This is a genomic window from Paenibacillus sp. YPG26, assembly GCF_023704175.1.
GTDB lineage: Bacteria > Bacillota > Bacilli > Paenibacillales > Paenibacillaceae > Fontibacillus.
Window position 1 is genome coordinate 82,501 of the sequence record NZ_CP084530.1, and the last position, 57,671, is coordinate 140,171.

The 57,671-nt window shown below is 46.1% G+C and carries 57 protein-coding genes, 1 tRNA gene, 2 rRNA genes and 2 riboswitches (1 of these 62 running past the window's edge); of the genes, 44 read left to right on the forward strand and 16 right to left on the reverse strand.

Annotation, left to right across the window (positions count from 1 at the left end; genetic code table 11):
• From LDO05_RS00390 to LDO05_RS00440, 11 genes are all read left to right on the forward strand, one after another.
• Positions 1–825: ribosomal RNA gene (locus LDO05_RS00390) — 23S ribosomal RNA — on the forward strand; it begins 2,228 nt to the left of the window's first position.
• Between the two features lie 166 nt (positions 826–991).
• Positions 992–1,108, forward strand: a 5S ribosomal RNA gene (gene rrf / locus LDO05_RS00395).
• A gap of 285 nt (positions 1,109–1,393) precedes the next feature.
• Positions 1,394–2,851 (forward strand): IMP dehydrogenase, encoded by a 1,458-nt coding sequence (gene guaB, locus LDO05_RS00400; RefSeq protein ID WP_251376930.1) that lies wholly within the window; start codon positions 1,394–1,396, stop codon positions 2,849–2,851.
• A 141-nt stretch (positions 2,852–2,992) separates the two neighbouring features.
• Positions 2,993–4,369 carry a D-alanyl-D-alanine carboxypeptidase family protein gene (locus tag LDO05_RS00405; RefSeq protein ID WP_481857036.1) on the forward strand — a complete coding sequence of 459 codons (1,377 nt, stop codon included), beginning with the start codon at positions 2,993–2,995 and terminating at the stop codon, positions 4,367–4,369.
• Between the two features lie 180 nt (positions 4,370–4,549).
• A complete protein-coding gene (gene pdxS, locus LDO05_RS00410) occupies positions 4,550–5,431 on the forward strand; it encodes a pyridoxal 5'-phosphate synthase lyase subunit PdxS (RefSeq protein ID WP_127200813.1) in 882 nt (293 codons plus the stop codon).
• 57 nt (positions 5,432–5,488) lie between these two features.
• The gene (gene pdxT / locus LDO05_RS00415) at positions 5,489–6,061 is read left to right on the forward strand and encodes a pyridoxal 5'-phosphate synthase glutaminase subunit PdxT (protein ID WP_251376932.1); all 573 of its coding nucleotides are present in this window, start codon (positions 5,489–5,491) and stop codon (positions 6,059–6,061) included.
• Between the two features lie 205 nt (positions 6,062–6,266).
• Positions 6,267–7,550 (forward strand): serine--tRNA ligase, encoded by a 1,284-nt coding sequence (gene serS, locus LDO05_RS00420; protein ID WP_251376933.1) that lies wholly within the window; start codon positions 6,267–6,269, stop codon positions 7,548–7,550.
• A 70-nt stretch (positions 7,551–7,620) separates the two neighbouring features.
• Positions 7,621–7,709 (forward strand) — tRNA-Ser (locus LDO05_RS00425).
• Positions 7,710–7,876: 167 nt separating this feature from the next.
• Positions 7,877–8,032 carry a small acid-soluble spore protein P gene (locus tag LDO05_RS00430; RefSeq protein WP_251376934.1) on the forward strand — a complete coding sequence of 52 codons (156 nt, stop codon included), beginning with the start codon at positions 7,877–7,879 and terminating at the stop codon, positions 8,030–8,032.
• Positions 8,033–8,258: 226 nt separating this feature from the next.
• Positions 8,259–9,134, forward strand: a complete 876-nt coding sequence (locus LDO05_RS00435; RefSeq protein WP_481857037.1) for a YitT family protein — start codon at positions 8,259–8,261, stop codon at positions 9,132–9,134.
• A 92-nt stretch (positions 9,135–9,226) separates the two neighbouring features.
• Positions 9,227–10,297 carry a DUF6612 family protein gene (locus LDO05_RS00440; protein ID WP_251376939.1) on the forward strand — a complete coding sequence of 357 codons (1,071 nt, stop codon included), beginning with the start codon at positions 9,227–9,229 and terminating at the stop codon, positions 10,295–10,297.
• A 49-nt stretch (positions 10,298–10,346) separates the two neighbouring features.
• Here the strand turns inward: LDO05_RS00440 and tadA are convergent, their stop codons facing one another.
• Positions 10,347–10,820, reverse strand: coding sequence for a tRNA adenosine(34) deaminase TadA (gene tadA / locus LDO05_RS00445; protein ID WP_251376940.1), 474 nt, complete (start codon positions 10,818–10,820; stop codon positions 10,347–10,349).
• A 293-nt stretch (positions 10,821–11,113) separates the two neighbouring features.
• Here tadA and LDO05_RS00450 point away from each other — a divergent pair, with 293 nt between their 5' ends.
• Complete coding sequence (locus LDO05_RS00450) at positions 11,114–13,429, forward strand: ATP-binding protein (protein WP_251376942.1); 2,316 nt, start codon at positions 11,114–11,116, stop codon at positions 13,427–13,429.
• Between the two features lie 18 nt (positions 13,430–13,447).
• Complete coding sequence (locus LDO05_RS00455) at positions 13,448–14,149, forward strand: pseudouridine synthase (RefSeq protein ID WP_251376943.1); 702 nt, start codon at positions 13,448–13,450, stop codon at positions 14,147–14,149.
• Positions 14,150–14,249: 100 nt separating this feature from the next.
• Here the strand turns inward: LDO05_RS00455 and motB are convergent, their stop codons facing one another.
• Positions 14,250–15,056, reverse strand: coding sequence for a flagellar motor protein MotB (motB, locus tag LDO05_RS00460; protein WP_251376944.1), 807 nt, complete (start codon positions 15,054–15,056; stop codon positions 14,250–14,252).
• The gene (gene motA, locus LDO05_RS00465) at positions 15,040–15,843 is read right to left on the reverse strand and encodes a flagellar motor stator protein MotA (RefSeq protein WP_251376945.1); all 804 of its coding nucleotides are present in this window, start codon (positions 15,841–15,843) and stop codon (positions 15,040–15,042) included. Before motA ends, motB begins: the two co-directional genes overlap by 17 nt.
• 226 nt (positions 15,844–16,069) lie before the next feature.
• Between motA and LDO05_RS00470 the strand changes: the two genes are divergently transcribed.
• Both LDO05_RS00470 and LDO05_RS00475 read left to right on the forward strand, forming a co-directional pair.
• Positions 16,070–16,363 carry a hypothetical protein gene (locus LDO05_RS00470; RefSeq protein WP_251376946.1) on the forward strand — a complete coding sequence of 98 codons (294 nt, stop codon included), beginning with the start codon at positions 16,070–16,072 and terminating at the stop codon, positions 16,361–16,363.
• Positions 16,364–16,585: 222 nt separating this feature from the next.
• The gene (locus tag LDO05_RS00475) at positions 16,586–16,885 is read left to right on the forward strand and encodes a 4a-hydroxytetrahydrobiopterin dehydratase (RefSeq protein ID WP_251376947.1); all 300 of its coding nucleotides are present in this window, start codon (positions 16,586–16,588) and stop codon (positions 16,883–16,885) included.
• 278 nt (positions 16,886–17,163) lie between these two features.
• On the opposite strand, the gene LDO05_RS00480 is transcribed toward LDO05_RS00475, so the two are convergent.
• The 6 genes from LDO05_RS00480 to LDO05_RS00505 all read right to left on the reverse strand — a co-directional run bounded on the left by LDO05_RS00480 (position 17,164) and on the right by LDO05_RS00505 (position 23,014).
• Positions 17,164–17,520 (reverse strand): c-type cytochrome, encoded by a 357-nt coding sequence (locus tag LDO05_RS00480; protein ID WP_251376948.1) that lies wholly within the window; start codon positions 17,518–17,520, stop codon positions 17,164–17,166.
• A 103-nt stretch (positions 17,521–17,623) separates the two neighbouring features.
• Positions 17,624–18,133: a GNAT family N-acetyltransferase gene (locus LDO05_RS00485; RefSeq protein ID WP_251376949.1), complete on the reverse strand. Its 510-nt coding sequence runs from the start codon at positions 18,131–18,133 to the stop codon at positions 17,624–17,626.
• 271 nt (positions 18,134–18,404) lie between these two features.
• On the reverse strand, positions 18,405–18,878 hold the full coding sequence (locus tag LDO05_RS00490; RefSeq protein ID WP_251376950.1) for a C40 family peptidase: 474 nt from the start codon (positions 18,876–18,878) through the stop codon (positions 18,405–18,407).
• 4 nt (positions 18,879–18,882) lie between these two features.
• Positions 18,883–19,021, reverse strand: a riboswitch (cyclic di-AMP (ydaO/yuaA leader).
• A gap of 342 nt (positions 19,022–19,363) precedes the next feature.
• A complete protein-coding gene (locus LDO05_RS00495; RefSeq protein ID WP_251376951.1) occupies positions 19,364–19,846 on the reverse strand; it encodes a C40 family peptidase in 483 nt (160 codons plus the stop codon).
• Positions 19,847–19,852: 6 nt separating this feature from the next.
• A riboswitch (cyclic di-AMP (ydaO/yuaA leader) is annotated at positions 19,853–19,988 on the reverse strand.
• A gap of 221 nt (positions 19,989–20,209) precedes the next feature.
• Positions 20,210–21,025, reverse strand: a complete 816-nt coding sequence (locus LDO05_RS00500) for a hypothetical protein (protein ID WP_251376952.1) — start codon at positions 21,023–21,025, stop codon at positions 20,210–20,212.
• Between the two features lie 12 nt (positions 21,026–21,037).
• Positions 21,038–23,014 carry a M1 family metallopeptidase gene (locus LDO05_RS00505; protein WP_251376953.1) on the reverse strand — a complete coding sequence of 659 codons (1,977 nt, stop codon included), beginning with the start codon at positions 23,012–23,014 and terminating at the stop codon, positions 21,038–21,040.
• A gap of 153 nt (positions 23,015–23,167) precedes the next feature.
• Between LDO05_RS00505 and LDO05_RS00510 the strand changes: the two genes are divergently transcribed.
• Entirely contained in the window at positions 23,168–23,683 is a 516-nt protein-coding gene (locus LDO05_RS00510) for a YwhD family protein (RefSeq protein ID WP_251376955.1), read from the forward strand.
• 130 nt (positions 23,684–23,813) lie between these two features.
• On the opposite strand, the gene LDO05_RS00515 is transcribed toward LDO05_RS00510, so the two are convergent.
• From LDO05_RS00515 to LDO05_RS00535, 5 genes are all read right to left on the reverse strand, one after another.
• A complete protein-coding gene (locus tag LDO05_RS00515) occupies positions 23,814–24,191 on the reverse strand; it encodes an MmcQ/YjbR family DNA-binding protein (protein ID WP_251376957.1) in 378 nt (125 codons plus the stop codon).
• A 359-nt stretch (positions 24,192–24,550) separates the two neighbouring features.
• Entirely contained in the window at positions 24,551–27,046 is a 2,496-nt protein-coding gene (locus LDO05_RS00520; RefSeq protein WP_251376959.1) for a heavy metal translocating P-type ATPase, read from the reverse strand.
• A complete protein-coding gene (locus LDO05_RS00525; protein ID WP_251376961.1) occupies positions 27,039–27,422 on the reverse strand; it encodes an ArsR/SmtB family transcription factor in 384 nt (127 codons plus the stop codon). Before LDO05_RS00525 ends, LDO05_RS00520 begins: the two co-directional genes overlap by 8 nt.
• A gap of 372 nt (positions 27,423–27,794) precedes the next feature.
• On the reverse strand, positions 27,795–28,556 hold the full coding sequence (locus LDO05_RS00530) for a DNA-3-methyladenine glycosylase (protein ID WP_251376963.1): 762 nt from the start codon (positions 28,554–28,556) through the stop codon (positions 27,795–27,797).
• 94 nt (positions 28,557–28,650) lie between these two features.
• Complete coding sequence (locus tag LDO05_RS00535; RefSeq protein WP_251376965.1) at positions 28,651–30,714, reverse strand: transglycosylase domain-containing protein; 2,064 nt, start codon at positions 30,712–30,714, stop codon at positions 28,651–28,653.
• 584 nt (positions 30,715–31,298) lie between these two features.
• Here LDO05_RS00535 and LDO05_RS00540 point away from each other — a divergent pair.
• The 28 genes from LDO05_RS00540 to LDO05_RS00670 all read left to right on the forward strand — a co-directional run bounded on the left by LDO05_RS00540 (position 31,299) and on the right by LDO05_RS00670 (position 51,595).
• Complete coding sequence (locus LDO05_RS00540) at positions 31,299–31,646, forward strand: hypothetical protein (protein WP_251376967.1); 348 nt, start codon at positions 31,299–31,301, stop codon at positions 31,644–31,646.
• Positions 31,647–31,688: 42 nt separating this feature from the next.
• Positions 31,689–31,892: a hypothetical protein gene (locus LDO05_RS00545; RefSeq protein WP_251376968.1), complete on the forward strand. Its 204-nt coding sequence runs from the start codon at positions 31,689–31,691 to the stop codon at positions 31,890–31,892.
• A gap of 400 nt (positions 31,893–32,292) precedes the next feature.
• Complete coding sequence (locus LDO05_RS00550; RefSeq protein ID WP_276575529.1) at positions 32,293–33,426, forward strand: tyrosine-type recombinase/integrase; 1,134 nt, start codon at positions 32,293–32,295, stop codon at positions 33,424–33,426.
• Between the two features lie 651 nt (positions 33,427–34,077).
• Positions 34,078–34,440 carry a histidine kinase gene (locus LDO05_RS00555; protein WP_251376969.1) on the forward strand — a complete coding sequence of 121 codons (363 nt, stop codon included), beginning with the start codon at positions 34,078–34,080 and terminating at the stop codon, positions 34,438–34,440.
• A 277-nt stretch (positions 34,441–34,717) separates the two neighbouring features.
• Positions 34,718–35,194 (forward strand): NUDIX domain-containing protein, encoded by a 477-nt coding sequence (locus LDO05_RS00560; protein ID WP_251376971.1) that lies wholly within the window; start codon positions 34,718–34,720, stop codon positions 35,192–35,194.
• 241 nt (positions 35,195–35,435) lie between these two features.
• Entirely contained in the window at positions 35,436–36,620 is a 1,185-nt protein-coding gene (locus LDO05_RS00565) for a hypothetical protein (RefSeq protein WP_251376972.1), read from the forward strand.
• A gap of 98 nt (positions 36,621–36,718) precedes the next feature.
• Positions 36,719–37,189, forward strand: a complete 471-nt coding sequence (locus LDO05_RS00570) for a hypothetical protein (RefSeq protein WP_251376973.1) — start codon at positions 36,719–36,721, stop codon at positions 37,187–37,189.
• Between the two features lie 199 nt (positions 37,190–37,388).
• Positions 37,389–37,781 (forward strand): Imm41 family immunity protein, encoded by a 393-nt coding sequence (locus tag LDO05_RS00575; RefSeq protein WP_251376974.1) that lies wholly within the window; start codon positions 37,389–37,391, stop codon positions 37,779–37,781.
• A 178-nt stretch (positions 37,782–37,959) separates the two neighbouring features.
• Positions 37,960–38,514 carry a GNAT family N-acetyltransferase gene (locus LDO05_RS00580; RefSeq protein WP_251376975.1) on the forward strand — a complete coding sequence of 185 codons (555 nt, stop codon included), beginning with the start codon at positions 37,960–37,962 and terminating at the stop codon, positions 38,512–38,514.
• A gap of 302 nt (positions 38,515–38,816) precedes the next feature.
• The gene (locus LDO05_RS00585; RefSeq protein ID WP_251376976.1) at positions 38,817–39,257 is read left to right on the forward strand and encodes a hypothetical protein; all 441 of its coding nucleotides are present in this window, start codon (positions 38,817–38,819) and stop codon (positions 39,255–39,257) included.
• Between the two features lie 354 nt (positions 39,258–39,611).
• Positions 39,612–40,181, forward strand: a complete 570-nt coding sequence (locus tag LDO05_RS00590) for a DUF4269 domain-containing protein (RefSeq protein ID WP_251376977.1) — start codon at positions 39,612–39,614, stop codon at positions 40,179–40,181.
• A 159-nt stretch (positions 40,182–40,340) separates the two neighbouring features.
• Positions 40,341–40,727, forward strand: a complete 387-nt coding sequence (locus LDO05_RS00595) for a helix-turn-helix domain-containing protein (protein ID WP_251376978.1) — start codon at positions 40,341–40,343, stop codon at positions 40,725–40,727.
• A gap of 284 nt (positions 40,728–41,011) precedes the next feature.
• Entirely contained in the window at positions 41,012–41,362 is a 351-nt protein-coding gene (locus LDO05_RS00600) for a VOC family protein (RefSeq protein ID WP_251376979.1), read from the forward strand.
• Between the two features lie 276 nt (positions 41,363–41,638).
• A complete protein-coding gene (locus LDO05_RS00605) occupies positions 41,639–42,628 on the forward strand; it encodes a serine hydrolase domain-containing protein (RefSeq protein WP_251376980.1) in 990 nt (329 codons plus the stop codon).
• 200 nt (positions 42,629–42,828) lie between these two features.
• Positions 42,829–43,479: an HAD family hydrolase gene (locus tag LDO05_RS00610; protein WP_251376981.1), complete on the forward strand. Its 651-nt coding sequence runs from the start codon at positions 42,829–42,831 to the stop codon at positions 43,477–43,479.
• 245 nt (positions 43,480–43,724) lie between these two features.
• Positions 43,725–44,015 carry a nucleotidyltransferase family protein gene (locus LDO05_RS00615; protein ID WP_251376982.1) on the forward strand — a complete coding sequence of 97 codons (291 nt, stop codon included), beginning with the start codon at positions 43,725–43,727 and terminating at the stop codon, positions 44,013–44,015.
• Positions 44,012–44,341 (forward strand): HepT-like ribonuclease domain-containing protein, encoded by a 330-nt coding sequence (locus LDO05_RS00620; protein WP_251376983.1) that lies wholly within the window; start codon positions 44,012–44,014, stop codon positions 44,339–44,341. Before LDO05_RS00615 ends, LDO05_RS00620 begins: the two co-directional genes overlap by 4 nt.
• 301 nt (positions 44,342–44,642) lie before the next feature.
• Entirely contained in the window at positions 44,643–45,068 is a 426-nt protein-coding gene (locus LDO05_RS00625) for a GNAT family N-acetyltransferase (RefSeq protein WP_251376984.1), read from the forward strand.
• A gap of 95 nt (positions 45,069–45,163) precedes the next feature.
• Positions 45,164–45,631, forward strand: coding sequence for an NUDIX domain-containing protein (locus LDO05_RS00630; RefSeq protein ID WP_481857038.1), 468 nt, complete (start codon positions 45,164–45,166; stop codon positions 45,629–45,631).
• A 234-nt stretch (positions 45,632–45,865) separates the two neighbouring features.
• Positions 45,866–46,753, forward strand: a complete 888-nt coding sequence (locus tag LDO05_RS00635; protein ID WP_251376986.1) for a GNAT family N-acetyltransferase — start codon at positions 45,866–45,868, stop codon at positions 46,751–46,753.
• 142 nt (positions 46,754–46,895) lie between these two features.
• Positions 46,896–47,489: a transglutaminase-like domain-containing protein gene (locus LDO05_RS00640; RefSeq protein ID WP_251376987.1), complete on the forward strand. Its 594-nt coding sequence runs from the start codon at positions 46,896–46,898 to the stop codon at positions 47,487–47,489.
• Between the two features lie 194 nt (positions 47,490–47,683).
• The gene (locus LDO05_RS00645; protein WP_251376988.1) at positions 47,684–48,301 is read left to right on the forward strand and encodes a nucleotidyltransferase domain-containing protein; all 618 of its coding nucleotides are present in this window, start codon (positions 47,684–47,686) and stop codon (positions 48,299–48,301) included.
• A complete protein-coding gene (locus LDO05_RS18935) occupies positions 48,302–48,418 on the forward strand; it encodes a GNAT family N-acetyltransferase (protein ID WP_481857006.1) in 117 nt (38 codons plus the stop codon). It abuts the gene before it with no gap.
• 87 nt (positions 48,419–48,505) lie between these two features.
• On the forward strand, positions 48,506–49,159 hold the full coding sequence (locus LDO05_RS00650) for an HAD hydrolase-like protein (protein ID WP_251376989.1): 654 nt from the start codon (positions 48,506–48,508) through the stop codon (positions 49,157–49,159).
• A 16-nt stretch (positions 49,160–49,175) separates the two neighbouring features.
• On the forward strand, positions 49,176–49,664 hold the full coding sequence (locus LDO05_RS00655) for a GNAT family N-acetyltransferase (protein ID WP_251376990.1): 489 nt from the start codon (positions 49,176–49,178) through the stop codon (positions 49,662–49,664).
• A 303-nt stretch (positions 49,665–49,967) separates the two neighbouring features.
• A complete protein-coding gene (locus LDO05_RS00660) occupies positions 49,968–50,474 on the forward strand; it encodes a histidine phosphatase family protein (RefSeq protein ID WP_346657639.1) in 507 nt (168 codons plus the stop codon).
• A gap of 72 nt (positions 50,475–50,546) precedes the next feature.
• A complete protein-coding gene (locus tag LDO05_RS00665; protein WP_251376992.1) occupies positions 50,547–51,071 on the forward strand; it encodes an SMI1/KNR4 family protein in 525 nt (174 codons plus the stop codon).
• A 122-nt stretch (positions 51,072–51,193) separates the two neighbouring features.
• Entirely contained in the window at positions 51,194–51,595 is a 402-nt protein-coding gene (locus LDO05_RS00670; protein ID WP_251376993.1) for a GNAT family N-acetyltransferase, read from the forward strand.
• Positions 51,596–51,762: 167 nt separating this feature from the next.
• Here the strand turns inward: LDO05_RS00670 and LDO05_RS00675 are convergent, their stop codons facing one another.
• Both LDO05_RS00675 and LDO05_RS00680 read right to left on the reverse strand, forming a co-directional pair.
• On the reverse strand, positions 51,763–52,887 hold the full coding sequence (locus LDO05_RS00675; RefSeq protein ID WP_251376994.1) for a BTAD domain-containing putative transcriptional regulator: 1,125 nt from the start codon (positions 52,885–52,887) through the stop codon (positions 51,763–51,765).
• Between the two features lie 308 nt (positions 52,888–53,195).
• The gene (locus LDO05_RS00680) at positions 53,196–57,179 is read right to left on the reverse strand and encodes an S-layer homology domain-containing protein (RefSeq protein ID WP_251376995.1); all 3,984 of its coding nucleotides are present in this window, start codon (positions 57,177–57,179) and stop codon (positions 53,196–53,198) included.
• Positions 57,180–57,671 lie beyond the last annotated feature (492 nt).

Consider the following 57,671-nt stretch of genomic DNA (forward strand, 5'->3'; position numbering starts at 1 on the left):
ATGGAGCTTTACTGCAGCTTGATATTGGACTTGGGTACGATTTGTACAGGATAGGTGGGAGCCTAAGAAGCCGGAGCGCCAGCTTCGGTGGAGGCAACGTTGGGATACCACCCTGATCGTATCGGAGTTCTAACCTGGTACCGTGAACCGGTATGGGGACAGTGTCAGGTGGGCAGTTTGACTGGGGCGGTCGCCTCCTAAAGAGTAACGGAGGCGCCCCAAGGTTCCCTCAGAATGGTTGGAAATCATTCGAAGAGTGCAAAGGCATAAGGGAGCTTGACTGCGAGACTGACAAGTCGAGCAGGGACGAAAGTCGGGCTTAGTGATCCGGTGGTACCGCATGGAAGGGCCATCGCTCAACGGATAAAAGCTACCCTGGGGATAACAGGCTTATCTCCCCCAAGAGTCCACATCGACGGGGAGGTTTGGCACCTCGATGTCGGCTCATCGCATCCTGGGGCTGAAGTAGGTCCCAAGGGTTGGGCTGTTCGCCCATTAAAGCGGTACGCGAGCTGGGTTCAGAACGTCGTGAGACAGTTCGGTCCCTATCTGTCGTGGGCGTAGGAAATTTGAGAGGAGCTGTCCTTAGTACGAGAGGACCGGGATGGACGCACCGCTGGTGCACCAGTTGTTCCGCCAGGAGCACAGCTGGGTAGCTACGTGCGGAAGGGATAAGCGCTGAAAGCATCTAAGCGTGAAGCCCCCCTCAAGATGAGATTTCCCAATTCGTAAGACCCCTTGAAGACGACGAGGTAGATAGGCTGGGGGTGGAAGTGCAGTAATGCATGGAGCTGACCAGTACTAATCGGTCGAGGGCTTATCCAACACAGCTTCACGAAGTGTAACTTCGGAAGAGACACAATCTAACACGCACAATTCGTTTCGTATCTAGTTTTCAGGTGATCAAGCCTGAGGAGAAGATGTGGGTTTTTATTAAGGCCAGATATTTTCTCGCAGCGATTTCGAGAAGCGAAAGCTTCGAAAAATCATGTTTGGTGGCGATGGCGGAGGGGTTCCACGCGTACCCATCCCGAACACGACCGTTAAGCCCTCCAGCGCCAATGGTACTTGGACCGCAGGGTCCTGGGAGAGTAGGACGCCGCCAAGCAAAGAGTAAGAGCATTACCATTATGGTAATGCTCTTTTTGTTTATATTCTGCTCGTAATGCAGATATTAGCTATGTTGAGAATCGGGCATTTGTTGATTTAAGGTGGATATGGCAGCGGATGGAAAGCCGGGGTAGCAGCTATACTCGGAGGATTGCCTTTACGTGTTGACAGCCTATATCCCCTTTGCTAAGATGGTACAAATATATTCCCGTAAGATGAGATCTACGGCCGCAAGGGTAGGGATAGGGCCGATGGGACAATAGAGCTGAGGAGGAATACCCTGGTGTGGGAAAGTAAATTTACCAAAGAAGGTCTTACTTTTGATGATGTGCTCCTGATTCCTAGAAAATCTAATGTGTTGCCAAAAGAAGTGGATGTCTCCACAAGATTGAGCGATACGGTCAAGCTTAACATTCCATTGATTAGTGCAGGCATGGATACAGTTACTGAAGCGGCTCTTGCTATCGCAATTGCACGTGAAGGTGGGATCGGGATTATCCATAAGAATATGCCGATTGAGCAGCAAGCGGAAGAGGTAGACCGGGTTAAACGTTCGGAGAGCGGGGTAATTACAAATCCTTTCTCGCTCACTCCAACTCATCTGGTGACGGACGCTGAGCGGGTTATGGGCAAATTCCGTATTTCGGGTGTGCCTATTGTTAATGAGGAACAGAAGCTGGTAGGTATTCTGACTAACCGTGACCTCCGCTTCATTCACGACTATAACATCGAGATTAAGCAGGTCATGACTCATGAGAACCTTGTTACGGCACCTGTAGGAACTACTCTTCAACAGGCAGAGGTAATTCTACAGCAGCATAAGATTGAGAAGCTTCCTTTAGTAGATGAGAACAATGTACTCAAGGGTCTGATTACCATCAAGGACATTGAGAAGGCCATTCAGTTCCCGAATGCGGCGAAGGATGCACAGGGACGCCTGTTGGTAGGAGCGGCTGTGGGTATTTCCAAGGATACTTTTGATCGGACGGATGCCTTGGTGAAGGCCGGTGTGGACGTGATCACGGTTGACTCAGCACATGGTCACCATATCAACATTGTTGATGCAGTGCGCGAGCTGCGTACACGTTACCCTGAACTGACTATTATTGCAGGGAATGTGGCAACTGGACATGCCACCCGTGATCTGATTGAAGCCGGGGCGAGTGTGGTGAAGGTAGGAATTGGACCGGGATCCATTTGTACAACACGTGTTGTATCCGGTATCGGCGTACCGCAAATCACGGCTATTTATGACTGCGCCACTGTAGCTCGCGAATACGGTATTCCAATTATTGCAGACGGAGGTATCAAGTACTCTGGTGAGATCCCTAAGGCTATAGCTGCGGGTGCTCATGCGGTAATGCTTGGAAGCTTGTTCGCAGGAACCGAGGAGAGCCCAGGTGAGTCTGAGATTTATCAAGGTCGCCGCTTCAAAGTATACCGCGGAATGGGGTCGTTAGCTGCTATGAAGCAAGGCAGCAAAGACCGTTACTTCCAGGATGATGACAAGAAGCTTGTACCTGAAGGTATTGAAGGAAGAGTAGCTTATAAAGGGCCGCTATCCGACACGATTCATCAGCTTATCGGAGGCCTGCGTTCAGGCATGGGATACTGTGGTACGGCTAACCTGAACGAGCTTCGCGATGAGACAGAGTTCGTCCGCATTACAGGTGCAGGTCTGCGTGAGAGCCATCCTCATGATGTGCAAATCACGAAAGAAGCACCGAACTATTCGCTGTAATTTTCGGAAATGGGTAGTAAATCCAGGGACAGGCGGGACGATTTTCGTTCTGCCTGTCTTTTTTTGCTGCATACCCTGTGTTAGAATAGAACAAGTAATTGATTGAGATCATGAGGGGAGCTTAAAGGTAATTTGAAACCGATAGAAATGAACACAACGAAACCTAAACGGCGTATCCTTCGCAAAAGTGTAACGTCGCTTTTGATGATTAATATGTTGTGCTTGTCCGTTATTCCTGCTATAACTCTAGCCGAAGGACAAGCCATCGCTGCGCCAAGCACTAAATCTACTACAGAAGCAAAGGCAGCTGCAGATAAATTAGGACTAAATGTAAAATCAGCCATTCTAATTGAAGCAACTACCGGACAGGTCTTGTACTCTGTAAATGGGGACGAAGCTATGCCACCGGCAAGCATGACCAAGATGATGACGGAATATATTGTTGCCGAGCAGGTGAAACAGGGCAAGCTTAAATGGACCGACGTTGTTACTGTTAAAGACAACGCAGCAAAGCAGATCGGTTCACGTGTCTTCCTTGCAGAAGGAGACCAGCACACCGTGGAAGAGCTCTATATCGCCATGGCTATCGCTTCCGCCAATGACGCCACTGTTGCACTTGCAGAGCGTGTAGGGGGCACAGAGCAAGAGTTCGTTAAGATGATGAATGCAGAAGCGAAGCGTATGGGCATGAAGACAGCCTATTTTGCCAATTCCACAGGTCTTAATGTAGGGGATATGCCGGAGGGCTACCGCCCGGAGAATCCGGAGGAGACGGTTATGTCTGCTCAGGACGCGGCAACGCTGGCTAAATATATCGTAACGGATCACCCGGATTTCACTCGATTTACTACGCTGCAATCATATAAATTCCGCGAACGCGATAAGACTCCATTGGTGAATCTGGATTGGATGCTGGAAGCAAATAAGTCGAATATTAACTTCAAGCAGTATGCCTACCCCGGGTTGGATGGGCTGAAGACAGGGCATACCGAGAGTGCAGGGAACTGCTTCACAGGTACTGCGGTACGAAATGGTGTCCGTCTTATTAGTGTAGTTATGGGGACGGATGCGAAATCGCAGAAATCCCGTTTTGTAGAGACCAAGAAGCTGCTGGATTATGGCTTTGATAACTTTGAGGTCAAACAAGTCATTGCTCCAAAAACCACAGTTAAAGGTGCCGAGCAAGTTAGTGTGAAGAAGGCAACCAATTCTGATGTTCCTGTAGTTACAGACCAGGCTGTAAGCTTTGTCGTACAGAAGGGTGCTGACCTTAAAGGAATTAAATCTACCGTAAAATGGCTCGATAAGGACAAGCTGACGGCTCCACTGCCAAAAGGCACTAAAGTTGGGACCGTAACCTATACCTACAAAGCCGACGACGCCTCGGCTCCGGCAGAGAAGACCGTTAATCTGATCACTGCTGAGGAAGCAGAGAAGGCAGGCTGGTTCAAGCTGCTGCTTCGGGCAATTGGCCAATTCTTTGTAGATCTGTTCAATGCGATCAAGAATTTGTTCTAGAGTCCATAAGCTGATCTAGGGACGTGTGATCATAAGAATGATGCATGTGCTGGCGTATTTCAGATCAATCCTTGTAGTTGTGTAATTTAAGCATATCTTGTAAAATAACAAGTTAGATTAAAGCACGACTGTTGAGTGATAGGAATTAGAAATTTGTATATATATTCGGGAGGTATGGACATGGAAACTGGAACATCTCGTGTAAAAAGAGGTATGGCTGAAATGCAAAAAGGTGGCGTCATTATGGACGTCATGAACGCTGAGCAAGCTAAGATTGCCGAGGCTGCTGGCGCAACAGCAGTTATGGCGCTTGAGCGTGTACCATCTGATATTCGCGCTGCTGGCGGGGTTGCCCGTATGGCTGATCCTACCATTGTGGAAGAGGTTATGAAGGTGGTAACCATTCCGGTTATGGCCAAGGCGCGTATTGGACACTTCGTTGAAGCTAAGGTACTTGAGTCCCTTGGCGTTGACTATCTCGATGAGAGTGAAGTGCTTACTCCGGCTGATGAAGTATATCACATCGACAAGCGCGAGTTCACAGTTCCATTTGTATGTGGAGCTAAAGACCTTGGAGAGGCTCTTCGCCGTATTGGAGAAGGTGCATCCATGATCCGTACCAAAGGTGAACCGGGAACAGGCAACATCGTTGAAGCGGTACGTCACATGCGTCTGATCAATAGCCAAATCCGCAAGATTACCAATATGTCGAAGGACGAGCTGTATGCAGAAGCCAAGAACCTTGGCGTAGCTTATGACCTCCTGCTTGAAGTTCACCAGAACGGTAAGCTTCCAGTCGTTAACTTTGCTGCCGGTGGTGTGGCTACTCCTGCAGATGCAGCCTTGATGATGCACTTAGGCGCAGACGGCGTATTCGTAGGCTCTGGTATTTTCAAATCCGAGTATCCAGAGAAATTCGCACGCGCTATTGTTGAAGCGACAACTCATTATACAGACTACAAATTGATTGCTGAAGTCTCCAAGAACATCGGTACTCCGATGAAAGGGATCGAAATCTCCAAATTGACTGCTGCTGAGCGAATGAGTGACCGGGGCTGGTAAGCCCTGGTTCTTCGGCAGATCCAATATTCGGCTTGATATAGAAGGATGATGAATGTAATGAAAATAGGAGTCTTGGCGCTGCAAGGCGCCGTTGCCGAGCATATCAGAAGTATTGAACGTACTGGTGCAGAGGGCGTCGTTGTGAAGCACACGCATCAGCTGAAGGATATTCAAGGTCTGATCATTCCCGGCGGAGAGTCTACGACAATCGGCAAGCTCATGAGAAGATATGAGTTCATCGATCCGATACGTGAATTTTCAGCTGAAGGGAAGCCCCTCTTCGGAACATGTGCAGGACTTATTGTGCTTGCCAAAGAGATTGAGGGCGGAGAGGAAGCACATCTTGGTGTGATGGATATTCGAGTCTCCAGGAATGCTTTCGGACGTCAGCGCGAGAGTTTTGAGACCGATCTGGATGTTAAAGGAATTGATGATCCCGTACGGGCTGTATTCATTCGTGCGCCTTTGATTACTTCGGTCGGCAAGGGTGTGGATGTGCTCTCGACCTATCAAGATGAGATTGTCACAGCCCGGGAAGGGCATATGCTCGTTAGCTCCTACCATCCTGAGCTTACGGATGATTTCTCGCTTCATCAATATTTCGCTGATATGGTAAGACAATATAATTAAAAATCCGAAACTAGCTACATCTGGTCTGGAATGCGATAATTCCGTCCGGATGTAGTTCAATTTTAGCCGATAATTGGCGTCCTGTTCGGACTGAACTGAATAGTTATGTGTCATTTGTGTTATGTTCCTATTGGAGGGCATGTGGTGTGGCTCTCATTGTGATCAATCTGTACAGTCAAGGCTGCTGCCCTAGGAGGGACTAGTTATGTTAGATGTGAAGATATTAAGAAATGAATACAGCCGGGTTGAAGAAGCTCTTCAGAAGCGTGGCAAGTCACTTGATCTGATCTCTGGCTTCCCGCAGCTGGATGAGAAGCGCCGTGAGCTTCTCCAAGAGAGTGAACAGCTGAAGAACCGACGTAACGTCGTCTCGGCAGAGGTAGCCAAGCGGAAGAAGAATCGGGAAGACGCAGATGAGCTCATTACAGAGATGCGTGATGTGGGTGATCGGATCAAGGCCTTGGATGATGAGGTGCGAGCACTTGAAGCCCAAATCGACGAGCTTACACTGGCTATCCCGAATATTCCTAATGAGAGCGTGCCTGTTGGTGCATCTGAGGAGGATAATGTAGAGATCCGCCGCTGGAGCGAACCGCGTAAGTTTGCTTTCACGCCTAAGGCTCATTGGGAGCTTGGGGTGGAGCTGAACATTCTTGATTTTGAAGCGGCTGGCAAAGTAACGGGTTCCCGGTTCACCTTCTACAAAGGGCTCGGTGCCCGCTTGGAGCGTGCTCTGATCAGCTTCATGATGGACCTGCACAGCAATGAGCATGGTTATGAGGAGATGCTTCCTCCGTACATTGTGAATCGGGACAGCTTATACGGCACAGGACAGCTTCCTAAATTTGAAGAGGATCTCTTCAAGCTGCGGGATACCGAATATTACATGATTCCTACTGCCGAAGTGCCGGTCACCAACTATCACCGTGATGAGATTCTGAGTGCCGAGGATCTACCCCGCAATTATGTTGCGTACAGCTCATGCTTCCGCTCCGAGGCAGGTGCGTCTGGACGCGACACCCGAGGATTGATTCGCCAACATCAATTCAATAAGGTTGAGATGATTAAAATTGTCCATCCTGAGCAATCCTATGAAGAGCTTGAGAAGATGACTCAAAATGCAGAGCGGGTGCTTCAGCTCCTTAACCTGCCATACCGTGTTCTGACGCTCTGTACAGGCGATATGGGCTTCACTGCAGCCAAGACCTATGATCTTGAAGTATGGCTGCCTGAGAGCGGGATGTACCGCGAGATTTCCTCCTGTTCGAATGTCGAGGACTTCCAGGCGCGCCGGGCTAATATCAGATTCCGTCCTGAAGCTAAAGCCAAGCCTGAATTTGTGCATACACTGAATGGATCGGGACTCGCTGTCGGTCGTACAGTGGCGGCAATACTTGAGAATTACCAGCAAGAGGATGGCAGTATCGAGATTCCTGAGGTTCTTCGTCCATACATGGGAAATATAAATTATATTTCTCCAAAGAAGTAGTTGCATACTAAGAATATTCATGATATAATCTAATTTGTCACGTGTTAAGCGTGAGAAATTAGATTGATTTGGAGAGGTACCGAAGCGGTCATAACGGGGCGGTCTTGAAAACCGTTAGGGGGCAACTCCACGTGGGTTCGAATCCCACCCTCTCCGCCATAATTTTACCAATATCAATTACAGTAAGTACACAAGGCTTATTCCTTAGGGAATAGGCCTTTTTGGTTGTCTTATTCCAGTAATGAGGCTGAATAATGAGGGCAGGATCTCGGTAAATTAACTGTGCGGTATGCCGCTATAATGAGATCAGCTTAGGAGGGACAACAATGAGCAAACCAAAAACTGTGGCTGTGCCCGGGGTACAGCCGGACACGGGAAGACGACGCAAGGAGGAGGGCGCAAGGGGACCTGAGCCTCTCTCGGGATCGAAGAAAGTGAAGAACCGCAATCACGTTGACCATCATAACCGTCAAGGAGGTTAATACTCCAAATTTGCCCGTTTTCGGGCAAATTAAGTCTTTTTTGCGAGAATATCAGAATAAAACAAGACATGAGTCCGAATTAATGGCATAATAAAGATAGGATTACTGAAGACCAGTGGGATAGTATTCTAGGAAATGGAGAGATGAGACAAAAGATACTTGAAAGGAAAGTGATGCAATGAATGAAATTACAAATGATCTGATGCATGACCAATCCCTCGGAATGATGCCACGGCCTAACCGGCAGCATAATAAGCGCCCTCTGGGAACTGTCCTTCTTAGATGTATGTTTATCATTATAGGAGCTGTGTGCTACGCTGTTGCACTTGAACTATTCCTGGTTCCTAACCATATTACAGACGGTGGAGTCACCGGTATCTCGGTTATCGCTTCTTACTTAACAAGTCTGCCCCTGGGCTTATTCCTGTTTTTGCTTAACCTCCCTTTTCTCATCGTAGGATACAAACAAATCGGGAAGACCTTCGCCTTCTCCACCCTTCTTGGTATTATTGTTATGTCAGTAACTACCTTCCTTCTTCATTCCGTACAGGCTTTTAGTCAGGAGACTACGCTGGCCTTTGTGTTCGGCGGTATTCTTCTCGGGTTAGGTACGGGTATTGTTATCCGTTCAGGTGGATCGCTGGATGGGACGGAGATCATTGCTATTCTAATCTCCCGTAAGACCCCGTTCTCTGTAGGCGAGATCATTATGATTATCAACGTGTTCATTCTGGGAGGCGCCGGCTTTGTATTTGGCTGGGATTCGGCCTTATTCTCCATTCTTGCTTACTATATTGCTTTTAAGGTTATTGATATTACGATTGACGGGCTTAATGAATCGAAGTCGGTCTGGATCATTAGTAACAACATTGACGAGATCGGTGATGCAATTATCAGCCGTTTAGGGCGCGGTGTTACTTATCTGTCGGGTGAGGGCGGATTCTCGGGTGATCCGAAGAAAGTTATTTTCTGCGTAATTACGCGTTTGGAAGAAGCTAAGCTCAAAGAGATTGTGAATCACTTTGACGAGCGTGCTTTTCTGGCAGTTGGCAACATCCATGACGTTAAGGGCGGCCGTTTCAAGAAAAAAGATATCCACTAATTCTAGAAAAGGGTTTATCTCCCAGACGAAATGGTTTATCATATTAATTGTATTTGTCACAATATATAGGGGAATAAAGAGGGGAGAACTTCATGCGTAAGATTATGGGATTGACTCTGACATTACTGTTGTCAGTGGTACTAGTATTGTCAGGGTGCAGCAGCAAAAAGGATCCGAAAGAGGCCCTTCAAGGTGCGGCTGCCAATGCACTCAAGATGGATTCATATGTTCTTAAAAATGAGATCAAGATCAAAGATCTGTCCGTGAACATGGCTCAAAGTAACGAGCAGGTGGGATCTGTCGTTAATATGCTGAAAGATGCTGAGATCAACATCAACCAGATCTATCAAAAGGCTCCTATGCAGACTGAGTCTACACTTGAGATCAAGCTTAAAGGTGATGTAGCAACAACTATTACAATTCCTTTTGTACTTACAAAAGAGAAGATGTATGTGAAAATTCCTAAGGTGCCATTCTTCCCGATTCCAGACAGCATTGTAGGTAAGTTCCTGGTTCTTGACTTCAAAGAGCTGGCTGAGCAAAGCGGCAACGAATTCAATGTGAACTCCTTGGATCCTGCCAAATCACAAAAGCTTGGTCTGGAAATAGCCAATGCAGTATTTGCTGAGTATGATTCTGCTAAATACTTCAAAGATGTAGATTCCAAGGATGCTGCTCTTCCTGAAGGCTTCAATGCGAAGCAAGTGGTTCAGTTCAATATTACGAACGACAATGTTAAAGAAGCAGTAACTATCTTTGTGAACAAAGCACTTCCTAAAATCTTGGATATCATCAGCAAAGATGAGTACCGCGAACTGTTGCAACTGACGAAGGAAGAAATCGATCAGGCGAAGAAAGATATTCAATCCGGCAGCCAAGCTGAGCTTAACAAGGCAATCGATGATATGAAGAATCACTTGAAGATCAATCAATTCACAGTGAATACAGCAATTGACAAGAATGATTTCCCGGCTTACCAGAACCTGAATACTAACCTGGAAATCAACAATCCGGATACAAAAGATAATGTGAAGGTTGCTGTTGAAGCAAAAAGCACATTTACCAAGATCAATGAGAAGCAGAATTTTGTAATTGGTATCCCAACGGATGTCATTACAATGGATGAGCTGCAACAGCAATTCGGAGCTGCAGGTCTTCAATAAGATTACAGAGATAAAGTACAAAACCCGTGCCATTGGCACGGGTTTTTTGTTAATGCTCAGACTTAGCGGGCCTGGCACGCAGCTTACGGAAGAATTGAGTCAGCAGGCTTGCGCACTCGGTCTGCAGGATGCCGGTAGTCAGTTCTGTCTGATGATTAAATCTGGACTCCTGAAGCAGGTTCATCAGAGTGCCGGCACATCCGGCTTTGGGATCCGTTGTCCCATACAGCACATGGGGAACGCGGGCTTGGACAATAGCGCCGGCACACATAGGGCAGGGCTCCAAGGTGACATAAAGCTTACAGTTGAGGAGTCTCCAGGATCCAAGATGATGGCTCGCTTCGCGGATCGCAATAATCTCGGCATGAGCGGTAGGATCATATGCGGTCTCCCGGAGATTATGCCCTCGTCCGATGATCTCCTGATCACGGACCACAATCGCGCCTATAGGTACTTCCCCAATAGCCTCTGCTTTATGAGCTTCAGCAATGGCTTCTCTCATCCAGTATTCATCGGTAAACATGATTAAATGACTCCCTTTTCACCTTTAATTATTCTGCGAACAGGCATTCGTTTGTGAACAGCCTGTGTGTAAATTTGTGTATAAGTTCATTGTTATCAACAGAGTTATGCACAGGTGTGTATTTTTTGGGTATAACTAAAGTCAATCTGTGGGTAACTATAAGTAAGTGATGCACTTAAACCGTCTCCGCTTTAGACCGGAATGTCTTTGCAAAAAGTGTCGTTAAAGGTATTATGATAGGAGAGATATCCCAGATTTCGGCAATCCACTTAGGCCGAGGAGTGAACAGCGAATTGTCCATAAAAACAAAATTATCCATCATCATATCTTTTCTGGCAGTAGTGCTTTTATCCTTGAATATTATCCTCAGCTACTTTACCACGCAGGAAAATCTGCGTAAAGATAGTGAGAATAAAATCATGCTTACCGCCAAGCAAATTGCAATCGCTGTTGAACAGAGCGGATTCAGTTCTGAATATGTAGAAAGGCAAATGACCGAGAAGCTGAGGATGGCCTCTCTATTGGCTGCCAAGGAGCTGAATCCCGATATCCGCAAGGTGACCAATGAGCAGCTGGCCCAGTTGGCGAAGAAGGCAGGTGTCACAGGCATTTCCTTATTCGTAAAAACCGATAACGACATCGTGGTCTCCAAATCATCGGAGTCTAAGGAAATCGGGTTGTCCACGAACAAATGGGGTTATTGGTATGCCGCATTTCATCAGCTGTTCAATCTAGAGCCGGTTACAGTACAGGCGGGTCAGGCATCCGAGCATTTCTGGTCAGGCCCATTTGATTATTCCGCTTCATTCCCCGGCAGTCTCGTAAAGTGGGGTTATTATTATGACGGAACACGTGACTACATTATAGATCCTTATATTCGGAAGACGGAAATGGATAATTTTTTTGAAGTCCTGGATCCGGAGAGAATTATAGCGAAGACCCGGGATGCCAATACAAGTGTACTTGATATCACAGGTATAAATTTAAGCCGCTTTGAAGAGGCTGTTACCCAGGGACTTCCGCTTCAAAATGACATTTCGGTAGAGATGAAGGACCGTCCTCTAACATTCGGCAAGTATAACTACCCCAGTCCTGAAGCGGACCTGCAGGTACTAAAGGAAGCTATTCGTAACGGACAAAGTGCCCAGTACGACGTTAAAATTGGTGGGAAAAGAGTAATTAAAAGCTTTATCCCGATTAAGGAAAACTCCAATTATACGTATGTAATCCGGATTATCTCCAGCTATGATCCCATTTATTCTGTATTATCCAAACAGATGATCAGCCAGATTTCCATATCTCTGGTTCTATTGGAGGTTGTCATTTTTGCAAGCTATATCCTTGCGGGGCTTCTCATTAGGCCAATCCAGGACATCCTGCTTAAGGTGAATGGGATGGCAGACGGCAACTTTGAGACCCAGCTGGAGGTTTCACGCAAGGATGAGCTTGGCCTGCTGGCAGCCAGAATTAATGCTATGGGCGGGAACCTGGCCCAGTATACACGGGATCTCAGGGAAATGATTGATGAGAACCGCTCTGTTAAGGAGCACCTGGAGTCCATTATCCGGCAAACGGCAGATGCCATTCATCTGACTGATCCTGAGGGCAAGATTATACGTGTAAATAAGGCCTTTGAACAGCTGTATGGCTGGACAAGTGAAGAGATCCAAGGGGTGTGTCTGTTCAATACCCCTGAATCGCTTCGCGAGGAGGAGTCCCTGTGGAAGAAGAAGCTGAGTGAAGGAATACCCATCTTCTCAGCAGAGACGGTGCGCCTGACGAAGGCGGGGGCGGAGGTCCGGGTCAGCGTCAGTGAGTCTCCGATCTTTGACGAGGATGGGCGGATTACCGCTTATGTGATCATTTCCAGGGATATGACAGAACGCAACAAGATGGAGGAGCTGCTGCGCCGTTCCGAGAAGCTGACTACGGTAGGACAGCTTGCAGCGGGAGTAGCCCATGAAATACGGAATCCCTTGACGACGCTAAAAGGGTTCCTGCAGCTCCAGCTGCAGACTAAAAAGCTCAATACCCAGCATACGGATCTAATGCTGTCAGAGCTGGATCGCATTAATCTGATCGTTAGTGAATTCCTGATATTGGCCAAGCCGCAAGCGGTTCACTTCCAGGTGAAGGATATCCGCTATATCCTAGGGGATGTTATCTCTCTCCTGGACAGTCAGGCACACCTTCACAGCATAGAGTTCTCAACAGATTTCTCGGCAGAAGCTCTGCTCGTTCACTGTGAAGAGAACCAGCTGAAGCAAGTATTCATTAACCTGCTCAAGAATGCTATGGAGGCTATGCCAAATGGAGGTATCATTCATATGCAGACTTGGCGCAAGGAACCGGATCGCGTAATGATTCGCATCAGGGACGAGGGCGTAGGTATCTCCAAAGCGACCTTGGCCAAGCTCGGAGAGCCCTTCTTCACGAACAAGGAGACCGGCACGGGACTTGGGCTCATGGTTAGCCAGCGGATTATTGAGACCCACAGGGGCATCATGGAGATTGAGAGCGAGCTGGACAAAGGAACAACGGTGACTGTCGCCTTGCCGGTTGGTGGCAGCCAAGGTAACATGGAGGACAAGATACAGCCAGATGAGTAAAGAAAAGGTGTGAGATGGGTGCGGATTAATAAATTCATCAGTGAGTCAGGTTACTGCTCCCGGCGGGAGGCTGACAAGCTCGTGGAAGCAGGCAAGGTGACTATCAATGGCATCGTAGCGCTTCTGGGAAGTCAGGCCGAAGAAGGCGATGATGTGCGTGTGAACGGTCAGCCTTTGACGGATAAGGAGAAGCATGTATATATAGCCCTGTATAAGCCGGTAGGGATCACAAGCACAACCGAGCGGCATATTAAGGGCAACATTGTAGACTTCGTGGGGCATGAGAAAAGGATCTTTCCGATTGGCCGTCTCGATAAAGATTCGGAAGGACTTATCCTTATGACCAATGACGGAGATATCGTTAATCGGATTCTTCGTGCTGAGGGGAAGCATGAGAAGGAATACATCGTGACCGTGGACAAGGCGATCAGCCCGCATTTCATAAGAGCCATGTCAGAAGGGGTAAGGATTCTGGGGGAAATGACACTTCCTTGTACAGTTACCCGGATGTCAGACCGGGTGTTCCGTATCATATTAACTGAGGGGAAGAACAGGCAGATCCGGCGTATGTGCAGCGCTTTGGGATATGAAGTAAGGCGCCTGCAGCGGATCCGGATTATGAATATTCATCTGGGCAGCCAGAGAAGCGGTACATGGCGTGACTTGACTCCTCAGGAGAAGCAGGATTTAGGGCGGCAGCTGAACTACACCCTTATATAAAACCCAACCCCAGCCAGATCCATCGTACAAGCTGACCGCTGTAGGATTGAGACAGCACAAAGGCCCCATCAGCTCAGATGAGCTACGGGGCCTTTTGTGTTTAGGGTGTGGAAGTGATGCTCTTCTGGGCATCACTTTGATATTTACGAAGAATGGAGACTTCTACACGGCGGTTCTTCGCCCGGCCCTCCGCCGTATTATTTGGAGCAACAGGACGATACTCACCATAACCTGTGCTGACAAATTTCCTCGGGTCCAGCTTACCGTTAATAAGCAGAATTTTCATGAAATTAAGTGCTCTTCCCGAGCTGAGGTCCCAGTTCGAGTCGAACTGCTGGTTAGAGATGGGGACATTATCCGTATGACCGGATACAATAATGTCGTAATCCGGGAAGCCCTGGAGCATGACCGAGATGGCTTTGGCCAGCTTTCTGGAATCGGGCTTGACCGTATCATCCCCGGAAGCGAACAGAGCCTTGTCGCTAATGGTCACCGTTAACTGCGACTGGTTCAGCTTCGTATCCAGTTGGGAGGACAGTCCGTTAACTTTGATGTAATTATCCATTTGCTTCTTCAGCTTCTCCAGATCTTCCTGCTCCTGACGCATAAGCTCACTGCGCTTCTTGTTCATCGACATATTCTGGGTGCTTTGCTGAGGTGAACTGTCTTTGGGCGCATTTGTACTAGACCCTTCAATGGAGGGGCTCTTGTCCATTACGCCTACCCCGCCATTTAAAGCGATGCTGAAAGCCTTGCTCATCTGTTCGAATTTCTTGGCGTCCGTAGAGCTCATTCCATAAAGTACGATAAATAAAGCAAGCAGCAAGGTGAGAAGGTCAGCATAAGGAATCAGCCAGGATTCATCGGCATGTTCCTCATGCGGTTCGTGTCTATTCTTTTTGCTCACCGGTCGTCTCCTCCTTATCCTGAAGCTGGGCACGTTCAGTTGGAGTTAGGAAGACCGCCAGCTTCTGCTGAATGGCAATAGTGGAGACCCCAGATTGGATGGAGAGAAGTCCCTCCACCATCATCAGACGGATTTCAATTTCGCGCTTGGAGATACGTTTGAGCTTATTAGCTATAGGATGCCATAAGACGTAACCTGTGAATATACCGAGCATGGTCGCCACGAAGGCTCCGGCGATCGCATGTCCCAGCTTCTCCATATCGGTCATATCAGCCAATGCCGCAATCAGACCGATAACGGCACCGAGAACCCCGAGCGTAGGCGCGTACATTCCGGCTTGGGAGAAGATTAACGCACCAGCACGGTGACGCTCTTCGGTAGCCGCGATGTCCTCCGCGAGCACATCACTGACAAATTCCTGGTCATTACCATCAATAATCATCCGCATTCCACCGCGGAGGAAGTCATCATCAATCTCCTCCACCTTGCTCTCCAGAGCAAGAAGTCCTTCACGACGGGTGATGGAGGCCCAATCCATGAACAGCGCGATTAATTCAGGCTTGGTGACCATTTTGGGTTTAACAAACAGCAATTTTAGAAGCTTCGGAAATTTCTTCAGTTCTGAAGCAGGGAAGCCGACAAAGAGTGATGCTGCAGTACCTACAAAAATAATGATATAAGCCGCCGGGTTATTAACCAGGTTGATGATGGGTGCGCCCTTGAGCATCATACCCACGACAATGGCCACAATACCCATTACTAATCCTAATATCGTTGATATTTCCATTAATACACCTCGTCCATGAGATAGAATTGAATCCTTTCGGTCTTTCGGGCATCCTTCCGTCAAGACAGTTTGCAGACAGAAACTACAGGAACCTTGCAGCCTTTGTTCTGTAAGAAACGGTTTACCTATTTTATCGACAGATTTCCCTTTTTTTTTAAGATGAATTTTCAGTTATAATGAAAAAGACGGGTTCTTAAGATGAGATCAAGGAAGGCGGAGAATATAGATGGGCGTAAAACACGCAAGAGATTACGGAGATATTCTAGCTGAATTAACAGCTGCAGTAGGTTTGATCGAGGATAGTTATGTGTTTTTTGAAATGGAAGCTGATGATTGGGAAAGGCTTGGTGAGGCGGATAGACGTGAGGTTCATGAGGCCTTGGCGGAGGACCTATTCTATGGTCTGGGGACAGAGCCGGTAATCCGTGTAGGCAGTGGGATGCTCATGCTGGATTCCAACCTGCACCGGATCAACATCCTGGTTGGGGATACAGAACTGGCTACCGTACTTCTGGTCTAGGCGTCCACTTTAAGCGAAATGTGGATTTAAGTCCGAGTCTCATGGTAATATATCCTGAGAAGCATTATCGTTTAGGTACTTAAGTTCTGTTCTGGGTATTTAGTGGGAAGAGGAGAACTGCTGTACAGGCGGTATACGGGTCATAAGAAGATGTGAAGGATAGCCGGTTCTAAAGTCCCTCCAGGACAGTTCGGACGTTGTAAAGAATAGGGAGGAAATAGAATGCCATTTACACCTCAGGAAGTGGAAGCGCACTTAGTTAGTCTGGAAGGATGGGAGATGGAAGAAGAGAGATGGATTGTGCGCAAGTATGTATTCTCGAACTTCATGAAGGGCATTGCCTTTGTAGATGAAGTTGCGGCCATCTCGGAAGCCTTCAACCACCATCCATTTATCACTATAGACCATAAGACCGTGACGCTCCGTCTAACCTCTTGGGAAGCCGGCGGGATTACTGCCGTGGATATCAAGGAAGCCCAGCAGTACAACGAGGCCTTCGAGAAGACCCGCTCGGCTGAGTAGAACTCGCATTAGTAAGAGAGATGGCTTGTAGGAAGCTCGCCACCCTCGCAGCTATCACAACTCGTACAGGAAGCCTCAAGCTTAGAGGAAGCCGAAGAACTTAAGTCCAAATGCGGACCTCGTGCCAGATATGGCGATGGAACAGGCAGAGGTGCCTGCATACTTCTAGAAGCATGTTCCTCATCATAGTAGAGGAACTATGAAAGCAGTCTTGAATCGAACAAAGCACGCCCTCTGGAATACGCTTACAGCGTACTAGAGGGCGTGCTTTAGTTGATCTATTTTTTTGCGGCGAGCCATTCGGCTACTTGGGCAATCTCTTCGGGCTGCAGCTTGTCTTTGAATGACGGCATGGTGCCCTTACCTTTGGTAACTACGGTGAAGATTTGTTCATTGGTCAACTGCGCGCCAATCTTCTGCAGACTAGGTCCAACTTTACCTTCAAGCTGATCACCATGACAGCTGATACAGTTGGCCTTAACAGCCGCTTCTGCCTTGGTCGCATCCAACGTAACCTTCGGCATGGTAGGCTTATTCTCCTGTGCCACCTGTTCTTTACCCGGCAGGGTGAAGATGAGCACGATGGCCAATGCGCATGCAATGAAGAACAGACCGCTCATGATCCACTTTTGCATTCCAATCGTCCCTCCTATGTAAGATACCTTCTCCCATTATAACGGAACATCCTGTTTGATCATAGCATTTGTGACAAAAAAACAAACAAGTTATTCGTGCTGACTAAGTTTCATCAATGGGGTGAGATTTATCATTGTGGTAGACCATACAGTAAAAGGGCATCTTCCCTTCAGGAGTCCGCAGCTCGTATTGATCTGTAATCCGGAATCCCGCTTTCTCATAGGTACGTATGGCCCGTTCATTCCAAATAAGTACCTCTAGATCCACTTCATGCCCAGGATAACGGCGCAGGGCCTCTTGGACTATAGTCTGCACCAAAGACTTACCCAGTCCCTGACCACACCAATCGGGCCGCATTCCGATCCCTAAGCGGGATACCCCCTCCATAGGGAAGATTTGTGCGAATCCGGCCAGTTCCCCAGCAGGCGTAAGAACGGATAGGTACTGTTCCCGGCGAAGCTGAGGATCGCCGAACTCAATCTCAAGGGATTTCATCCGTTCCCAAGGGGGGAACTTGTAGATGTCATAGGGCGGGGGATAGACCCAGCTGCAGATAACCTGGGCGTGGGATTCTTCCATGGGAATAGCCTTAAATGCTGGAGGGTTATTCATCAACTGGCGTACCTCATTTCGTGTCGGATATAGATTAAAAAAAAGAAAAAAATATATATTTTTGTACGTTTAAGCCCAGTGGCAGTGGGTAAATATAGGATAAGCAAATATATGGAATTAAATTAGATATTTGTTCTGGAAGGTTGAAACCTTTGGCAGATATCTAACGTTTTAGAAGTAGGTACTAAGATAGCAAAAAGAAGACCGCAGGCGATTCCGGCAAGAATCGTGCGGTCCACTCGGATGTAAATTCCATTTGAGGGAATGGAGTTTACAGGTTCACAGCATATTTAGTGTATTTGGCTTTGCTAAGAACACGCTTAGCTCCAAGGTAGCGTTTGCTGTAGTAGCTGCTGCTGAGACGGTCAATGTGAATGCCTTTTGAGGAAGAGGCGTGTGCGAATTGGCCGTTTCCAAGGAATACTCCGACATGAGATACACCGGAACCGAAAGTATTAAAGAAGACAAGATCTCCGGCCTTCAATTGGCTCTTCGCCATAACTGGAGAACCCTGATGGAATTGAGCTTTGGATTGACGGGCAAGGGATACGCCCATTTTCTTGAACACATAAGATGTAAATCCGGAACAATCAAACCCACTTGAAGTTACGCCGCCCCATTTATAAGGAGTACCGTATACACTCTTCACCGTGTTAGTTAATGTGGAATCTGCGAATGCGCTGCCTGTTCCTAGTGTGAACAATAATGCCAAGCTCGTTGCCGCTGCTGCTAGTTTCTTTCTCAAGTTGTTATGCTCCTTCCAATGCCTGCGAGGTTAGCTTGAGGATTCGGTTGAAGGTTCCCTATGACCCCTCTGATGCAAGATCAATTCACCCATAACTGGTTCCCCCGTTTCCCAGGTGCGTGGGAATTCGGCTGGTTTGTTGGTTTAGTGCACCTGTGCTGAAAATCCGCAAGATACGGGATTTCAGGACCCAGCGTTCACGGGAAGCGATAGTATGACTTTCGTATGATCATCATATACAGACTTCGTGACGCTCCGACATAGGACAGTAATAATTACAAAGTTGTTACTAATTACTTGCCTATTGTACCAAAGGGCCCAAGCTTTGGCAAGTTTGTTTTACACTTTTTTTGTCAAGATAACGGTTTATTTGTCGAAAAATTGGCTAATACTATATTATTAGTCTAATTATATACAGACAAAAGCCCGCATCGATTCCGGCAAGAATCAATACGGGCGATGCCAAGGGAACTGCTTATCTTACATCAATTGTTGTCTTTGGAGGAATCGGCAACAGATTGAAATACTTCGTTGCTCATAATACGCTTAGCTCCAACGTAGCGGTTGGTGTAGTAGCTGTCACTCAGCTTGCTGATGGTAACGCCTTTTGAGGAAGAGGCGTGTGCGAATTTGCCATTACCTACAAATACACCTACGTGTGACACACCATTACCAAAAGTATTGAAGAATACCAGATCTCCGGCTTTCAGTTCATCTTTCGATACGGCCTTACCCATCTTGAATTGGGCGCCCGATTGGTGAGGAAGGTCTATTCCCAGTTTGTCAAATACATACATCGTAAAGCCTGAGCAATCGAAGCCATTCGTGGAGGTTCCACCTGACTTATAATCTGTGCCAATCACTTTGTCCACGACTTTGTCCAGCTTGGAGTCAGCGAAAACGCTTCCAGTCCCAAGGGTGAATAAAATGGACATTGATACTGCTGCAACCACAAGTTTCTTCTTCAAAAGCGGTTAAACTCCTTCCAATGCCTGCGAGGTTAGCTTAAGGATTCGGTTGAAGGTCCCCTATGATCCCTCTGTTGCGAGATCAATTCACCCAAGATGGTTCCCCCGTTTCCCGGTGCTGGGAATTCGGCTTGATATCTGTGCACCTATAACAAGAATACGACATTAAAGTCGAATCTCCTGCTTGTGACAAAAAAATAATTACAATGTTGTTACTGTCTGTTCATAATTCACATTGTAGCAAGGCAGGTATCTTTTGGCAATGGTTACTTGCGAGATTTCCAGGCCGGTTGAAACAGGAAAGGCCTCCGCAGATCTGCGGAGGTCTTGGGGGGCGTAGAGTTAGAGGAGACCGAAGGAGATTCAATTCTTCTCATTCCAAAGGTGATATTGGGAGGAAATATGCCAAATACTGAGAAGTGAACGGATGAAAGGATAGGATTGCTGAAGGATAAGTGCCAGAAATCCGGTCCAGATCCAGGAGACGGTACTAAAAGCGCCGAACAGGAGCAGGGTTACCCCGCCCAGGCAGAGGGATATGCCTATAACGGTAAGCAGCTGCCGCAAGCAGCTTAGCATAGAGGGGAGCATTCCCCGGCCAAAAATATAACCGAACTTGGCGTACAGAAGAAGCTGATGAATCAAATAGCCATAAATCAGCCATCCCAGAATATATATAGCCGTATAGAGAAGTGGATATCCGCCAGACTGTATGCCCTGTACAAGGAGATCCAGCAGCTTGGGTCCGAGCCAGTAAGCGGGACCAAGTACGAGAAGGAGCTCTATCAGGTAAAAGACGGTGACCGGCTTCCACAGCCTGCCGATCCCCTGGAAGAATACCAGACCGGCCCCGTCCGGGGTTAATGGACGAAGTCCATAGAGAATTCCGGCCTGAATGAGCGGGGTCAGCAGCATGCGCAGAATGAACATGCCGGCCAGAAGCCAGAAATACAGATGAACCTCGGAGCTGTATTTGAGCTCCAGCTGACCTTCAATCAGAAATAGAATGCGGCTTAGCTCGCCCGGCGCCGGATCCGGGTAGCGCTGCAGCAGCGGTATAATGGCAGAATTGATCAGCCGGTAGAGAAATACACCCCAGAGCAGCTGATAGAGGAACAGGATAATGACGACCGGGAACTGATCTTTGGTACTTTGCCATCCGTTACGAATGTATCTCACTCTATTGTCACCTCACCATGAGAGCAATCCAAGTAGGGACTCCACTACTTTGGTTATGCCCAGATTCCACCGCGTTCCGGTCTTCTCTTCCACTTCTGCTTTCAGATAATTGTTAATATGCTTGTTCTCCAGCACCAGGGTGTAGCGGGGATCGATCATTGCCCAGGCCAGCGGCTCCTTGTACTGCAGCTTGTAGACAATCTGGTTCTCATCACCCTTCCAGATCTTGCGCACAAGATGTCCGTCTTTGTAGCTGAACAGGACGGGAACCTCCGGATAGCTGCCGCCGAGTCGGCTGATCTTCACGACAGACTCATATAGGGGGCCGGGAGTCTTCTGTACTTGGTTCACGGTGATGGAATCAACCGAGTAATTTATCATTTGCCCGCTGTATACATACTGATTGAAATAATCCTTCCAGGACTGCCCGGTCACCTGCTCCACGACTCTTTGGAAATCCGAGGTTGTCGGGTGCTTGAAGCGGTATTTGCTGCTGTAGCGGGCCAGGATCTTGTTCATGGTTCCTGCTCCAACCTGCCGTTCAATGCCGAGCAGTACGAGCTTGCCGCGGGTATAGACATTTTGGGCATAGATATCGGAGGATCCGTATTTCCAGGATTCCAGAGGCAGCGCGGCTGGATGGTTCACGAAGCTGGCCTGAACAGGCAGATTGGGCTGAATTCCATAGGCGCTCTCCATGAGTTTGTCTTCAGCGTAAGAAGTGAATCCCTCATCCAGCCAGGCTTCTTCGAATTCGTTACTTGCGATCATGCCGTAAAAATATTGGTGTCCGATCTCGTGCACCACGGTTCTCTCCAGCTCATACCCAGGTGAGAGCGAAGTCGCTCCAAAGGCAGTTACGAGGGTCGGATACTCCATTCCGCCTGCCCCATTGCCGCTTGCCGGGGGAACCACGATGGACAGGGTCGAGTAAGGATAACGGCCATACCATTTGCTGTAGGAAGACAAGGCAGCCTTAGCCGCATAGAAATAGCGGTCCTTAAGGTCCTTATGCAGCGGATCGAGATACAGCTTGATCCGGACACCCGGGACCTCGGCCGAGGAGAATGGCTCCTCCGCATAGACAAAGTCCGGGGAAGCCGCCCAGGCAAAGTCATGCACATCATCGGCATAGAACTGGTAGATCTTGCGATTCTGCTTGACCGCTGCGGTCTTGGTGGGAAAGCCGGTCGCTGCGACGATATAGGAGCTTGGCACATTGATCCGTACACTGAAGATCCCGAAGTCGGAGTAGAACTCCGAGCTTCCGTGGTATTGATGCAGGTTCCAGCCTTCGGAGGCGCGGCCGCGGGTTCCGGCTGGCTCATACACACTTATTTTGGGGAACCACTGCCCGGCCATCACGAAGTTATCCGCGGTGCCCATGCGGGCGAATACCTTGGGAAGCTGGACCTCAAAGCTCATGAGAATAGTTATGCTCTCTCCGCCCTGAACGGGGCGGGGAAGCCGAACCTTGACCAGAGTCTGGTCTTTCGTATTGCCATCATCAGGCTGTACATACTGAAGACGGTGAATCAGGGAGATCCCATCGGTGGTCCGGATTCCAGTCAGCTTCATGGAGCCCCATCCATCCTTTGGCATAGAGTCGCCCCGAAGCTTGCCTCCGGACTCCTTCATGAAGGTAGTATCCTTGGAGGCGAAGGCGTTCGGATACAGGTGAAGGTAGAGCTCGCTCACGGGCTGTCTGCCCGGGTGCTTCCAGGTTATACTCTCGGTGCCGGTTAAGGTGCGGTCCTTCTCATTCAAATGGACATCAATGTGATATTCGGCAATGCGGTCACTAAGCTGCTCCGTACCGGGTGTGCCGATACTCTCGGGTGTCTTGGGCTGATCCTGCGGAGGCTTGCCCATTTCCGGAGCAAATGAGGTCTGGGCAGGGGCGGGTGTCAGGCTGAACCATACAGCGCCGCCAATAACGATAAGGCTGAGAATTGAGATAAGTATAATTTTGATCCGTGGTGGGGTCATTCTTGGATACCTCCCGTTGACAAGCATCTAAGGCATGTATATGTTTGCATCTGGGGGATTATTAGTTAAAATTAAAATATACAGAGCCTGTTGTTATGGAGGGCACTCCGAATCATCAGCAAGCAAGGCTGCGGCTCATTAATGGAGGGGAATATGGACAATCTGAACAAGACTGGCAAGAAGCAAATTGCCTTAAATATTATCAGCGGGAATGAGAAAAGCAGCAAACACAAGGGCTTTGGCGCGGGTTCCATTGACCTGAACAGCGTATCGCCGATCATTATTGATAGCGGGGAAGCGAAGATCGACATCGGTGCCATGCATGCGAAGAGTAAAGTGGAGCGGGGAATCAAGTTCTCTGCGAATAAAGAGGACGTGCCGAACGGGCGTCAAGTATGGCTGGTATGGGTTGCGGTGGACCGCACGCCGGAAGGCCAGCTGTATGGCGGAGCGACTGCGTGTGAGATGCTGATCGACACCGAGGCGAAGCGCGGATGGAAGATTCTCGCCGACCACGTAAATAAGCTGGATTACGCGATTAAACGCCGCATTATGCTGGATGAGCTGGGCCCGGCAGATAAGCAGGCACTGCGTACACTGCTGGTCACGCATAACGAAGAATGGTGGAACCGCTCATCCAGCGAGCTGAAAAATGCCCTGGAAGGGTAAAGAGCTGCAGGAAAAGTGGGTATATAATAGGAGGGGCCGTTCCATGAGCAAGTATGGGACGGCTTCTTTGTCCATGGATAAGGGGAACGGGTGATTGAAGCTTGTTAATCGGACGCTTCGAGCGTCATTCCTATTCAGCCGGGGGATTCTCACTCTGGAATAGAAGCAGCCGGGATGCCTTGGGCATCTTGGCGACAACTAGCTGGTAGGATTCCTGCAGCATGGCGGCAATGACCTCGTCCGGTACTTGTCCATTCAGCAGTACGGTATTCCAGTGGCGCTTATTCATATGGTAGCCGGGGATCACGGCGCCAGGGTAGCTTTCGCGCTGAATCCAGGCCTCCTCTGGATTGGTCTTAAGATTGACGGATGGAACGTCAAGATGATTGGTCAGCAGAGCGAACATTTTGCTGCCGACGTAGAGTACTGGAAGACTTGGGTCAAAAGGGTAGTCTAGGCGGGTTCCCGGGTAGCCAAGACCAAGCTCGATAAGTTCCTGATGCTTCATAAAGGGTCACTTTCCTTTCGTAACAGGTGTTGGAATATGTAGACCTCTGTCTGGGTGAGAGGGGATTAGGCAGGTAAGTAAAGGCCAGGCTATTCCTTCTTAGTGTATATTGAGCCTGTTCGCAATTCAATGGATGGACGGCTATAGTTAATCGGGTTGGAGAGGGAGAAGGCCCACTCCAAATAGGCAGGTATCCCGCGAATAATGCGCGCCTTGATGAGGGAGCGGATTTCACCGACCAGTACGACCAGTATATGCCTGTCATATGACAAAAGGCAGTTCAGACCTCGCGCGGGTGCCTGAACTGCCTTTTGTATGCTGTATGGGGTGTAGTGTACAGGTTCCTGCTGATGTGGAGCTTAAGCTTCCTTATCTCTGCCAAGCAGGATGGTCAGTCCAAGCAGGGTGACTATAATGGTTGCGCCCATATCGGACATGACAGCGATCCAGAGGGTAAGCAGGCCTGGAATCGTTAGCAGCAGGGCGATCAGCTTAAGGCCCAGACTGATGCCGATATTCCAGCGGATAATCCGGTTCGCCAGACGGGCGATCCTGATCGCTGCCGGCAGCTTGCCGAGATGATCCTGCATCAGGACGATGTCGGCGGTCTCGACGGCACTGTCGGTGCCCTTACCCATCGCAATGCCCAGCTGGGCTGTGGCCAGTGCGGGGGCATCGTTAATGCCATCGCCAACCATAGCGACCTGCCCTCTAGCTGCCAGCTCCTTGATCTTGTCGACCTTCTGCTCCGGCAGGAGGCCGGCGTACCAATCTGTGACACCTGTGGCCTGGGCCACAGATTTGGCTGTACCGGCATGGTCACCGGTCAGCATGACGGTATGTTCAATCCCGGCTTGGTGCAGCCGGGCAATTACGCCGCGGCTCTCGGCGCGAATCTGGTCCGCGAGTCCGGCAATGCCCAGCACATGCGCCGCATCGGCTACCAGGACAATCGTCAGTCCGGCTTCCTTCATCCGGTGAAGATCCGCTTCTATCCGCTCTCTATCCGAGGCGGACAGAGAGACGTGCTTAAGCAGCTGCTCATTGCCTGCCCAGTAGCGAACCCCCTCGATATCCCCTTGAATCCCTTGACCAGGGAGGGTAACCAGGTTATCAACCGGGGCAAAATGGGTGATTCCTGACTCTTTGGCCTTGCGGACTACCGCTTCAGCAAGCGGGTGAAGAGAGGATTGCTCCATAGCCCCCGCTGCGGCGTAGAACCGCCCCGGATCGTATACGGCTTCTTGAATAACGGCAGGACGCCCTTCCGTGAGCGTTCCCGTCTTGTCGAAAGCGATCATGTTGATGCGGCCAAGCTGCTCCAAATGAACACCGCCCTTGATTAACACGCCGCTGCGGGCACTGCGGGTCATTCCACTTACAAGCGCAATCGGTGAGGACAGCACGAGCGCGCAAGGACAGCCAACGATCAGAATAGCAAGCCCTTCATATACCCATTTCATCCAGGGCGCTCCAAAGAGCAGGGGCGGTATCAGTACAACAAGCGCGGCAATAATCATAATTGCGGGTGTGTAGTATCTCGCGAATTTATCAATAAAGAGCTCGGTAGGCGTCTTGGTGTCCTGTGCTTCTTGCACCAGATGCATGATCTTCGAGAGGGAAGAGTCCTGGTAGGCCTTCTCAATCTTTACCTTGAGAAGACCCTCTGTGTTCACGCTGCCGCCAAACACACTGTCCCCGGCGTGCTTCGAGACGGGAATGGATTCCCCCGTAATTGCCGCTTCATTCACCGCGCTGTTCCCTTCGGTAACCGTTCCGTCTGAAGGGATCTTTTCTCCGGCACGGACAATAACAATGTCATTCACCTGCAGAAGTTCGGTAGGAATAGTCTCTGTACGGCCTTCGGCGCGAAGGACTACAGCCTGCTTAGGAGCGGCGCTGAGCAGTGCCTCCATAGATTTGCGGGCCCGGTTCATGCCATAGCCTTCAAGCAGCTCGTTAAGCCCGAACAAAATCGCGACCAAAGTGGCCTCTTCCCATTCCCCGATCACAACAGCACCAGCCAACGCTACGGTCATCAGTGTATCCATGTTGAATTTCAATTTAAGCAGATTCTTCAGGCCCCGCCAAAAGGTGGAGTAGCCGCTTAACAGGGTGGCTGCCGCGTAGAACAAGATCAATGCCGCTGACGGCAGCACATTTCCCAGTGCAAAGGTGGCTAAGTACAAGATCGCGGCTGCGCTGAGCAGCCACTTGATCAGCTGGCCACCGTGTCCGCCATGATCATGGTCATGGGAGTGGCTGCCCGCATGATCATGCGCGTGGCCTTGATGGACGGGAGGGTGATCGTGTCCGTTGGGGTCGTGGCTATGGGAGTGGCTGTCCGCGTGATCATGTGTATGGCCTTGATGGACGTGAGGGTGATCATGCCCGCCGCCTTGGTGGTTGTCTGCATGGGAGTGACTGCGGGCAGCATGGCCATGAGCGGCCGGGCCGCTTGCGGCAGCTGAGACTGCCGAGCTCGCTGGGCCTACTGAACCTACTGAACCCAGGGAACCCACGGAACCGACGGAACTCACATGGGAGGGGTCGCGGTCTGTTTTTGCAGCTGCGACTTCATCGGCTACAGCAGTAAACTCAGCATTAGCTGGCGAGACGCCTGAATGGGTGTCTGCGGGAAGGACGAGGGTCGCCCCGTCGCTCTTGAGGATTTTGCGGACACGGGTGAGGTCCACCTTAGGATTCACAATCAGCCTGCTGCTGTTATAGTGAAGCGCGGCGTCCCCGCCATGTTCCAGCTTGCGGATCTCGTCCTGCAGCTCCCGGGCACAATTAGCACAGGAGAGTCCTTGTACTTTGTATTCGGCTTTGGAACTTGCGGATGAGTTACTCATGGTCGCTCTTCTCCCTCTGATGCTCCAGCGTCATGGCGATCAGCGTCTGGATATGATGGTCTTTCAGCGAATAATAGACGTTCTTGCCTTCTTTGCGCGATTTCGTAATATGGGAGGACTTCAGCTGCCTTAGATGATGAGAGGCCGTGGCTACAGAACAATCCAGCAGCGCCGCAATGTCACATACACACAGCTCCTTGCCCTGATCGAGCAGAAAAGCGATTTTTACACGGTTAGGATCGGATAACGCCTTGAAAATTTGGGCCATGCCCACGATCTCCTCTTCCTGCAGCAGTTCGCGCAGCTTAGAGGTAATCTCTTCATGTTCACAGTTCGTCTCACATACTTCGAGTTGGGTGTTGGTCTGCGTTGTCATGGCATATCGCTTCCTTTCACATTATCATTCAAACGTTCATTTGATTGTTATAGAGCTAGTATATCCCATTTCGATAACATATTCAAACATTGGTTTGAATGTTAAAAGGAAATTGTCCTAAATATAAGTTAACCCTTATTGAGGAGGTCTAACTAGACAAATAATTGAAGAGATGCAATAGGACAAGTAAATGAAGAGATGTGATAGGGCAAGTGAATGAAGGGATATAACAGGACAAGTGAATGAAGAGATGCAATAGGGCAAGTGAATGAAGAGATATAGCAGGATAAGCAACTGAAGAGATGTAGCAGGACAAGTAAAAAACCCGGGAGAAGGGTCCAGGGAATTGGAACCTTCTCCCGGGCCTTGCGGCTAGCGCAGCTGCAGCCCCTGAAATGTCCCGCAGATCGGGGCATGTTTGGCTTTGACCGATACAAAAGGATGGTCCTTGATGTTGAACCGCCAAGGCTTAGCCGCATACTCCTCGGCGTAATCAATGTTAATGCGGGGGGACTCCACGATATCGAAGTCCTGATGCTCATCGCCGGCTTCCAGCCAGATCGGCCCGCCGGGAGCGCGCAGGTCCAGTCCGTTCAGGGAGCGGTCGATACGCAGGGCTCGGCACAGCTTGCCGGGACCATTGCTCAGATCAGCGGGCTTGCGGGACTGGATGTCGCGGTACTTGGCCATGATCAGCCTGTCCACTTCCGTTAGCGGCTCAGTTGCCCGGATGAGCACGGCTTGCGGATCGCCCTCCCGGCCGGTAACGACGTTCAGACAGCTGTACATGCCGTAGATCAAATACACATACGCGCTGCCTCCCTCCCCGAACATAATGGAGGTTCTATTGGTGCGGCGGCCTCCAAAGGCATGGCTTCCCTTGTCTTCAACTCCTCCGTACGCCTCGGTCTCAATGATCCGTGAACGAATCTCTCCGTCCTCCGTCCGGCGGACAAGTGTATGTCCGAGCAGGCGCGGCGCCGCTTCCAGCGCAGTCACCTGGTAGATGGAAGAAGGGAGAAGGCGGGGAGGCGGGATCCGCTGTTCATCATGCTGCCTCGCGGGAGATTCTGACGCAGTCATCTCCGTGATCCTGTCGTCTGTATTAGGGTTGGACATGTGCTCGTCGTTCATGATTGCTGCCTCCTTACTGAAACCGGTTCAAGTGGGTTACCTTCATGTTATATAACCCGGCCCATGGAGGCAAATCAGGAACAGAACAACCTTATTACTTGTTCATCCACCAGCGCTTGAGGTCGCCCCACCACGAGCTGTCTTTGGACTTTCCGTCCTTGGCCTCCGCCGGTGCGGGGGTGCCTTTGCCGCCATGATCACTGCAATACTCCTTCGGCTCGGTTCCCTTGATGAACATCTCAAGGCGCTGGTTCGCCGCGCATTCCGCTGTGGCCAGCTTGCCGGACTGCGGGTCAACATACACACTAACGACCCCATCGGGGATAGGAAAAATCTTCGGCGGCACCTTCTCCAGCGCCTTCTCCGTGAACTGGGCGAAGATCGGCGCGGCTTTGCGCGACTCTGCGGTCTCCAGGATTTTGCCCTTGTCATAACCGACCCAGACCGCGGTGGACAGCTCGGGCGTGAAGCCGACGAGCCAGGCGTCGGTGTGGGTTGTGCCTGTTTTGCCGGCGACCGGACGCTTCATTACTGCGGATACGCGGCTGCCCGTTCCTCCGGTCTCGAACACGCTCTCCATCAGATGCGTCATCACATAAGCGGCGGCGGGCTCGACAATCTGCTCCGGCGAAGGAGGCGTGTGCTCGTAGAGGATGTCGCCGCCGCTGTCGGTGATTTTTATAATAGCGGTGGGCTCGACGCTCCGGCCCTGGTTGCTGATGACGGCGAAGGCCGACGCCATCTCAAAAGGGCTCACCGGCGAAGTCCCAAGCGCGAGCGAGGGAACGGGCGCAAGCGGGCTGTCGATGCCCATGCGGCGCGCCATGTCGATGACATGATTCGTCCCGACGGTCATGATCGTATTGACCGCGTAAATATTGTCGGATGCCGCGATCGCTTGGCGCATGTCGATCTCGCCGAAATACTTTTCCCCGAAGTTGCGCGGACTGTACGTCTTGCGGTTCCCGTCGTAGTGGAACAGGGTCGGCTCGCTGTTGAACATGCTGGCTTCGGTCATTTTGCGGGAAGAGAGGGCGGTCAGGTACATAATCGGCTTGAACGAGGAGCCGGGCTGCCGCGTCTTGGCCAGGACATGGTTGTACTGGTTCTGTGTGTAATTCGTTCCACCGACAAAAGCCTTGATATACCCGTTACGCGGGTCGATCGACACCAGGGCGGCCTGCAGATCCGGGCTTCCGATGGTGCCTTCGGTGACGGCGGCTTCGGCGGCTTTTTGCGCCTCCATATCCAGGGTGGAGTAGATCGTCAGGCCCCCGTGCTCCAGCAGACTCTCCTCAATGCCCAGCTGATTGATCACCATACTCCGGACATAATCGCGGAAATAGGGAGCGTCATCCCCCGTGGTACGCTGGGAAGGCGATTTGAAGCTGAGCAGCTGCGCGTACGCATCATCGGCCTGCTGCCGGGTAATCGCGCCGGTCTCGACCATTGTCTTCAGCACGATACGCTGGCGGTCCTTGGCATTTTTCATAGAATTATACGGTGAATAGTAGGTCGGTCCCTTCGGGATTCCAGCAAGCATAGCACTCTCAGCAAGTGTTAAGGACTTGGCCGGCTTGCCAAAATACATCTCAGACGCCGCCTCAACGCCATACGCGCCGTGCCCGTAATACACTTCATTCAGATACATCTGGAGGATTTCGTCCTTGCTGTATTTCATCTCAAGCTGGGCGGTATACATTGCTTCCTTCGCCTTGCGGGTCCACGTCCGTTCGTGGGACAGATACAGGTTGCGCGCAAGCTGCTGGGTCAGGGTGCTGGCTCCCTGAACGGTGTCCAGGTGCTCAATATTGACAAGCACGGCACGGGCCATGCCTTTGATATCGAATCCGATATGGTTATAAAAATTGCGGTCCTCCACAGCCAAGGTGGCGTGAATGAGATCCGGCGCAATCTGATCCAGCTTCACGCTGATGCGGTTCTTCGCCCCGGAGGAAAAAGTCGCAATCGTCTCCCCGCTGATATCCACAAGCCGTGAATTCCGGTCGGAATCCGCTGTCGGCAGCGGCGTATTGGCAAGGTAGATCAAGGTTCCTGCGACAGCACAGATGCCCAGGACGGCAGTGATCAGGGAGATTCTAAGGAACAGCCGTAAGCCCTGGCGGGGTCTGCGGCCGCTTCGTGATAGTCGCTCCATTGTGGGTAGTGCCTCCTTCTCTTTGGGACTTGGTGTGCGAAGCGGGACATAGGGTGATGGCTTCTGGTGGCTGATGGCTGAAGGCCAAGGCCAAAGGCTGAAGACTAAGACTGAAGGCCAAAGACTAAAGACTAAAGACTAAAGGCTAAAGGCTAAAGGCTAAAGACTGATGACAGAAGATAGAAGACAGAAGACAGAAGACTGAAGGCTGAAGGCCAAAGGCCAAATGTTAAAGACAGAAGACAGAAGACAGAAGACAGAAGACAGAAGACTAAAGGCTAAATGCTAAATGCAGAAGGCAAAAGCCAAAAGCCAAAAGCCAAAAGCCAAAAGCCAAAAGGCCATGTCTGGTGGTAGATAGTTAACAAGTAGTGGCTGACCCTGTCAGGTCTATTTTCTAGTATGGGAAAGTTTGGAGGAGTTATTCACTTTGTTTAACCGAGGACCGGGAAGAACGGGAAAGATCGGGAACTCTTTTTTGACGCAAAAGGTTGATAAGGGCGCAACTAGTGGGAGGTTTTTCCTGGGGGAATATAGAAGATTACACCTAGGGAGTGCAGCTAAGACTTGAGGAGTTGGAAGAAATGAGTGAACGATTAAGCAAAGCCAGGCGCAGACTGATTGTGACGGCAAGATGGGTGCTGAATTATTGGGCTTACCTGCTCATACCTTATATTGCGGCGGGAATCGGTTTGTATTATTGGGCTAACAACTACCTGGATGTGATCGTGTGGGTATCGGGGGCGGATGCAAGCGGGGGATGGAAGCATTTTATGTTATCTTTTGTGGGCATTCCTGTTCTGCTGCTGGCAGTTGCGTACTGGTTCGTGCCGCTGGTGGCCGTGGTTATTATGTATGCGGCTTGGAGGATCTCGGGAAGGAAGTCCGGAAGCCTGAGCATGAAAGGGTACCTGGATAAGTTATCTCAGTAGCAGAGAGTCATGGACAAATTTATTTGAGCAGGGGGATATTTTATGAAGAAGAACGAATTTATTGAATTCACAGCCCTTATTAACTATCTCAAAGAACTTGGCATCAATCCAGCAGAGTATCTGAGTCGGGAGGAATTGAAGAGATACACGGAGTTTGGAGCGGCATATGTAGGCATGCCAGGTGAGACGTTTAGAGATGAGCTGAAAGCCGTGATTATGGGGATGGCGGAGAGGCATTTGAGATAATTGTTGTAATTTATTCTATGGATGGGACGGAGAGGAGCCATCGAGCCATTCACTGGCTCACACGGAGGCTGGGAGTTCAAGAGCGCATGTATTCAGAATCCAGATGGATATATTCTTGTGTTGGGTGCTATGCGTGTGATTAGCGCGGAATAGGCCAATTATTTTAACAAGTATTGCTCTATTGTTAGCATGGGTTGAATGTTAGGCTCCTCCTCAAGCGAAAGGTTATTGGTATTTGGCATAGGACAACTGAAATGATTAGGACCAAAGGCATTGGGACAGATTCTCCGGGGGAGAACTGTCTCTTTTTTTGTTAGGCATAAGTGAAAGTTTGTGTTTTGTATAAATATGGAAGGTACTGAGCTGAGGCACATAGAAATATATAAGGAGTATGGTGTAATTGCTAAGGATAAGCAGAGTTCAGGAACATTTAATGGTAAAAACAGACGGGTATCAAGCAGCGACCGTAGGGAAGCTCCGCAAAATCCCTGGGCGCTGCTGGATACAGGCCGAACTCGCCTGGAAGCTCCCGTATTGTGAGGAATCTGTGCGAATGCTGAGCGACATGTTCCCGGTAGAAGAAGTAGATATAGACCCACCGCTGCGCAAAGAGGAAAGGTTTCGAAGGTATTTTCCGTATGATGCTTCTGTGGCAAAGGAGATACGGGAATCTCAGAAGCTGTTCAGCCAACTGCTGACGCTTAAGGGGTTAAGTCCACAAACGAAGAAGGCTTACGAAGGGCATGTAAGGCGATTCTGCGAAGATGTGGCCGATGACTTTCTTGAATTGCAGACCAGGCATGTCCGGGACTATCTTCTTCAGCTCTTTAAGCTGGAGCGTTCTCATTCGTATATCAATCAAGCGATGAGCGCAATGAAGCTTTTTCTAAGTCAAGCTTATAAAAGACCTGATCTGATCGTGAACCTTCCCAGACCGAGAAAGGAAAAGAAGCTGCCTCCCGTATTGTCTATGGAGGAGTTGAGGCTGATTTTTGGATCACTAAGCAATTTGAAACACAGGATGATTCTTATGCTGACTTATTCAGCTGGGCTCCGTGTCGGGGAGGTTGTACGGCTGCGCCTGAACGATCTCGATCAGCAGCGGATGCTCGTTCATGTGCGGCAGGGGAAGGGCAAAAAAGACCGTATGACCCTGTTGTCGCACACAACTGGTGAATGTCTAGTACGTTATTTAGAGCGAGAACGGCCTTATGAGTGGCTCTTCCCAGGCGCTGAGCGGGATCGACCAATTACCGTGAGGAGTGTACAGCGGATATTTGAACGTGCTCTGCAGTCGGCCGGTATCCGGAAGCATGCAACCGTGCATACCTTAAGACATTCCTTCGCCACCCATCTGCTGGAGGCCGGGACGGATCTTCGCTACATTCAGGAGCTGCTGGGCCATGAGGACATCAAGACGACTCAGATCTACACCCACGTCTCCTCCAAGGAGGCCCGCCGTATCCAGAGCCCTCTGGATCGGTTGTATCCGGGCGGGATAGGTGACGCAGATACCCAAGGGAATGGGGATTAGGGCGACAGGTGTCGTGGATTTAGTGTTATACGCAATTGCCCTTGAACCCCTGAAGAAGCCAACCCCATGAAATCGAATATTCGCTATGAAGCAGAATCATAGAAGAAAGAATCATAGTTTACTTCGTATTTAGAACGGCCGAGATCGGCACTAGGATCGAATTAACTATGATTTTTTTAGTGCATATGCGGATATCCGGGTGATTTCATGGGGCCGACCGATTCGCTAGACTTTCCTAATCCTTACTTGAATTCCTCAACCACTTTAACGGCGAAGCGTCCCGAGGAACATCGAAGAAGAAGGTTACTGGAGGTTCGAAGAAAGGGTTGGCAGGTAACCTGCATAGGGACGATCACGCCAACCGAGTGGTTTTGAAAGGCAGGAATTCAAGTTCAAAGCCAAGAAGGGATTAGGAAAGGCGAATCCGTTGGGGCAAACTCGAAGAAGAGGGCAACTGCGTATAACACCACATTCACGCTGCGGGGCATACGCCCCTTGGTCTGCCGGGGAATCACAAGGAAGTATGTCCAGGCAGACAACTCTGCGAGACTAAGTCTTCGACCCGGCGCTAACGCGCCTTAAGCCTCTCGGGTTCGCGAATGCAAGAACGTTATACGACATGGACGTAAAAAATGAAATTAGGTGAATTCGATGAAGATTAAGGACCAGCAAAATCTACTTTTTCAAAACTTATCAAATATCAAAAACTATTGGGTAAGCGAATCAACTAGCAGCTTATTACCTGAAGCCGATTTGATATGGTGTAATAACCCTGAACAAGTTCAAAGTTTAAGTGAAGTTCTAAATAATGATGAACTTCTCAATGCATTTAAAGACTATCAGAAAGAAATTATACAAGGTGTAATACATTCAATACTTGTAATGTTTGATGGTGGGGATGCATTAGCTGAGAAGCTTAGAATTGAATTGATAAATGCTGAAACAAAAGAAATATTAAATGAGAATATAGCATTGCACGAAGATTTTATAGAGTTTTTAATTGACAATGAATGAAATTGTAAGTTATTCGAAGTAGTCGTCCACGTCATATAACACCGCATTACCGCAGCGGGCCTAACGGCCCTTGGTCGCTGGGGGAATTTACAGGGAAGCATATTCAGCGACACACCCGCACCACCTAAGCACAGTCGCGCCCATTCGGGAGCCAGGACACCTGGCTCCATGCTACCTTTAAGGTTGTGGGGCGTCGGGAATGCAACAACGTTATAAGAAATTGGGGCAAACCCGATAGAAATCAAATTCAAATAAACACTAACAAGAGGTGGTACCCTTGTCACATGTCAGAGTTAGGTGTAGCGGTTTAATAATTAAAGATAATTCAATTCTTTTAGTTGAGTATGATGACAATGGAATTCATTACAATCTACCAGGCGGAGGATTAGAACGTGGAGAAACAATAGTTGATGGTGTTACTCGAGAAGTCTATGAGGAAACTCGCTCGGAAGTCGAAGTCGGTGAATTAGCTCTAATTTATGAGTTTGCGCCCCATAAACAGTCAGGCGACTATAGTGTAAATGAAAGCCATGGATTACATCTTATATTTGAATGCAAATTGATAAATAGTTCAATCCCCAAGCTTCCTCCGCAACCAGATCCTCACCAAGTCGCAGTTAAGTGGATTCCAGTGGATAAGTTAGAATCGATACTTTTAATACCGAATATCTCGGAACAAATAAAAGAATATGTAAACAATAGAAGAACTATAGCTCTGATTGAAGATCATCAATTAGAAAGATTGAAGTTATAAGAAGAGTAGAGAGTGAGTATTTCAAGGAAGGCCCCAACTTCTTATAACACCATATTCATGCATCGGGCCATCCGGCCCTCGGTCCGACAGAGGGATTTCAGGGAAGTGGGGACAGCCGGACAACCCTGCACTGGCTAAGTCCGTCGGACCCGCGCTTGCGCGCTTAAGCCAGTGAGGGTTCGTGAATACAAGAGAGTTAGCTGAAATTGCTGAAATTTATCAAAAAGAGAGAAGGTAAAAAATGAAAGGAATAATAAAGATAATAGAAGCAGTTCGATCAGAGAGTCCACTTTTGGAATTTTTTAGAGCAGGAATAAAACCGGAAGAAATAAAAGAACAAATTATTAGTGATTTCGATCAGTATTTTAGGAATAAAGATAACCTTTCCAAATATTCTATGACTTATTTAGTCTCAGATTGGATTCTTTATAATAAATATCGTGATAATAGTTGGTTCAAACAAAAGTTATTAGAGTCATTGAATATGTATAGAGATGCTTCTAAACGTGATGCATTTGCATGTCATGATATTTTTAAGCAATTAATTGATGACCAAATTGAGACAGGGAACCGATTTTGGAGTTTTGTTTTTACAGAGACTAATAAAAAAGATTTAGAAATATATGAATTTACTCAAATGACAATGAATGATATCGGTCGAATAGTCGAAGGATTGTTTAAGACATTGTTATTAGAATATATCTCTATGTACAGATTATCAAAAGGTAAGAAGGTTGTTATAAGTGATATCAAAAAGTTGGATCTTGGAATAATAAATAATGAACTCATTCAAACCTCTGCTTTTCTCGATTTATTCTCAATTAGATCGTTAAAGCTATCTGATTGGAGAAACATTGCTTATCACCATAATTACTCAATTGAAAGCGATAAAATTAAATGTACTTATGGTCCAAAAGATAATCGAAACACTATATTGCTAGAGAAAGATGAATTATGGGCTGTTTTGCTTGAAATATCAAGAATACTTGATTTGCTTAACCTCACCCATAAATTCTATTTTTATGATAATGACACTGAAATACTTCAGGGGTTTGATCCTGACTCTATTAGGGGAGAAGCAAGAACGGAAATTTGGTTTTTAACGTTCGCATCTGCGTTAGTTGCTCAAGGATTTGACATTATTTCATTTGAAACTAGCAAAGAAATTACAAAATTGATAGTTAGAGAAACTATTATTGATTCTGATAAAAGAACTAGAGCGATACATTCTTCACAATTTACATACAATTTATGGTACTATACATCCTCGGTTAAATTGGAAGTTGAATATAGGGATTTAGAAAACGTCCCATACTTAAGAGCATCTACAACAAATGAAATATGTGAAAAGATAGGAAGTAAAGAGAAGCCTTTCACTTATCTTGCTGAGTTTATTAACTTAGAGATTTTAGAGAATGATGCTTGAAGGTTTTTCATGGATGTCATTGATGAATACAAAACCGTTAGGTGAAACCTTGGAAAGCTTGTTAAAAACCAATTCGTTGCAAGTTCAAGGAGCAAATCATGGATAAAGACGCATATTTTAAAAACCTTGAAGAAATCATAACTGACCCAATATTTATCGCCTCTTCAAAGGAAGATATTGATGAAGATATCAGTAACAATATGTGGTGCATTTCATTAGAACAAGAATTGGCAAGTCAAATAAATATTAATGATTTTGTGAACTTCCTTAGTTCGGTAATAGATAATCGACAAAACCAAATAAGAGCATTAAATGGACAGAATGGAATGACTTTTTATCTTTGGTTTGACTGGATGGCAAGCCAATTGAGGTTTAATTTAATTTCTAATATTTATGATAAGCTACCTTTTTGGTGCGAACTTGAATTACTGGATAGAATGGAACCGATAATTGAGGAATTCTTGGCATATCCATTCTTGAATGGGCTTCCAAGTGGAGGCTATTCTGATGGATCAGAAGAGAAACCGTATGTATTAAAAGTCTATATAAAGATATTGAATGTGGAGTAATCAGGATGTCCAAGGCATCCCATAACACCGTATTTACGCTGCAGGGCTATCGCCCCTCGGTTCCCGGATGTATAATAATGGAATAAGCTCAGACAACAAACGCCCCAGCCGAAGATAAGAGCTATCTAAGGCTGGGGCGTTTTGTGAATACAAGAACGATAATGAAACCCACTATAACTTACCTTTTGGAGAGCATCCAATGATAAATAGTCTAGTTGAACTAAGGAATAACGATGAGTGTATTCAAGGAAGCTTTATTTATGCATTACATGAAGAAGATTGTTTTGATGAAAGATTGTATTGGAAATTCTATAACTCTGTTTTGGAATTATCTATTTATTTTGGGGACAAGGAGCACGATCCCCAGATCACTAGAATGATAATTCATACACACAACTACTTTTTGAAGTCGTTGATATGGAGTTATTCGCCTAATGATGCAAGTCGTATTAAGAACTTACCGCATGACAAGTTACATCTTTATGTTGAGAGACTTTGTGTAAGGGTGGAGTATGGCTATTTTGAAAGACAGATTGTTGACGAAGAAGGTCTTAATGAAGATCTTATGAACCCGTATTACGAACTTAATTGAAAGCATATTCTAAGAAGAGTAAACATCAGATAACCCCCGCACTCACACTGCGGGCCGCTGTCACATCTCTTGGTCCGCCCCATTGGGGCTTAAGGTTCTCGGCTCCGCGAACACCCAGAAAGTTACCCCGAAAGCAAGGCAAGTTCTTTCTAATTAATAAATACTGGGAGGGATTACAATGAAGATAGAAGATATATTTAGTGACCTACCTACCCTGGAAACCGAGCGAACAATTCTCAGGAAGATTGATCTTGAGGATATTCAAGATATTTATGCTTACTGTAGTGATGAAGAAGTATCAAAGTACACAACGTGGGAAGTTCACAGGAAAATAGAAGATACTAAAGGATTTGTTAATTATGTTCTAGGCAAGTACACCAACTGTCAACTCAGTCCCTGGGGAATCCAAGATAAGAATACAGGTAAATTAATAGGCACTTGCGACTATGTGAATTGGGATATTGATAATTATAAGGCTGAAATTGGGTATGCATTGTCTAGGAAACATTGGGGACAGGGGTATATGACAGAATGCGTAAAAAAATTAATTGAATTTGGATTTGTAAGCATGAATCTGAATCGCATTGAAGCTAAATGTATTCTGGACAATATTGGTTCATCCAGAGTTATGGAGAAATCAGGGATGAGACTAGAAGGGATTTTAAAAGAGTACATTTTTAATAAAGGAAATTTTCATGACATAAAAATATACTCCATAATTAGGGAAAAGTAAGTTTAACTGATTAGTTTGAGAAGTCCTTGCCATCGATAACATCGCATTCCCCAGAAGGCCTAACGGCACCTTCGCGTGATAAATTACCGGTGAAGCGTATTTGAGCAGCTCACCACCTAACCATAGTACCAACTAGTCGGGAGTGCAGCTACGTTATGTGTAATTTGCAGATCCTTTTCTTTAATGCTTTTCCTAAGAAAGGTAGACATCGAATGTTATCCTTATTACTAATTGTAGTTATTCTAATTATTCTTATGATTAAAAGACCTATATCGATTAAATCTTCTAAAATATTTTTATATTTGTCTAAATTATCATGGTATCAGAATCCATTCCTATGTGGTCTATTTGTTTCACTCGTGAATTTAATTCTATTTATATCTGTAATCGGGTTATCTCTTTTATCAGTATTACTAAGTCTTGGATTTGTATGGATGCTTTTTCCTATTTTGGGTGTCGTAATAAATATATGGTTCTGGATACAGGTAGGAATGACATGGGGAGACCAAAATGAGGGAAGAATAGTAACTGCGTTAATTGGAGGTGCATTTTATTGGGTCGTATTTTTATTTTTTATTTATAGGTATGTTACGCTAACTCCCCAATTTGAAGGTGACGATACTTTTATGACGGCTATTGGCTTATTTATGGGGATACTTATTTCTTTTATAGCTGGGGTATTATGCATTTGGGCAATATTATATTGTTCAAGATTAATCAATAAAGACAGTAACTATGCCTAACATCATATTCATGTATCGCAAACTTACGGGAGTGAGAATTGTTATATACAACAACGTTAAGTGAAATTTGATTTAGTGAAAGAAAGTGGTAATTGGTCTAGGAAAAGCGGGATTTGTAATTGAGAGAATGATTGAGCAAACTGATGAGACGATAACAGCGATATGGCCAAGAGAGCTAAGATGATACCTGTAACTTCCGTTCGGCAGAGGTATCTCGGAGGAAGCGGTAGCAACCGGATAACCCTGCACTGGCTAAGTCCTCGTGGGTCTTGCAATCCATAAGCAAGTGAAAGTTCATGGATACAACAACGTTAGACGAAATCGTTAGACAAAATCAGAAGAAAGGCTTAAAAAATGAAATCAGAACACCATTTCACAGATAGTCTCGAATACTTGTCTCATGGGAGTACAAGACAGAAGGAAGTATATCAAATACTTACTGAGCTTAATATCTACGAAATGCTTAGCGACTTCTCACCAATTCTTGTTGGGACGATCCCTATACAAATAGATATTCCTGATAGTGATCTAGACATCATCTGTGAAGTTTATGACTTCAAAAGCTTTGGAGATCTACTGGATAGACATTTTAAGTCAATGAATCAATATAGTTCTTCGATTAAGACGGTAAATGAAGTGCCAAGAATCGTATGTAACTTCGAGTATAAGGGTTGGTTGATTGAAATATTTGGTCAACCAGTACCAACTCAAATGCAGAATGGATATAGGCATATGATAGTCGAGAATCGTATACTTGCCATTTGTGGGGACAAATGCAGACTTAAAATAAGAAACTTGAAAAAGTTAGGATTAAAGACTGAACCAGCATTTGGTGTATATCTAAATCTCAATGGTAATCCATATGATGTTCTCTTAGAAATGTACGAATGGAATGAGCAAAAACTAAAAAAATATTTGAGATGATTGCAGATACACATTAGCACCACCCAACTGCATCGCGGCCATTCACTACGTTTGCTTAAGGTGGTGGAGACGTCGTGAACACGAAAAAGTAGCTGAAATGTGACAGGTCAAGTCTACGAAAACTATAAAAGAAGAATGAAAAGCGTAGGAGAGTGAATCATGAAGGTTGCACATATAACAAGTATTATATGTAGTTTAATAATTGGTACTTCGTTAATCATAGGTTGTTTGATAATTTCAACGAAAGATGTAACGGAAACTAAACAGGAATTAACTATTGCAAAAGAACAAGAGAAGTTCACTAACTCACCTTTACTTAATATAAAACAAGCAGCTGAGTATCTTAATCTTAAAGAAGAACAAGTAACATATATTATCCAATCGGAACAGAATACATTAAATACGATGGGATCATTTACAGGTGAGAGGTTTCCATATTTTAAAATCAATAACGAAATATTTATTAGTAAAACTGATTTGACAAAATGGTTAAAGGACGTTACTACACAGAGAAGAGAATATACGGAAGGACTCGCAGTACATTAAAAAGTTCTGTAAAAGTTGATTCGAGAGGATCGCACATCACATAACACCATATTCACGCATCGGCAAACGGGCCCCGTAACACCAGGTTGTTTCTGAGGAATTAGAAGCAGCCGGACAACCCTGAACTGGCTAAGTCCTTCGGACATGGGGCATGCGGTGAGGATTAGTGATACAACAAAGTTAGAGGAAGCCATCGCAGAATAAATTCCTAGAAACATTTAAAAATAGTTAATCAATAATACTGATGGGTACAAAAACCAATAAGTCACTGGAGGCAAACTATAATGACCCCTATTTTAAACCAAATCGGTACTGTATTTATACCTGTAAGCAACATCGAGAAGGCACGTGATTGGTATTGTGATATATTGGGACTTCCTGTCGACAGAGAGATACTATATGGACATTTGTATGTGGTGCCTATGAATGGAACTGGGATTGTTTTAGATAGCAAAATCTATTCAGAAGATAATATATTTAGGACTCCCGCATTTCACTTGAACACTAATAATATTGAAGAAGCTTATGAGTTTATGAAGTCAAAGAATGTGAACCTAACTACACAAATAGAACACAATCAGTGGTTTAACTTTAAAGACCCAGATGGAAATCAGTTAATGGTATGTAAGTGCTAAAACAATTTGATAGAAGTGTAAATAGATAAATTAGTTTTCATAAGTAATTAGAAGGCGATGGCAACATCCAATACCGTATTCACGCATCGGGCCGACTTCGTCGACCTTTGGTCCGCCAGATAGATTTAGGGGAAGTGGAATCAGGCGGATACACCTATGGGTTAACTGCACTGACGCACAGCCGACCACTCTGTGAGCTCAAGTCTCTCGGCGTCGTGAATACGGTAACGTTGGATGAAATGACGGAATTTTATCTGAAAGTTGGTGCTCCTTTCGTTGTTTGAATTTAGTAGAATCAATACTAATGCTTTTGATGATCTTAATGAATACGTTATGAAGATTAAGAAGATTATATCTGCAACAGCAGCTTCAACCTATATTATCCATCATGATCGGATCGTGAATGAATGGTATTCCGGACTTCATGATACTAGCACAAACAGTCGGTTGGTTGATGAGAAATCCCAATTTAACATTGCTTCTATAAGAAAGACTTATTTGGGTTTTGCGGTAAGTCTAGCAATTTATGAAGGAAGAATAAAAAGTCTAGATGACCCTGTTAGTGCTTATTGGAATGATATTGATAGCACGGTAACTATTCGCCATTTGTTAACACATACTCATGGTTTGGACAGCCAAAACAAATGTTTGTTTCCTCCGGGAACTTCGTGGAGCTATAACAATTCCGGTGTGAGTCTGCTAATAAAAATCATTCAAAAGTTATATGGAATACCATTATCTGAATTATTAGAAGAACGGGTATTTTCACCTTGTGGATTTACGAGCACAGGTTGGAGAAAGAAAGAATCTGAACGGTTGGTTTGGATAAATGAAGAATATGTTGATGATCAAGGCAACGAGCCGAACTTATTTGTAAGTACGAAGGAACTGGCTTACTGGGGTTATTTACATATGAATAAAGGTTCCTTTAATGGTAAGCAAATCATTCCTCAAGGTGTATTTGAGCAAGCAACTACAATCATCAGTCCCCAAAGCTTAACGAAAGAATTGCCTCGTAGTGGATTTTTCTGGTCTGTACAGGATGAACCGCGCTTAAAGGCAGAATTAGGTGATAAGTTGCCGAGAGGCTCGTATCAGTCTTTAGGTATAACTGGCTGTGTATGTCTTGTTATCCCTACATATAAAACTGTTGCAATCAGAATGTATAATCAGATTGAACCGAATCCCAATAATTACGATTATATAACTGATATAAAAACATTTGGCAACCTATTATGCAGATGTATAGAAAAGTTTCGCATGTGATTGTAGGATGTCGATTACTTCAGCTAACGATGCATTCACGCTGCGGGGCTTACGCCCTTTGGTCGTCCGAGTATAATTACCGACTAACCGCATCGCTTCCTGCTCCTGATGGAGCCTTAAGACGGGGGACATCGGGAGTAGAAGAGCATTATATGCAATACCCCGAAACCCTTTTATTGTGGGAACAGAGGAGTGGTGAATTGATTAAAGCAGTAGTCTTCGATCTCGATGGAACACTATTGGACCGAGATACCTCTCTAAAACAATTTGTTTTGAATCAACACGATCGAATAGAAGCTTTACACTCAGTCGATAAAGTTGAATATGCAGCTCGATTTATTGAGTTGGACAGCAAAGGCTATATCTGGAAGGACAAGGTGTACTTTTCTCTTATTAATGAATATAGAATTAGTGGAGTTTCTGCGGATGATCTGTTAGCAGATTATATAAAGAATTTTAGGTATCATTGTACTCCGTTTCCAAATCTAAAGCAGTTGTTAGACTTTATTACTTCCAAAGAGGTTAGGATAGCTATGATTACGAATGGGTTTGGTGATTTTCAACTAGGCAATGTTGACGCTTTAGGGATCAGTGACTATTTTGAGTTCATCATGGTATCGGAGCTTGAGGGAATCAGGAAACCGGATGAAGAGATTTTTAGGAGAGCGCTTAGCAGGCTAGGTATTAAAGCTTCTGAAGCCATCTATGTAGGAGATCATCCTGATAACGATGTAAAAGCAAGTATGCGTGCCGGGATGAAGGGAATCTGGAAGTCAGATTCGTATTATAAGGACGATTTTAATCGTGATGGGGTTATATACGATTTACTGGACTTAAAGAGTCTCTTGTAGGTTGATTTGGTGAAGTGGGGTGCATCATATAAGGCCGCATTCACGCATCGGGCTGCAGTTACGTCTCTTAGTCCGCATACAGGAATTTCAAAGAGGTTGAACCAGACCCTGCACTGGTTAAACACACTGTGGCCGTTCTCTTCGGCCCTTGAAACTGCAGCAACATTATACGACATACTTCTAATGCCTTTCAGTGCTTAAATATAAAAGAACCGTGATATACTTTTATTGGAGGTGGAAAGTTAATGTCAATTCATTCATTGATTGAATCGAATCATAATACAATACTTAATATAGCCAAATCGAATGGGGCAAAGAAAATTAGCTTATTCGGTTCTGCTGCTCGAGGAGAAGATCATGCAGAGAGTGATATTGACTTTTTAATTGAATTTGAGGAGAATAGGTCTCTTTTTGACTTAATAAGGCTTAAGAATCAACTAGAGGATCTTTTAAATAAACCAGTAGACATCGTAACGGAGAATTCAGTCCATTGGAAGATGAAGGATCATATTTTAAGCGAGGCCATACAATTATGAGGGATGATAAAGTCTATCTAACCCATGTGCTAGAATGCATTCAGTATATATTTGAATATACACAAACGGGGAAAGAAGAGTTTTTTAAACAAAGAATAATTCAGGACGCAGTAGTCAGAAATCTTGAGATTATTGGAGAAGCAACAAAGAATATTTCAAAAGAATTTAGAAGTCAAAATCCAGACATCCCGTGGCGTGAAATGGCAGGCTTACGGGATGTTTTAATTCATGACTATTTTGGCGTAGATAACCATATTGTATGGAGCGTTGTAAAGAACGAATTGCCTGGATTACTAAAACAAATTGAAGAGCTTTTGAAAGCATAACTCGAAGAAGAGAGGTACATCGTGCATCGCGGTCGCCCTTCGTGCTTAAGGGGGGAGTAGCGTAAACACAAAAAACCGTATTCACGCTGCAGGCTATCACCTCTCGATTACGAAGTGTATAATCATGGAAGAAGCTCAGACAACAAACGACCCAGCCTAAGATAAGAGCTATCTAAGGCTGGGTCGTTTGTTGATGGCATTTTACAAGAAATCGGTGAGAGAAAGTTAAGATCCACTTGGACATTGTGAATTTGATAACGTTATACGCTATACCTGAAACTGAAGGAGGAAAGCGATATACATGAACATAAAATTCTATGATAATCTCTTGTCCGCAGATGATTATTTATTTATCCATCAAGCAATGAACTATGATCTTGAACCCAGGGAGCAGATAGAGCAAGCATTATCAAGAAGTATACGTACAGTCACAGCTAAAGACGGCGATAAAATAGTTGGAATGGGCCGGCTAGTGGGTGATGGTCTTATGTACTGTTATATTCAAGATGTTCGTGTCTTGCCGTACTATCAAAATAAAGGTATAGGAAAGGCCATAATTAACAGAATGATAGAGTATGCTCGCCAAAATGGATTGCCTAACACAGTTATAACTATTGGTTTATCATCAGCAAAAGGGGCTGAGCGCTTTTATGAAAACTTGGGTTTTATCAAACAACCATGCCATGATATGGGCCATGGGATGTATATAGATATGGAAATTGATTAGTAATTGATTAGAGAATGCTTCACCCGATGCAGTAACAGTTGGTTACGTTGGATATGTAATATTCAACTGAAAAAAAGGGGAGATATCGTGTGGGAATGTCAGATTATTATAAGAAACTTCGAGAGAAGATTGGAAATCAGTTGCTTTTTATGCCAGCAGTAGCAGGTATCATAAGAAATGAACAAGGTGAAATTCTTTTTGGTAGGAAGCACAAAGAAGAAAACTGGGGCTTAATCGCCGGGGCTATCGAGATTGGAGAAACTCCTGCCCAAGCTATGATAAGAGAAGCATGGGAGGAGACTGGACTCAGAATTGAACCTGAAAGAATCATTGGGGTATATGGGGGAGAAGAGAGGCGTTTTACATATAGGAATGGTCACCAAGTTGAGTACTTAACAATCGTGTTTGATTGCAAAATCATGGAAGGGCGGCTAAACCCAAATAATGAAGAGATGAAGGATCTAAAATTCTTTTTTGAAGACCAAATACCATATATTTCAAACAAATACCCGAAAAACATATTTAGTTCAGAGCAAGGAGATAGAGCACATTTCGAAAGATGAATTGAAGAGGCTAGTTTACATTATATAGCCCTATACTCAAATCTAAAGGCTATCGTCCCTCGATTGCGAAGTGTATAATCATGGAAGAAGCTCAGATAACAAACGACCCAGCCTAAGATAAGAGCTTTCTAAGGCTGGGTCGTTTCGTGAATGCAAAGACGTTATAAGAAATTGGATTTTACATATTATAGATAATCGCAATCTCCATTGATTGTGAGTGAGGGAGAAATGTAAATGAAACCAGTACTTAGAACATATGACCATACTTATTATGACATTGTTTGTGATTTTCTAATCGAATTGTCCAAAGAAAATAGTAAATATATCAATTGGAACTGGGCACGTTGGGAATGGATGATGTATCATCCTGAGTTTAATAATGACTTGATTGATAATATAGGATTATGGTTCTGTAATGATGAATTGGTTGGTATGGCAACCTTTGACCACTACTTTGGAGAAGCATGTATTGCTGTTAAGAGTGGTCATATAGAACTTGAGAAAGAAGCATTAGAATATGCTCTTTCTACTTTTAGCGACGAGAATGGTCTAGGCATTGCAATAAATGATGCTGATATACATTCTATTGAGTTATTACGTAACTATGGCTTTGTAAAAAAGGAGGGAAATATCGAAAATATACTTGAACTTAATCTTGAGGAAATCAGCTTCGACTATACTCTTCCACCAGAAATTATAATAAAAAGTCTAAATCCAGAGACGGATTTGCATAAACATCACAGAACTTTATGGAAAGGATTCGATAACGGCGGTGATGCGGATCTTCCCTGTGATGAAATCACCATGAATAAGCAGAAAAGAATGCTGTCAGCACCACATTTAAATACATACCTGCACACGGTTGCAGAAAATGAAGAAGGTGAGTATGTTGCCTACTGTGGATGCTGGTACAATGCGAAAACGGATTATGCTTATGTGGAACCCATCTGTACAATTCCTTCCTATCGAGGAAAGGGACTGGGTAAAGCGGTGCTTTTGGAAGCACTGAAGAGATGCAATGATCTAGGTGCTAAAAAGACATATGTTATTTCTGACTCCGCTTTTTATAAGGCATTAGGCTTTAATCAATATTCACGGTATACATTCTACTGGCATCAATAGGATGTTGAGCTAACTAGCAACCCGTAGAAGGCGCAGACATCTAATAACACTGCCTTCTCGCATCGGGCCCGGTGAAGGTTTCGTTGAATGCAAGAACGCTAACTGCGATTGCTGCAAAAAAAATTCTATGTGAGGTGTATCAATGAAGTCAGTCTCTCCGATGGATGCTTACCTTCAGGCATCCGAGCACATTGATTACTATGATGATCAAATTCAAGCTCTTATTCGCTCATTTAATCAAAATAATGAAATCGAAAAAGTTACAGCAGTATTTCATTTTGTACGGGACAAGATTCATCATTCATATGACATTGATTCCACGAACGTAACTAGGACAGCATCGGAAGTTCTACAACAAGGACATGGGATCTGTTATGCTAAATCGCATTTGTTTGCGGCTCTTTTGCGGGGAATGGGCATACCCTCCGGGATTTGTTATCAGAGACTGACACTTTATGATCAACCGGAAGACGGCCACTGCATACATGCGTTGAACACTGTATATCTAAGGGATCTGAACAAATGGATAAGACTTGATGCAAGGGGTAACAAGAAAGGGATAGATGCTCAGTTTTCTATTGATGAAGAGAAATTAGCTTTTCCCATCAGGGAGGAATGTGGCGAGAGAGACTATTGGATCAACTATGCCGAACCCCATCCGGAAATTATCAAGACACTTGCAACCTATTCAGACTGTATTGAGATGTACCAACAAGGATTACCGGATCAATTGTAAGAGCAGTTCAGGAAAGGCTGCAGCATCTGATAAAAAAATATGTGCACGCCTGGGTGGATCAGCTGCCTCGCCCTGCCCCACCTAACCGGGAGTCTTAGATAAGGTTATCTGTGCTTCCCTCACCCTTGAGGGGGAAGATTCGTGAATGCAAGAATTTTGCTGAAAGAACCGGAATCTAAAAGGGGCTGCTGTAAATGAACAATATGTTCCTACAACACGTTACTAATTATTTAATAAATAAATATAAGTGTCATACCCTTATTTTGTATGGATCCTATGTTACTGGAGACTTTACTGAGGATAGTGACTTAGACGTAGTTGGTTTTACAGATAAAGTTAGTAGTCCAAATGATAACCATGTGCTGAACAACGTTCAACTAGATGCATGGATATACAATACGAATGAAATGAACGATCCAGAGAAATTCTTGCACATTAGAGATGGATATATACTTTTGGATGAAAGAGACTCGGGGAAGCTGCTGCTTGAAAGAATTGATCATGTATACAACAAAGGCCCAGTAAAAACTGATTTGCTTGAAATTGAATTTTTGAAGAAATGGCTGATCAAGATGCAAGACCGCTCATTAAAAGGTGGTATTGAAGGGGATTTTAGATATCACTGGTTGCTAAATGACAGCCTGGAGATTTACTTTAAAATAATAAATAAATGGTATCTAGGCCCTAAGAAGTCACTTCAATGGCTTAAAACAGAGGATCCAAAGGCGTATGAGCTGTTCTCTAGGGCATTAAATAGAAGCGCAAAAAATAAAGATGTTGAGAATCTGATAAAGCATATCACAGAGAGCTGAATGGTTATATCTGTCGCAAGCAGCTGGAGAGGAAAAGGCATAGGCAAGGAACTGTTGAAACAAGGCATTGAATGGGCGAGAACAAGAGAAGGCGATCTTTTGGTATTACAACTTTGAAGAGAAAGTATGAAGGCAGCGCTAGACGACTTTCAAGTTGAACAACTCGCAAGTTTTATATCCTAGTTACTGACAGGAGAGAGAAGCTTGATTAACGCCGTTATTTTCGATATGGATGGAACACTGTTTCAGACTAATAAAATCTTGGAATTACCACTAGAGGAGACATTTTCCATATTAAGGGCGCGCGATGAGTGGTCGTGTAAAACGCCAACCGAAAAGTATCGTGACATTATGGGAGTGCCTTTGTCTGTTGTATGGGAAACGTTAATGCCGGACCATTCCACCGAGATCAGACGGAGTGCGAACGAGATCTTCCTGAGAAAATTAGTTATAAATATTAATCTTGGGAAGGGTGCGCTGTATCCCCATGTCAAAGAAATCTTTGATTATCTGAAAGGAAAGGGCTGCTCCATATATATTGCAAGCAACGGATTAATTGAGTATCTCAATGCCATAGTAGATTACTATAAATTAGATAGTTGGGTGACAGAGACTTTTAGTATCCAGCAGATAGAGACTCAAGATAAGGCTGACTTAGTAAGTCATATCCTAGAAAGACATCATATTATCAGTGCTGCAGTAATTGGTGACAGGCTCTCTGATATCAATGCTGCAAAAAGTAATGGTTTAAAATCTGTTGGTTGCCGATTTGACTTTGCTAAGGAAGATGAGCTTGCACAAGCGGATGTTATCATTAATGACTTACTTGAATTAAAGACTATATTGAAGTTTGGTTAGGAAAGGTGAATCCCAGATGCAAATAGTCAAAGTAGAGACAACTCAAAAATTGATACTAAAACATTTGATAGCACTCTTTCTTCATGATTTATCCGAATTTAATCCGGGTCAAGAACTCAATCAGAAGAATGGATTGTTTGAATTTGATGAATTTGAGTGGTTTTTTGAGAAGGATGGATTAACACCTTATTTTATAATTTATGATAATCATATAGTTGGTTTTATACTGATTCAAAGTGATCCATTTATAAATCCTGAGCTGTATGATTATCTGGTTAATTCCTTTTTTATTCTCAAGAAATATCGTAAAAGAGGTATAGGCAAACAAGCGGCACATCAGTTATTCCAACGGTTACCTGGAAGATATGTCATTGGCCAACTTTCTAATAATGATCCTGCTATAGCATTTTGGAAGAGTGTATATCATCATTACGGCGTCGAATATGAGGAAAAAGAAGAGTTAGATGAAGGTCTCATTGTGAAATATCAGTATTTCAGTGTTTAATTTGAAAGAACAATAAATCAAAAAGAGAGGTGAGTTCAACTGACCTTTTCAATATCGATAGCTGTCATTCAACTGATAAGCATTGGATTAGTGATTTTGGCAGGGTACATCGTGTACAAAGTTATCAAAGCATTTAACAAGAGATAGTAGGGACAAAGCTAATCAAAGCCATGAGCAGCAACCACATTAATTCGTTCAAGGTATATCAAATAGTGAAATTTCTACATTTACTTCTGAGGTGTCACCATGATAATTGGATTGGTAAGACATTATAAGGTGCTTATTAATACACCAGGTTACTGGATGACATCCGCTGAATTTCGTGAGTGGATTGATCTGTACAACAATTCAAGTATCGATTGCACAACCCCTACGAATACGGATGTTAGCTGGGATGCTTGTTATTCCAGTAATATGACAAGGGCAATACATACGGCGGGGACTATTCACCAAGGTGACATCATTATAACCGAAGAGTTAAGGGAAATAGATATTAGACCTTTTTTTAATCGAAACCTAAAGCTGCATCTAAATATGTGGTTGATCTTGGGGAGAGTAGGTTGGATACTTAGACACCGCTCTCAGGAAGATAAAATACTCACCATGGATAGGGCGAAGAAGATAATTACTATGATTGAGGATAGACACGAGAAAAATGAGAAGGTGTTGATAGTAACACATGGGGCCTTTATGACGGTGCTCAGACGTGAGCTCATAAATAGGGGTTACAAAGGCGGCAGCTTCACAAAACCGGTAAATGGCAAGATATATAAATTCTCAAAGAGAAGAAATTCGGTGACAAAGTCTTGAGGGGTTCGTGAATGACCTGGCACATTCGCACTATTACTTTGAGAAAGTATGTAAGTGGAGAGGACTGTTACTTTGATTAATTCAGCAGAGTTATTGTGGAGAAACATTATCACAAAGGGAACACGCAGCAATGAGCATTTTAAAGATCAATTGTGCTTACAACCAGGTGCTAGTGATGAAGACTTCCAGCTCATCGAAACAACTATGGACATAACGATCCCCAAGGAAATGAAAGAGTTCTATAAGATTTATAATGGACAGGAGTGGAAAATAGGGGGAGAGTGTTTTGCGAGGAATTTAACGCTCTCTCCAATAAGGAAGATTATTGATGACTGGCTGTTTTTACAGGAGGAATTTGAGCCCGATGATCTGGAACCCGAGATTGATCGTGAGATCAAGCCTTATCTCTGGAATCCGAGGTGGATTCCGATTGCTGACAATGGTGCCGGGGATTATCTTTGCTTGGATACAGATCCATCGGATGTAGGAAGGATAGGGCAAGTGTTATATTTTTGGCATGACTGGGGACAACGTTCTGTTGAAGCACAGAGTTTTTTTGAATTTCTCCAGATTTGTTTGGAGGAAGACGACAACTGAATGTAAAGGGTATCGCCCGAACATGACGAAATGTATAAGGGTGAATTTTACTTAATAAAACCTGCCAGGAGCAAGACTGGGCCGTGTTCAATAGTTCATACATAATTAATAGGAGCGGGATCATGAATATCACAATCAAAGAAACAAAGGATATCGATAAGCAAGCCATACAGGAACTGTTCCACTCCGTGGACTGGAAGTCAGGGGATTATCCAGAAGATCTTAGACAAGCCATGGCTAACTCACATTCGGTGATCACGGCATGGGATAATAACAAGTTAGTGGGTCTGATCAATGCTCTGTCTGACGGCGTCATGACGGTATACTTCCATTACATGTTAGTTCATCGGGATTATCAATCATCAGGGATTGGGAAAAGGATGATGGAAGCCATGCTTCAGCGGTATTCCAGTATCAAGACCAAAGTGCTTATTTCCTATGAGAGTGCGGAAGAATTCTATCATATATTCGGATTTAAGCCGGAGGCGGGAACTACAGCTATGTTCATATCAGATGTGGTGTAGACTTCTCATAAACGAAAGAAAATAAACCCGCTCCCAGGCTAAAACCAAGGGCGGGTGGTGTGCCTACGCGACTTAGAGGGAAATGAGACATCCAAGCCAGTTACATTGATCAAGTGTTCGCAGCCTTTGGCTCCTCTACTACGTGCCAAGCCCCAACAATATCGTATCTACTCCAGCGCCAAATAGCTCTTCGCCTTGCCGAACAGCCTCTTGAGCCGGGGGCCTGGGCTCACATCCAGTTCCTGCCGGAGCATCATCTCCAGGTCGTAGTAATGCCGGACTGCCTCGCTGAGCCGTCCGAGCTGTAAGTAAATCTTGATCACTTCACACGAAATGTCTTCCCGTAGAGGCTCTGTCTTCACGATTTCGTTGAAATAATAGAGGGCCTCCCGGGGCTGATGCTGCTCCAAATGGAACTTGGCAGCTTGTTCAAGCACCTCGATATACTGAAGCTCAAGCTGTCTGGCCTTGCCAATCGACCACTCGTAGCCCTTTCCTTTCAATAAAGGACCTGTATACAGGGAGGCCGCCTTTCTAAACAATTCCGCTCCATATTCCTTCGGTCCCAGCCGGACTTGGCTGACCAGCGCTTCAAACTCGTACAAATCGCAGCAGAGGCCGCTCCTCTCAATCCGGATCTGGGTCCGGTCCGCGTGAAAACGGTTACCATCCCCGGCAGCATTCATCGCTTTGCGGATATAATACAGGGTTGAGTTCAAGTTCTTCCATGCTTTCTCAGGCTCCAGCCCATCCCAGAACGTATCAATGACCTCATCGCGGCTGACTGTGCCTTGGCAGACAAGAAAGGCAAATAGCTCCTCCGTTTTGGGGCTCCTCAGCTTCAATACTTCCCGGTCAGCCTGGTTGCCGTTGCCGTAGACTTTCAGTCCATCAAATAGCCGGATGGCGAGTCCCTGTTTAGCCGGATGAGTACCCTTTCGCTTATGGAACTTATCTAATGTTTTTGCGACTCGCTCAGAGGTAACAGGTTTCAGGAGATAGTCAAGCGCGCCCCGCTCAAATGCCTGAACCGCATAATGATCATACTCGGTAACGAACACCACTTCCAAATCCTCGTCCAGTCGTTGCAGCAGTTCGGATAGCTCCATCCCGCTGATCTCCGGCATTGTGATGTCCAGAAAGGCGATATCGACTTTGTTGTTGTGGGCATATTCATAAGCTTCGTAGGGGTTCAAAAAGGTATGGCAGCCTTCGATCTCCCCGCTTTCCTGCAGAATCCTACACAGTCGTCTGCCCGCCAAAGCTTCATCGTCTACGATCATGGCTCTCATTCGATCATCATCTCCAGTCGGGCTTGGTAGCTATACGATTCCCCTGCTCAGAGTGCTCATTAAGCCAAGCAATATCGCATTCTCATCAAGAGGGCGAATCGCCATAACGGGATGGGACTCAATAACATATTGTACCAAATCCGGGCTCCCGAAACGGGAATCACAGCAAGGATGCGGACAAGAGTTGGCTTTTTGACGAAATATCCATTTCCGTCATTGAATCTGCCGTGTTATGTATAAAGCCCGCCTTGTCCAGGACAAGACGGGCTTAGAGCTAAGATGTAACTTGAACCTGGTAACAGGTCACTCTAGATCAAACCGGATTTCTGAAGCAGCCGCTGTAAAATCTGAGCTACCTCGGCCCGGGTAATCTCGGACGTTGGTGCCAGCTCGGCAGCGCTTCTTCCTGTAACTACGCCGGCTTGAAGGGAATCCGCCACGCCCTTCTTAGCCCATGCAGCTATCTTATCCGCATCACGGTACGCAGCTAATGCTTGTGATGCATCCTGGGACGGGAGCTTCTTATCCAGTGCCGTAATCTTCATGGCTTTGGCTAAGATCGTCATGGCCTGTTCCCGGGTGATGGCATCGTTAGGGCGGAAATTGCCGTCCTCGAAGCCTTGGATCAGGTTGTTGGTGTACGCTGTCTGAATAACACCACTGTACCAGTCCGTATTTTTCACATCCTTGAAGGAAGCGCTAGAAGCTTCTGGAGCCAGCCCAAGGCCGCGGACCATGATAGCTGCGAATTCAGCCCGGGTAATACTTTGATTTGGACTAAACTTGCCATCGCCCTTACCTTCGATTACCATCCGGGAGCCCATGTCATTGACTGCATTCTTCGCCCAGTGATTGACCACATCGCTGAACTCGCGCGGGTGCCATACCACAGAGTACGTGCTGTTGGTCAAGCTGTTAATGACCGCATAGTATTTGCCGCTAACTTGTGTGACCCGAGTCGGTACATGACGTACCGTACCGTCTGGATCGACGATGACCCCTGTCGTAATCTTGTTCGGATCTACACCGTCCGGAAGTGCAACCCTTCTCTCCACATAAGCATCAAAATCTTCAACCTCAACCGTCTTGTTATCCAAAGTGGCTTGTACGGTAAAGTTGAGCGGAGGTGCTATAAGAGTGAAGGCGCCTTTCGCAGCCGCACTCTCTACGGTACGTGTCATTTCGGTTGTTGGAGCCGCCACTTCAATTCTCAATTTGATGGCCGCAAGGTCGATAGCTTGACCAAATTGTTTTGAAATCGCATCGATATTGATCTGATTCGCAGGGAGAGTGTATTCCGCTCGCTCGGTCTGAAGCTTAAGGACAGCCTGCAGGTTCTCCATGTTTTTGACCATCCGTCCGTTCAATTCGCCCACGATCACATCGCTCTTCGAATTTACAGGAATGGTTACGACTGCACCGCGTCCTTCGGAAGCGAGTCGTTCTTCAAGCTTTTTCTGATCCACTTCAATTGTGGTGACCGTCTGGCTGCTGCGTTTGCTTTCTGTTGCAGTTCCGGCTTGCTCAGCTTTTCCATTCACCAGTACGCTCACGCCACTGGAACCTGTGTTGCCACCGGAATTGCCGGTGCTTCCACCGTTATTGCCGCCAGTGTTCCCTCCGTTGTTGCCGCCAGTGTTCCCGCCGTTGTCACCACCAGTGTTCCCGCCGTTGTCACCACCTGAGGAACCATCTTCCGTCATCGAACGGGCGATAATGATATTTTGGTCATTGCGATTTTGCTGCATCACATAAATAGTTTGGCCGCTCACTGCCAATTCTCTAGGATAAATAAACTTGTAGGAATCGTCGAGATTCGTCCAGTCGAACGTTTGCTGGTTGTTGATTACACCCTGCCAGACAAAGCCGTTATTATCTGGGGAATTACCCGCCAGTAAGTAAATTTCATTCTTCGCTCCCAAAGCTATTGTTGCTTCATACTTGACATCTGGTGTAGAGCCTCCCGTCAGTTCTTGACGCGCTAAAGTCGTAGTTCCGTCACTAACGATGAGCTCCCCGTTATATTTATCATTTAAGCCGATAAGATAAATCTTTCCGTCACGCACCGTAAAATCCGTTATACCTAATATTGCAACGTTAGGCGTTACGTCGCTCCACTGCGTACCATTCCATTTCAGTAACAAATCTCTTGTAGCTGAGCCTCTCTCCCCACCGCTATAGACCGCCGTCACTTTTTGATAGATGGTCCCATTGTCCACTGCGATTTTACTATATTCGTATCCGGTGAATTCGCCCAGCTGCTCAGAATTGGCCGGGGCCAGTTCCTCAGGGACCGGAGCTGTGCTGATGACCTCCCACTGCGTACCATTCAGCTTTAATACCTGGTGGAGAGTCTCGCTATCGTTACCCTCTAGCCAATATTGTCTATATACATAAACGTTATCTTTATCCACCTCGAAATTAACAATCCTGCTGTATTCTAGATTTTCGATTTCAGGAAATGACGGTAAAGCTGTGAACGCAGTGTCCTTTGTTCCTATCTTTTCAAGGACTTCGCCAGTTTCAGATTCACCAAGGGTGTAGATCGTTCCGTCAGTTCCAACCCGGAAGCTATGTGCACGGAACGGATTCTCTTCCGATCCAGACCAAATCTGCTGCCATGCCGATTGCTTCTTGACGACGAGGTCGATTTGGCGATTTTTATCAACCTCGTTGCGCTTGCCTGCTACGGTCAGCTTAACAGCGGTATCGGAGCCTGACTTTGGCGCACGCTGTACAGTGGCTTCTCCTTTAGAGGCGTCCAGCTTAACTGCTTGGTTGTTGCTCGTCCAAGTCAGGCTTGTCCCGAAGTCCCCTGCAACATTCACCCCGAAATCACCGGTGACCCATTGCAGATAATCATCCTCTGCCGTGAAATTGATCACAGGATCGTAAATGGCTTCAGTTACTGCTTCCTCATCTGACATGATGCCCGGATGGAACACAGCAACATCGGACTCACCCTTGTAGATATTTTCCGTTACTGAACTGCTATTGGAGATGCTCCCCACACCCAGCCAATGTCCAGGTGTCCCGGCCAGATTAAACAACCAATCCAAGTTGAATGGAGCGGATTCGTCAGTTACCTGTAGGTTAGACGGAGTTACGGCATTAATAGTATAAATGGAGGTCTGCTCCCCATTCATCCCAATGGAGTACACATTAGGAGATGACTCAACAATGTTGCTTGCCGGGTTGGCGTCACTAGGCCCAAAGCGGGTGGCCCAGAGGAAGTCGCTGTTTTGGTCGTATTTTGCCAAAAAGGTTGTACCTTCTCCAGCAGCTAACTGTCCTGAATCAGAGCCCGTGGTGCCTAGGACTACAAATCCACCATTTGATGGGGAAATGTTGACCAAATCCTCCCGTTCTACGTCTCCCAAGGATTGCGGAGTATCCATAAGTTGCCCTGTAGTCTTATTAATTTCTGCCAGGAACAAATCATAGCTGCTGCTGTTGTCAACACTATGGAAATTGAATTGATTAAAGTCATTTTGGGTTGAAGCGGTGCCCCCCGCTACTACATACCTGTCCTCCAGTTCAACCACGCCTCGAGCGAACTCTCGGGTATTGCCGTCAATCACATTCGTCCACTCGATCTCTCCATTATCAGCATTCAGCTTCATAACGAAGGCGCTCGAATTTTGGTCCAAACGAATGTTGTTCTCAGGCTTGTATTTATTTAAGCCTGCGAAGTCTCCATCGTTCGATTGGGTCTCCCCGACAATGATCAGGCCGGTGTGATCAGCACTCTCGATGACCTGGTTAATGGCATCTAGACCCGTTCCGCCAATGGCCACGCTCCATTTCTTGTTACCGTCCGCATCTAGTTTGAGAACAGTACCATCGTCGCTCTCTGAACTGGAGCCAACATTTCCTGAACTAACGATCACATACCCACCGTCAGAGGTAGGTTTAATAGCTTTATTACTATATGAGCTTCGAATATGAGTTGATTTGGCCCACTGCAACACATGACTGGAGTTATACTTAACCAGGACGTCCACCTTATCATCATCATCTATCTCTTTCTTGGAAAGAACACCTGTTAGATTGCGGTCATACGAACCTGATCCCAACAGCACAGCATAACTGCCATCCTTATTCACAGCGGTATCCACAATCCGCTCCTCACCCGAACCGCCGAATGTCTTGATCGTATTTTGCACCTCGATCTCACCGGATGGGGACAAGTCCTCAGACTGGGCAAAGGCCGACACCGGAGCCAATCCCTGCAGCGGCAGCGCCAGTCCCATTGCCAGGCACAATGATAGTACTTTCTTACTTTTCATCATCTTCCTCCTATTCGTAGATGTTGATATGGGCAGAAGGGATATGGAAATACCCTCCATACATGTACCGATTATACAAACCAGCAATAAACAAAAAATAAACAAATACAGAAAAATAGAGCATTTTTGACAAAAAGATCGCCGCCGGGTATGCATCAGCAGTGGATACACGGTCAATCTGCGATTGTACGTAGATGTAAATAAAGGTAAAATATTACTGACTATAAGTACACCAACGGAGGGGTTAACGTGTCTAAACCGAAGGACTCGATCAGATCAGGCTGGGCGTGGATACTGGTATGTTTAGGTTTACTGATATTAGGATGTAATCATCTGTATGGATATTCGCTGTTAGATAGCTTTTTGGAGCTAGTCGGGATTGGCAGTTGGACTAAGGCAGGACAGACGGGGTGGCACATCACATCGCTTATAATACTTCCCCTGTTATTACTAAGCATGATCCAGGCTTCCCGATGCTTGCGAGAGCGATATCCC

Coding starts and splice junctions, on each gene's coding strand:
- LDO05_RS00675 (WP_251376994.1), bottom strand. CDS start 52,887: ATGAGAGCCATGATCGTAGACGATGAAGCTTTGGCGGGCAGACGACTG.
- tadA (WP_251376940.1), bottom strand. CDS start 10,820: ATGTTTACCGATGAATACTGGATGAGAGAAGCCATTGCTGAAGCTCAT.
- LDO05_RS00620 (WP_251376983.1), top strand. CDS start 44,012: ATGAGGGATGATAAAGTCTATCTAACCCATGTGCTAGAATGCATTCAG.
- LDO05_RS00670 (WP_251376993.1), top strand. CDS start 51,194: ATGAATATCACAATCAAAGAAACAAAGGATATCGATAAGCAAGCCATA.
- LDO05_RS00590 (WP_251376977.1), top strand. CDS start 39,612: ATGAAATCAGAACACCATTTCACAGATAGTCTCGAATACTTGTCTCAT.
- LDO05_RS00645 (WP_251376988.1), top strand. CDS start 47,684: ATGAACAATATGTTCCTACAACACGTTACTAATTATTTAATAAATAAA.
- LDO05_RS00520 (WP_251376959.1), bottom strand. CDS start 27,046: ATGAGTAACTCATCCGCAAGTTCCAAAGCCGAATACAAAGTACAAGGA.
- LDO05_RS00525 (WP_251376961.1), bottom strand. CDS start 27,422: ATGACAACGCAGACCAACACCCAACTCGAAGTATGTGAGACGAACTGT.
- LDO05_RS00505 (WP_251376953.1), bottom strand. CDS start 23,014: ATGACCCCACCACGGATCAAAATTATACTTATCTCAATTCTCAGCCTT.
- LDO05_RS00485 (WP_251376949.1), bottom strand. CDS start 18,133: ATGAATAACCCTCCAGCATTTAAGGCTATTCCCATGGAAGAATCCCAC.
- LDO05_RS00595 (WP_251376978.1), top strand. CDS start 40,341: ATGAAGGTTGCACATATAACAAGTATTATATGTAGTTTAATAATTGGT.
- LDO05_RS00440 (WP_251376939.1), top strand. CDS start 9,227: ATGCGTAAGATTATGGGATTGACTCTGACATTACTGTTGTCAGTGGTA.
- LDO05_RS00615 (WP_251376982.1), top strand. CDS start 43,725: ATGTCAATTCATTCATTGATTGAATCGAATCATAATACAATACTTAAT.
- serS (WP_251376933.1), top strand. CDS start 6,267: ATGTTAGATGTGAAGATATTAAGAAATGAATACAGCCGGGTTGAAGAA.
- motA (WP_251376945.1), bottom strand. CDS start 15,843: ATGGAAATATCAACGATATTAGGATTAGTAATGGGTATTGTGGCCATT.
- LDO05_RS00475 (WP_251376947.1), top strand. CDS start 16,586: ATGCCATTTACACCTCAGGAAGTGGAAGCGCACTTAGTTAGTCTGGAA.
- LDO05_RS00630 (WP_481857038.1), top strand. CDS start 45,164: ATGTCAGATTATTATAAGAAACTTCGAGAGAAGATTGGAAATCAGTTG.
- LDO05_RS18935 (WP_481857006.1), top strand. CDS start 48,302: ATGGTTATATCTGTCGCAAGCAGCTGGAGAGGAAAAGGCATAGGCAAG.
- LDO05_RS00565 (WP_251376972.1), top strand. CDS start 35,436: ATGAAAGGAATAATAAAGATAATAGAAGCAGTTCGATCAGAGAGTCCA.
- LDO05_RS00530 (WP_251376963.1), bottom strand. CDS start 28,556: ATGAACGACGAGCACATGTCCAACCCTAATACAGACGACAGGATCACG.
- LDO05_RS00635 (WP_251376986.1), top strand. CDS start 45,866: ATGAAACCAGTACTTAGAACATATGACCATACTTATTATGACATTGTT.
- LDO05_RS00600 (WP_251376979.1), top strand. CDS start 41,012: ATGACCCCTATTTTAAACCAAATCGGTACTGTATTTATACCTGTAAGC.
- pdxS (WP_127200813.1), top strand. CDS start 4,550: ATGGAAACTGGAACATCTCGTGTAAAAAGAGGTATGGCTGAAATGCAA.
- LDO05_RS00480 (WP_251376948.1), bottom strand. CDS start 17,520: ATGCAAAAGTGGATCATGAGCGGTCTGTTCTTCATTGCATGCGCATTG.
- LDO05_RS00625 (WP_251376984.1), top strand. CDS start 44,643: ATGAACATAAAATTCTATGATAATCTCTTGTCCGCAGATGATTATTTA.
- LDO05_RS00555 (WP_251376969.1), top strand. CDS start 34,078: ATGAAGATTAAGGACCAGCAAAATCTACTTTTTCAAAACTTATCAAAT.
- LDO05_RS00515 (WP_251376957.1), bottom strand. CDS start 24,191: ATGAAGCATCAGGAACTTATCGAGCTTGGTCTTGGCTACCCGGGAACC.
- LDO05_RS00570 (WP_251376973.1), top strand. CDS start 36,719: ATGGATAAAGACGCATATTTTAAAAACCTTGAAGAAATCATAACTGAC.
- LDO05_RS00540 (WP_251376967.1), top strand. CDS start 31,299: ATGAGTGAACGATTAAGCAAAGCCAGGCGCAGACTGATTGTGACGGCA.
- LDO05_RS00580 (WP_251376975.1), top strand. CDS start 37,960: ATGAAGATAGAAGATATATTTAGTGACCTACCTACCCTGGAAACCGAG.
- LDO05_RS00430 (WP_251376934.1), top strand. CDS start 7,877: ATGAGCAAACCAAAAACTGTGGCTGTGCCCGGGGTACAGCCGGACACG.
- LDO05_RS00640 (WP_251376987.1), top strand. CDS start 46,896: ATGAAGTCAGTCTCTCCGATGGATGCTTACCTTCAGGCATCCGAGCAC.
- LDO05_RS00655 (WP_251376990.1), top strand. CDS start 49,176: ATGCAAATAGTCAAAGTAGAGACAACTCAAAAATTGATACTAAAACAT.
- LDO05_RS00660 (WP_346657639.1), top strand. CDS start 49,968: ATGACATCCGCTGAATTTCGTGAGTGGATTGATCTGTACAACAATTCA.
- pdxT (WP_251376932.1), top strand. CDS start 5,489: ATGAAAATAGGAGTCTTGGCGCTGCAAGGCGCCGTTGCCGAGCATATC.
- LDO05_RS00545 (WP_251376968.1), top strand. CDS start 31,689: ATGAAGAAGAACGAATTTATTGAATTCACAGCCCTTATTAACTATCTC.
- LDO05_RS00470 (WP_251376946.1), top strand. CDS start 16,070: ATGGGCGTAAAACACGCAAGAGATTACGGAGATATTCTAGCTGAATTA.
- LDO05_RS00575 (WP_251376974.1), top strand. CDS start 37,389: ATGATAAATAGTCTAGTTGAACTAAGGAATAACGATGAGTGTATTCAA.
- LDO05_RS00435 (WP_481857037.1), top strand. CDS start 8,259: ATGCCACGGCCTAACCGGCAGCATAATAAGCGCCCTCTGGGAACTGTC.
- LDO05_RS00510 (WP_251376955.1), top strand. CDS start 23,168: ATGGACAATCTGAACAAGACTGGCAAGAAGCAAATTGCCTTAAATATT.
- LDO05_RS00535 (WP_251376965.1), bottom strand. CDS start 30,714: ATGGAGCGACTATCACGAAGCGGCCGCAGACCCCGCCAGGGCTTACGG.
- LDO05_RS00680 (WP_251376995.1), bottom strand. CDS start 57,179: ATGATGAAAAGTAAGAAAGTACTATCATTGTGCCTGGCAATGGGACTG.